The following is a 57,671-nucleotide window of genomic DNA, read 5'->3' as shown; positions in this document are numbered from 1 at the left end:
AAGTGGCGCGTACCACGAGTTCTAAAAAGAAAACTCCTGAAACAAAGGAGACGGTTTCAAAAATAGAATCTGAAAAAGAATCTACAGAAACGGTGGTTGTTGCTCAAAATACTAAGGATGATAAAACGGCCGAACAAGAGGTTGAAGCCAAACGTCTAGCGGAAGAACAAGCACAAGCCGCTGCCGAAGCTGAGGCCAAACGTTTAGCGGAAGAACAAGCACAAGCCGCTGCCGAAGCTGAAGCGAAACGACTAGCAAAAGAACAAGCACAAGCTGCTGCCGAAGCTGAAGCCCAACGATTAGCGGAAGAACAAGCTCAAGCTGCTGCCGAAGCAGAAGCGCAACGTTTAGCAGAAGAACAAGCTCAAGCTGCAGCAGAGGCAGAAGCCAAACGTCTAGCAGAAGAACAGGCACAAGCTGCCGCAGAAACAGAAGCTAAACGTCTAGCGGAAGAACAGGCACAAGCTGCTGCAGAAGCTGAAGCCCAACGTTTAGCGGAAGAACAAGCACAAGCTGCCGCAGAAGCTGAAGCCCAACGTTTAGCGGAAGAACAGGCACAAGCTGCTGCCGAAGCTGAGGCCCAACGTTTAGCAGAAGAACAAGCACAAGTCGCTGCAGAAGCTGAGGCGCAAACTGTAGTAAATGAAGGCGTTGAAAATCCAGTGGTAGACACTGTGCAAGCGACAGATCAGTTAGGTATGGAAATGCAAGAGCTTACTGAAATAACGACTGACGCTGAGGCAGTTCAAAATGATTTATTAGCGCAATTAAGTGCCATCATTGACATCAAAGATCAGGACTTAAAAGACCTTAAGGAAGAAAATGATTTAAGTGATCAAGGGATAACCGTAGCACCTAAAGCTTTTAAAAGTGTAACCGCTGAAAACAATAAATTAAGAGCGATTAAATTCGATTTAGATAAGGTTATTGCTGAAAGACAAGAGAATATCGATGCCTTAACAAAACTGTACGATACACGTAGTGAGAATAGTGAATTTGCTATGGATGAAGTTAACCTCTTTTACAAGAAAGAAATTAAGCGATTAAAGGCTGAACAATTAAAAGCCAATAATCTTCTCGCACAATTAGATGTTAAGCTTGAAGCGATAAAAGTGGCTACTGAATTTGAAAAACGTAGACGCATTAAACGTGCAGCTTATAGCAGTGAAAAAGACCGCTACAGTCAAGATCGTGCCATGTTAAAAAGCATTAGAGAAACCACAAGCTTAAGCGAAACACCATTAAAAGAAGAGGATTTTGATTTTGGAGAGCTTCAAGGCAATAGCATTAAAATATTAAAAAACATCGAGAACATTGAGAGTGGTTACTACCTCATTATTGCGGTGCATAGCGATACATATCGTAGAAATAAATTTTTAAAGAATGTAGTGGCCTCAGGAAGAACCGATGTCGATTTCTTCCACGATGTTAACACGAGTAAATATTATATTTTCTATGAAAAATTTGACGATATCGGAAGCGCCACCAACGCTTTATCAGCAAAAGGAAATAGACCATATAATGGAAAAATGTCTATCGTAAAAATTGAAAACTAATTAGAATTAAGCCAACCCTTACCAGAAGCTTTGCCCCAAGTGAACGGTAAAAACCTAAAATAAAATGATCATGAAAAAACCTACTTTTTCTAGAATAGCTATTGTGCTTCTCTTATGTCTTATCGGACAACTATCATTTGCCCAAAACTACGAGCCCTTTCAACCGCGGTTCAATGAAGATTTAAAAGGAGATATTGTGCTTATTGGTAACAATATATTAGGTCCAGATAATAATGCCTTCAATAATAATTCCATGTACAACCACTTGGTAGACATGACTTATATCGATATTGATGGCGATAGTTCTACCTTTAGTTCATCAAGTGCAGACTTAGATATCGAAAACCCTAACTGTTACCGTATCATTTATGCCGGCTTGTATTGGGGCGCTGTAAATCCAGGGGATGCACCGATAACAGATGTCAAATTTAAAGGTCCTGTAGGAGACTATAATGATATTGAAGGAACGGTTATTTATGATGCCGGAACCAACTCTACCGATGGTGGTGATAGTTTTTCATACGCCTGTTTTGCCGATGTAACCTCAATTGTAACCAGTTATGGATCGGGTGTAGATTTAGGAACTTATACTGTTGCTAATGTATCTTCTGCTGAAGGTAGAACGGCGTCTTATAGTCCTTACAATGGTACGGGACAATCAGCAGGTTGGTCACTTTTTATTGTTTATGAAGACCCTACGCTACCTGGGAAATCGATTACAAGTTTTGATGGATTTAGTGCCATTAGTATTGCTGGTGGAAATCCAAATGTCGATATTCCTGTAGATGGTTTTAGAACCATCCCTGCTCCTGCTCCAGTTAGAGCGAATTTTGCTTTTGCAACCTTAGAAGGTGATAGTCCTATTTTAGGAGACCGTTTAAAATTGAATGGCGTTAGTTTATCTACAGCAGATCGTCCGGCGTCTAACTTTTTTAATAGTTCAGTAACCCAATTAGATGCAACACCAGTGAACGATCGTGTTCCTAATAGTACCAATACCTTAGGGTTTGATACAGGAACTATTGCTATCCCGAATCCCGGAAATTCGGTTATAGCCAATGATGCGACTTCTGGAACAATTCGCTTAGAAACCAGTGGAGATACGTATTTTCCTTATTTCTTCGCTTTTGCTGTTGAAATTATAGAACCTCATATTGTACTGACTAAAATTGTAGAAGATGATGCGGGAAATAATATTGGTGATGATTATGTTGGTTTAGGATCGTCCTTAAATTATGTCATCGGTTTTCAGAATACAGGAAATGATCATGCTACAAGTTTTCAAATCAGGGATATTTTACCGGTTAATATTATTTTTAATTATCCCGAAGATTTAGTACTTCCGCCAGGAGTCACGGTGTCGAGTTATGATCCTACCACCAGAGAAATTATTTTTGCTATTGATGATAGTTTAGTCGAAGAAAATGATCCTGTTTATGAGATTCGTATTGAGGTTGAAGTCGTAGAATCCTGTAATCTTCTGGTCGATGCGTGTACAAATATTATCAGTAACCAAGCCTTTGCAAGTTATAACGGATTTTATAATCCGACTTTCCATATTACAGACGATCCAAGTTTAAGTAGTAACACAGGTTGTTTAATTTCACCACAAGCGACCAACTTTTTAGCCGATTTAAACTGTACCTTTTCAGAAGAAATTGTACTCTGTGGCGATAGCGTAGAACTTACTGCGGCCAATGGTTACGATTCTTATGCATGGTCTACAAGTGAAACCGGGTCTCCAGTAATAGGAACAACACAAACCATAACGGTTACAGAAACCGGAACTTATTATTCTTTTAATACAGCTGTGGCACCTTGTCAATCAATTGTTCAAGAATTTGATGTGGAGTTATTTGGTGGGAACACCACTAACCCTGTTATTCCATACGCTGATGAAGTAGTTATCTGTCCGAATGATGGTAAGCCTTTACCGAATATCTTTTTATGTGGCGCTAACGATTCTAGATTAATAGAAACAAGTATTTCTAATTCTACATCCGTAATTTGGGAACAGCTTGATGAAGCGAGTTGTGCTGCGGTTATTGATGCCGATTGTGCCAACGAAGATCCAGGTTGTATTTGGAATGAAGTGGCTAATGCATCTAACTATTTAGCCGATACAGCCGGACAATACCGACTGACCATTAATTATCCAGGAGGATGTTTTGTCCAGTATTATTTTAATGTGTATGAAAATGTTTTAGATGCAACCGTGAATGCTGAAGATATTATTTGTTTAACACCGGGTAGTATTACGGTTAACGGTGTTCCTTCAGGATATGAATTTAGTTTAGATGGAACCAACTACCAAGATAGTAATGTCTTTGAAGTAACGACACCGGGATTTTATACCGCTTATATCAGACAATCAGGGATTGCAACGAATCCTTGTGTTTTTACAGTTCCTGATGTTCAAATTAGAGATCGTGATTTTTCTGGTTCAGCCATTATCACACAACCTTACTGTCAAGGCGACAAAGGAAGTATTCATTTAGCGGCTAACGATTCAGATCCACAATACGCTTTCGAGCTTTCTCAAGGTGGTACTGTGGTAAATAGTGTCGGACCTATTGTAGATAATAGTTACACCTTTCAAAATTTAAACCCAGGAACCTATACGGCATTGATTACATCGGAAAACGGATGTACTTATTCTGAAGAAATTACCATTGTAGAACCACCAATTTTAACAGCAACAGTAGCTTTAACAAGTCCTTTAAATTGTACAGAGGGCGAAATAACAGTATATCCTGAAGGCGGAACACCACCTTACTTCTACTTTGTAAATAGCGCGACGGACTTTCAAACGGTTCCAGAAATTGTTGTAAGTGCTGCAGGAACTTTTGATATTACGGTTACAGATGCTAACAACTGTAGTACGGAGGTAACGATTACAGTAGAAGCTATTGCTCCACCAGAATTCACAGTAGATATAACAGATATTACTTGTGCGGATGCGAGTAACTCAGGAGCTTTAACCATTGATGTGTCTAACCCTAATGGGAATAGTATTGCTTACAGTATTGATGGCGGAACCACTTTTGTAAATTCGAATACATTCAATGGATTACCGGCTGGAGACTACAATGTGGTACTTCAATATACTTCAGGTCCTGATGTGTGTGAAACTCCGCTTCAAACTGTGACTATAGATTCTGGGTCTACTATTGTAGGCACCGTAGAATTATCAACGCCATTAACTTGTACTTCAGAAGGTGAAATTACAGTAACCAACGTTACAGGTGGCGATGCACCATATACCTACAGTCTTGATGGGATAAATTTCCAATCAAGTCCGGTGTTTAGCAATCTAACACAAGGGGATTATACGGTTATTGTAAAAGATGCGAGTGGCTGTAGTGCTGCTACGGAAAGTATTACAATTGAAGCTTTAGATCCGCCAACAGATTTAGAATTTGATAATACTCCTATTACCTGTCCAACAAACGAAACCACAGTGACCATTGTGAATACTATTGGTGGAATTGGGATATTAGAATATCAAATAACTGCGCCGGCAGCGGCGGCAACGCCTTATCAAACGGGAACCTCATTTTCCGGACTTGCTCCAGGGACTTACACGTTCCAGGTAAAAGACGAAAACGACTGTACCTATAGTGAAACTTATACGATTGACCCTATCCCTACCCCTACACTAGCTGTAGTATTAACGGAAGGTTTAGATTGTACGGCTACTCCAGATGCTCTTTTTTCAGGTACCTTAAGCGGAACAGCGCCTTACACGTATGCTGTGTCTATAGACGGTGGTAGTTTTACAGGCTTAGGAAGTACAGGAACAAGCTTTACTTACACGACGCCTAATGCAGGAACCTATCAATTTGAAATTACAGATGCTAATGGTTGTACAGCGCAATCGTCAGTGCTTACTGTAAATCCGTTATCCTTACCAAGCTTTAGTGTTGTGGCACAAGTAGAACCTATTTTATGTCATGGTAACAGTAACGGATCAATAAATGTAGAAATTGATACCGCAACAGGAACGCCACCATATGAAATTAACGTTTATAATGATACCACAGGAACAGATTACGGGAGTCAAACCACCAGCTTAACAGCGGGGTCTTATACTATAACTGTTACAGATTCTAAGTCTTGTACCGCTACGGAAACGGTTGTTATTGATGAGCCAGATCAGATCATCGTAGATTATAGTACTGTAGATATTACCTGTACTTCAGGGGGCGTATCTCAGGGGTCTGTAATTATAAATAGCGTTACTGGTGGGACAGGACCGTACAACTATTTTGTAACGGGTACCAATGGGTATTCTAATTCTGAACTTAATAACTTAGGAACAACATCTGTGAATTTTGATGTTGTGGATTTTGGACTGTATGAAATTAATGTGGTCGACGCTAATGGATGTTCGGTTTTAATTCAAGATGTTTTAGTAGCATCGCCTCCAACAGATTTAGACATTGCTATTACAACAACTGTAGATTGTTCTACGGGAGGTATTGCAGAAGTTAGTATAGGATCTACCTTAACAAGTGCTGGTCCGTTTTTCTTCAGCATTTATGAAGGGCCAGGATTTGAATATCCTACAGGAACATGGTTAGCTGAAGACTCTCCAGGGAGTGAGTCAGCAACATTTACAGGACTTTTACCAGGGGTTGTTTACACATTTATTGTTTATGATCAGTCGACAAACTGTAGTTATTATGAGCCTTCAACTGTAGCGATTCCAACAAATTCAACATTAACAGCTTCAGCAGTTACCGCTAATAATATTACCTGTACAGGAAGTGCAGATGGGAATGTTTCATTTACCGTTAATAGTGTTTACGGAACCGATGTAGATGTCACTTACGAGATTTTCGATTCTTTAAGTTTGAATAGCACTGGGATTTCAGGTTCAGGGACTGTTCCTGCAAATGGAACTTTAGATGTCAGTAACCTTGGTCCTCTTCCTTATGGAAACTATTTTGTGTCTATTATAGAAACTTCAGGACCTAATGCAGGTTGTGGTGTGGTGACGGTTCCATTTAATATTACAGAGTCGGCATTTCTTTTAGAGCTAGCTGTTTCTATTGATCAAAATGCCAATTGTGAAGCTAATTCGGGAATTATTAGTGCTGTGGCCTCTTATGGTACGGCACCTTACCAATACCAAATGACCACTTCAGCTACTGCTCCTGCTGCTAACGATTCGGCTTGGGGAGCTTCAAGTACGTTTTATGCGGATGCGGGAAGTTATTACGTTCATGTAACGGATGCTTATGGTTGTGTAGTAACGAGTCCTGTTCAAGTTTTAGATATGGATCCGACGCCTGCAATTTCTGCAACCTTAACCAATCAATGTACGGTTGCTGAAGGTGCGTATGAAATTGAAGTGACTTTAGATACTGTCGGAGTTCCTCCATATTCAGTAAGTATTAATGGCGGTGCTTTTCAAACGCAATCATTTCCTTTTACCTTATCTAATTTATATTCAGGAACGCATAATATTACCGTGAATGATGTCAATGGTTGTGGAAACACCGTAAGTTTTGATATTGTACCACCAGTAAGTTTAACGCCAGAAGTTACCGTATTTCCAACCTGTAATGATAATGATGGTGAAATTACGATATCTGGTACGGGTGGTTCAGGAAGCTATAATTATAGTATCACGCCTAGCTCTAGTACGATAAGCTTAGTGGGGAATGTTTTTACAGGTGTTCCTTCAGGAGATTATGAAATTACGATTACGGATGCGGTAACAGGATGTACGGATAACGTTTCTGTTTCAGTAACAACTCCTGTGCTTCCAACATTTACTTTAACACCTACAAGCATAACTTGTTTTGGTGATAATTCGGGAAGTTTTGAGTTGAATGTCGCTAATTATTCTGGGACTTATACTTACGAAGTATTTGATGCTTCAGGGGCTTCTGTTAATGGTGTGGTCAATGCCAATACCGCTACAAACCCTGAATTGGTTTCTGGAATGGAAGCAGGAACTTATACGGTCGTAATTACTGAAACCGACGTACCATTCTGTGAGGCCACTAATGGCGTAACCATTACTTCTCCTTTAGAGGCACTAGATCTTAGTGTGTCTGAAACGGCTAATGTAACGTGTACAGATAGTGAAGGAACTATAAGTGCTGTTGCTACTGGCGGTTGGGGTGATTATGAATATGAATTAAGTGGCGCTGCTAACGTACCTTATTCTTCTAATGGAACGTTTACAGGACTTTCAGCAGGAAGTTATACGGTATCGGTAAAAGATGCTGGTGGTTGTATTCTTACTGAAACCATTGTTTTAGAAACTCCAGATCCTATTACGGCAACCTTTACGCCTAGTACTACGACCTTAGCGTGTTTCGGAGATCAGAATGCGAGTATCACGGTTTCAAATGTTAGCGGTGGTCAAGAATCAAATTTCACTTATACCTTAAATACAATCTTACCGACACCAAGTATGTCAGGTCCTCAAACTTCAAATGTATTTGAAAACTTAGGTCCTGGAACGTATACGGTAACCATTACGGATGGTTTTAATTGTGAAATGACCTCAGCAACTATTGAAATTACCGAACCAGACCCAGTGGTGTCTACCTTAGTAAGAACAACGACCCAAACCTGTTTAACGGAGTCAACGTTAACCTTAAGTGCAACAGGCGGTACTGGCGCGTATACTTATAGTGCTAACCAGTCGTTTACACCAATATTAGGAACCTTTACAAGTTCTACGACCTTCTCAGTGCCTGATGGAACATATGCCTATTATGTAAGAGATGCTAATGGTTGTGTTACTAATGTGTCTAATGAAATTACAGTAGATCCTTTACCAGATCTAGAAGTTACTTTAGAAGCTTCAAATTTATTTATCAATTGTTCTGGAGATAACAACGGGTCTATCCTTGCTACGGCCACAGGAGGTTTAGGAAATTATATCTATACCTTACAAGACGACTCAGGGAATACGGTAACTGCTACGCAGCCAAGTCCTGGATATTTCACTGAGCTTTATGCTGGAGATTACGTGGTTCTTGTAGAAAGCGGAGATTGTGCGCAAACTTCTACATCTATAAGTATAACAGAACCAGATAATCCAATTGATGCGACATTAAATATTAGTAATGTCAGTTGTGCTGGAAGCAATAATGGTGCTGTTGAAGTGCTTGCAACGGGCGGAACTGGAGTTATTAAATATGCAATTTCACCACAATTAAATCAGTTTTTTGATCAGAACACATTTGAAAACCTAGCACCTGGTGATTACACTATTATTGTGCAAGATGAATTGGGTTGTTATTTAACCTTCGATATTACTATTACAGAGCCTGCTCCAGTAATTTTAAGTATTGTACCTAATTCACTGTATCCAGAAGTATGTACAGGAGAACTTGATGGTGAATTTAGCGTGGATATTTCGGGTGGAACGCTTCCATACGAAGTGAGTCTAGATAACTATGATGGGCCATTCACTGTTGGGTCGGCCTCTCAAACGGAATTTGATTTTACCAATTTAGAAGGTGGAGACCATATCGTATTTGTACGTGATGCTCAAGGTTGTAGATCGGAATGGAATATTACCTTCCCAGAGTCAGTAACGATTTTACCTGAAGTGTTTATAGAAAGTATTTGTGATAATAATGTTCCTGGAAACCGAGTTACGGTTACTGTAGATGCGTCAATTGAAGATCTTTCTCAACTTGATTACGCTTTAGATGGCGGTCCTTATCAACCGGAAAATGTGTTTACTAATGTGCCTGAAGGGACGGATCATTATATTGATGTTAGACACTCTAATGGTTGTATACAAACGACAGAATTCTTTGATATAGAAATCGCAGCTCCTGTAACCTTAAGTTTAGAGGAAGGGGAATTGAATGAGTTTATTGCCTATGCTGCAGGCGGAACTGGAGATTACCAATACACCATGAATGGCGAAGATTATGGCTCTGAAAACTCTTATATCATTACAGAGTCTGGGGTCTACACGGTAACGGTTACAGATGCAAGTGGTTGTTATGCTACAGCGCAAATTGAGTTAGAGTTCCAAGACATTTGTATTACCAATTGGTTTACCCCTAATAATGATGGTGAATACGATACTTGGGCACCTGGTTGTACCGATAACTACCCGAACTTGACCTTCGATATTTTTGACCGTTATGGCCGTAAAGTGGCGACCTACCATGTCGGCGAAGCTTGGGACGGACGTTACCAAGGTAGAGAATTACCTACCGGTGATTATTGGTTTGTAGTTCAAACGAACGACCCTATTAACGATAAAGAGTTTGTAGGACATTTTACACTATACAGATAACAGTTTACAACAATAGAAAAATTGCATTATGAAAAAAATAGCCCTATATATTCTTTTTTTAGTCGTTGCTAACGGTTCTGCACAAGAGTTAAATCTTCCTGTGTTTACACAATATTTAGCAGATAATAATTTTGTGATCTCCCCTACTTATGCGGGTATTGGTGACAACTTAAAAATTAGAGCTAATGGTTTAACGCAGTGGGTAGGGATAAAAGATGCTCCAGATAACCAATCTATTTATGCCGATTTTAGAATTTCGGATCGTTCTGGGATAGGAATCTCGGCCTACAATGATAAAAATGGAAATACGCGTCAAAAAGGGGTGAAATTCTCTTTTGCGCATCATATAACTTTAGATTATAAATCCAAGCAGTTTCTTTCATTTGGACTGTCTTATAATATCAATAATTTCAGAATCGCTATTGAAGATTTTAACACCTCTTATGATACCCCTATAATCGATCCTTATATCACAGGAGATAAAGGGCAGTCTAATAATAACTTTGATGCCGGATTGTTATACCGTTGGAAAGCGTTCTATTTAAGCTTTAATGCGAATAACATTTTAAAGAAAGATATTGACGATTATATCAATGTAGAACCAAGTCTTCTATTAAACTATCAAATTTATAGTGGGGTTGTTATTAAAAGTAAGCAGAATAGAGATGTAGAATTAGAGCCTTCTGTGTTTTATCAGATGTTCAGTAGTGATAAGCGTTCTAGTACAGATATTAGTTTCAAATACCGAAAGTTCAATAGAAAAGGAGATTACTATTTTATTGGAGGATCTTACCGTTTCCTTAATGACCAGTTTTTAAAACCACTAAATGTTGGTCCAATAGCTGGGATTACTTTTAATCAGTTCTTTTTTGCCTATTCTTACCAGGTTACTATGAATGATTTGGCGGCCTATAATTCCGGGACGCATATGGTCACTATAGGTTTAGATTTCTTACAAGGCGCAAGTAATTGTGCTTGTACAAAAGGAACAAGTCAGAGTTATTATCGCTAGTATTAGAGGGCTTGTGACAACTTGTTTGTATTCATAAGTGACTTATTACGTTTAAGTTATGTTTAACGGTTAATTTTTGTTTATGTCGAAGTAATTGTGCGGTTGTGATTTTTATTGGTTAGGTTTATAAGGCTATTAATTATATACCTTCAATATGAAAAATTCTTTTCGCAAGCGTGAATTGGGGAAGTTATGGGCTGTTCTAAAGTCTAGAAAATCACCAATTAAACTCGGTTTTATAATCTTAATTTCGTTTTTATGTCTAGCGGCTTTTCCTTATTTTAATGCTCAAGGGTCCGGCTTAGCAGTGCAAAATCACGGCGCTATTAGTCCTTACTTAAATGGTGTCTTTCCAAACCAAGCGAGTATAGATTTAAAAATAGGTCATCGTATTGCTTATCCTAATTTAAGCTTTAACTCCCCTATTGTGTTTAAACCGGTTCCAAATGAGAATCGTATCATTTTAGCTCAAATCAATGGCGAGATTTACTGGTTTGAAAATGATGAAACCACCACAACTAAAAACCTTTTAATCGATTTAAAAGATGATGTAGGTGTGGTTCATGATGGTGGATTTTTGGGTTTAGCACTACACCCCGACTTTAATGCGGCAACAAATCCACAAAATTATGCCTTTATTTATTATACCTCAGAAAATTGGAATAGTGAAGATGAACCTCGTCCGGGGACTCATACAGGCCAAGGTTGTTATTTTAGTGAATCAAATAATGAATACCAAGGGAATTCCATAATTCTAGAACGTCTTGAAATAGATCCGGTGACGATGTCGGTTTTAGCAGGATCGCGGACCAACCTTATTGATATACGCATGTATGGAACCACGCATTATGGAGGTGGTATAGAATTCGGTAACGATGGTTTTCTTTATCTCACTATTGGTGATCAGGCCTCTTGGAGAAGAGCGCAAAATACGACAGATAATTTATCAGGAGGAGCGCTTCGAATTGATGTGGATAAAGATCCTACCAAAAGTCATGCGCCGATTAGAAAGAAACAAGACGTTGGTTATGCCGGTGAATCTTCAGGGATTGAATATTGGATCCCTAACGACAATCCGTTTCTGAGTCCTGATGGTTCTACTTACGAAGAATATTATAGTATTGGTCTAAGAAATCCTTTTCGAATGACTAAAGATCGTGTAACGGGCGATTTTTATATCGGTGATGTAGGCTTAAACAATCATGAAGAAGTTAATGTTTTAACTTCAGGTGCCAATTATGGTTGGCCGCTTTATGAAGGTTTTGATTTAAGACCTAACGGTGGAACTTGTGTTAATCTCCTTAATAATATGGCGCATGAATTACCACTCACCGAATTTGCACGTAACGACGCGAACGCCTTAGCGGGTGGCTTTGTCTATAGAGGAGTTGAAATCCCTGATCTTTATGGGGTCTATGTTTGTGCCGATTATGGTGGTGGAGACGAAATTTTTTCGGTGGATATTACTACCGGAGCTTACGAGCAAATTTCAACATTAGGTAATGTAATTTCATTTGGAGAAGATTATAATGGCGAATTGTACATGTTGCGTTATGGGAATAATCAAAAAATATATAAACTTATTGAAGGTGTCGATGATGGTTATGCGCCTATGCCCCAATTACTTTCCGATGTCGGGGTGTTTTCTAATCTGTCAACCTTAGAGGTTATTGACGGTGTTATTCCTTATGAGCTTTACGAGTCATTTTGGTCGGATGGCGCCTTAAAAAAACGCTGGATAGCCGTTCCTAATAATGACGGTGGATTACATACAGGGAGTGGTGAGCAAGTTGATTATGATGAATACAGCGATTGGGAATTTCCACCAGGGACCGTTATTATCAAACATTTTGAATTAAAAGTTGACGATACAGATCCTACAGTAACCCGAAAAATAGAAACACGCTTCTCAATTGTAGATCAGCTGGGCGATTGGTATTTTCTCACCTACAATTGGAATGACGATCAGCTCGATGCTGTACTCCAAACCACAAGCTTAAATGAACCTGTAAGTATTGCAACTGATAACCTCGGAGGAACACGAACGCAAACCTGGCATTTTCCTTCAAATTCAGAATGTGGCACTTGCCATAATGACGCCAATAAAGGAAGTTTAGGACTAAAATCCAGATACCTTAACACGGATTACGATTATTCTACTCATGATCCTGTAAATGGACAAATAGGGAATCAATTGGTTACATGGAGTCATTTAGGGCTCTTAAATCAATCTATTACCGATGCGGATACCGAATATATTACCACTAACACCGCTATTGATGATCCCTTGGCATCTATAGACGAAAAAGCTAGGTCTTACTTAGATTTAAATTGTGCCTATTGCCATCGCTTAGATCATAATAATCGTACGGATTTCGATTTAAGAGTTTTTAATAGTTTAGAGGCCACACAGATTTTAAATACTGGAATACTAACACCGTTAAACGTAGCGCCAGATGAAAAAGTGATTTTTCCGGGCGATGCTTCTAAGTCTATTTTATACCATAAAATGAATAGTGTTTCGCCTTCTATTATGATGCCTCCGCTCTCCAAATTAGCCATAGATCAACCAGCTGTGGATTTAATTGAGGCTTGGATCAACCAATTAGATAGTGATCCTGCTACGGAAGACAACAATCCCAACCCTATGAGTAATTTAGCTCTTTTACCTTCAGCAACTGTTGTCGGTTCAGTAGGTTCAGGAGACCCAGGACGAGGAACGCCAGAAGAAATCCTTTACGATCCCATGACTAATGGCTATAAAATGTATTCGCAATATGCAGAATACGGTTGGCCATATAATTATAATGCAGGCCTTGTAGACGAAGCCAATGGTTTTTTTCTTCATGTAGAATGGCCAAATCCTAAATTTATAAATTACATGACTATAGGAGGCGCTTACTCAAGCCAACCTCAACCCAATACCATGTGGCGTGTAAGTTATTTAAGAGCGGGCACTTGGCATACGATAGATCAAGGTCAAGGCGGATGGATAGATGGTGGCATTTATGAATGGGGCGGCGCGACCCAAACCCCTATTTTAGCTGAAGCTGTAAAGGTGGTGCTTTATAGTGATGGAAGTAATGATTTGTTCAGTATTCATTTAAGGGGCCGCGGAGGGAATTCCGGTGTGGGCGATGCTAATCCTAACAATCCCTATTATAATGATGTGGATACCGAGCCGAAAGCAACGTTGTTTCAGTTTGTTCCTTATGATGTTCCAACAACTATTGATAATATAGTGGTAGGTACTCAACAATCACCTTGTAATACTAATGATAATACTTATACGCAAGAGCTTGTGGTGACTTATTCTAATCCGCCTACAACAGGATTTTTAGTCGTCAATGGGCAAAATTTTCCTATAACATCAAGTCCGCAAACAGTTACGCTAACAGGCCTCATGGCTAATGGAGAAGATGTTGAGGTTGAAGCGGAATTTTCAGATGGTTATAAAACGAATTATTACAGTTTTCAAACCGTTTTTACAGCTCCAGAAAATTGTGTAGACCTTATTGTTGGTGTCGATGAAACCATGTTAATCGATTCTGATTATACCGTGCCTAGTGCTGGTACTGTTGAAATTCTCGAAGGGGGTGCGCTAACGATTACAGGAAACTTGACCATTAATGGCGAGGTGATTTTAAATTCTATTTCTGATAAATATTCAAGTCTTATTGTTGAAGGTACAAGTACAGGGGCCATAAATTATAAGCGCCATGTAAATGCTTATAATGGTATTACGGGTAACGATCTTATCGCGCCGCCAGTAAACAATCAAACTTTTGGAGATTTTTCAATAAACAACAATGAGAATTTATATGAAAACCCAAATAATACGGCTCAGAAGTTATTTGGACCTTTTGATGAGGTTGCAGGAGCATATCTCCTTTATGATACAAGTAATTATGCCGCAACACCCTTAGAAGTAGGATTGGGTTATAGAGCGGCAAGAGATAGTGGCGACGATGCCCTTATGGGAACAACGTTAAGTTTTAATGGTACGGTGGAAACCGGTACAGTAACGCAAAACATAACTTCTACAAGTACGGGTTATAATGGGTGGAATTTAGTAGGAAACCCCTACCCTTCTTATTTGGATTTTGATCTATTTTTCAGTATAAATAACACACAATTAGATTCAGGTTCTTATCAAGCGGTTTATGGCTATGATGGTGATGAAACTAACGGATGGACGGTATGGAATCTTGCCACTACAGGGCAAAGTATGGCACCAGGCCAAGGCTTTTTTATTAAAAGTAAATCTGGCGGCGGACAAATAACGTTTACGCCGGCTATGCGAACGGGTGGTAATTCTGACGACTTTGTACTAGGTAGAGATGCGAATCCGCATATCGGATTTTTAAAATTGAAAGCCAGTACTGCGGAAGCGCAATTTCATACGGATTTCTATTTTAACACAAATGCGTCTAGTCAGCTAGATCCGGGTTACGATGCGGCCTTGTATAATGGTTATACGCCCGATTTTTCATTGTATTCACGCTTAGTAGACAACAGTACGGCCCTTCCTTATATGATTCAGGCTTTAGGAGAAATGGATTTAGCAAATGTTACCATTCCTTTAGGGCTGCATGTTTCGGAAGGAGAAAATATTACCATAAGTATTCTTGATCAGGATTTACCTGAAAGTGTCAGTGTTTATCTTGAAGATACCGTTAATAACACCTATACCCTATTAAATGAACAAGATTACACCTTTACTTCAGAAGCAAACCTTTCAGGTATTGGTCGTTTTTATCTAAGATTTGAAGACGGTGTATTGCATCTTCCTGAACATGATTTAGACCGCATTGCTATTTTCGCAAATGAAGCCGAACGTTCTATCAGTATTGTAGGCGCTTTAGAAACACCAACCCAATTTATACTGTATGATATTCAAGGACGCGTGGTGAGTCATCAGACTTTAAAAACGAATCAACTTGAACAAAGTATTCCGGTGCATTATCTTAATTCTGGGGTTTATATTGTAGAACTAAAGTCCGAAAAGGGCTTCAAACGCATTAAAAAAGTAGTCTTAAAATAAAAAGCTTAAACCAAATTAAAACGCAAAAAATAACATTTTGCGTTTTTTTATGCGCTGTATCTCGGTTTTCTTAATCGTTTCTATGCTGCGGTATATATTAGATATAAGGGATTACGTTAATCAATTTTTCGTTTCAGTCAAATGAAACAAAGGCATCTGTATACCTTAGCTGAAACGAAAAAATAAAGATTTTATGGAAATTATATTTGAATATCATGATGTAGCTTCAAGCGATCGTTTAGAGGCTCACACTAAAGAGAAGTTAGAAAAAATATTTACACGATACGATTTTGTTATTAGAGCCGATGTCTTTTTTAAGGCTGAAAATACAACGAGTGACCTTACGGGGAAATCTTGCGGAATACGTTTGAGTGCACCAGGCCCAAGACTGTTTTCTGAAGCGTCTCACGATAATTTTTACGATGCCGTATCAGAAACTGTAAATGAGTTAGTGCGCCAATTAGAAAAGCGTAAAGACAAAATGAAAACGTATTAAAAAAAAACAAACTATGGGAGTAATAAGTAGAGATAAAGATCAAATTAATTGTATATACGCAAGTGATTCTGATTTTGGAAAACAATTAGAGGGGTATTTAAAGGCCTCCGGAAAAGGCATATTGATGATTAACCTGTCCAATTCAATGCCGACACCAACACAGTGGCAAGAATTGGCTAGAGAACTTGGTGTAGGAATAAATGAATTTTTAGATTTTTCTGAAATCCAAGGGGTTGAAGAAGGTTCGGAATTTGACGCCAACGATTATGTTACCATTTTAGAGCAAAACCCCAAAGCTTTTAAAGGAGCCATAATTATTAATGGCGATAAAACTGAGCATATTAAAACGGTGACTGATGTGTTGCGGTATTTTGATATTGACAGTGCGGGCCTAGAAAAAACAATGCATTCCAAAGAACCTGATATCGATAAATCTACAGAGGACGAGAATTTTGTTTAAAATAAGAGTACTTTTAGTGTGTTATGAAAAAACACACCGAATTACAATTTAAAGGCTGCATAAATACGCCTGCTTTATTTGCTACTCAGTTTTTAGATCCCATAAATGCAATTACACTTCCTTCCAAGTTAAAGCCTATTCCCGATGCTGTTGATTTTAAGCAACATCGCTTAGGAAAACTTGTGGAGGAATTTGTGTTTTATCAATTGCAGCAAGAAGATTCTATAGACTGGATCATAGAAAATGTGCAAATTCAGAACGGTAAACAAACCATCGGAGAACTTGATGCGCTGTATTATGAAAATAACCAGCTCATTCATCTCGAGGTGGTTTATAAATTTTATTTGTACGACCGTTTAAATGCTTACGATACTCCTCTAGAGTATTGGATTGGTCCTAATAGAAACGATCGGCTTTCCTATAAATTAGATAAGCTGAAAACCAAACAGTTTCCATTACTTTATAAGGAAGAAACTCAGGTACAATTAAACAGCTTGGGTATTGAGGTTAGTGCTATAAAGCAACGACTTTGTTTTCAGGCGCAGTTATTTCTTCCATACGGAATGAAACCTATTGAAACAGGCGTTTTAAATTCCGAATGTATTTCAGGATTTTATATTCCTTTTGCTGACTTCAATTTGTTTCGTGGTTTTAAGCTTTATATTCCTAGAAAGTTAGATTGGTTAGTCAATCCCCATGATAATGTAGATTGGTTAGACTACGACACAGCTAAAGCGGCTATTGAACTTCAAATAAAAGATAAGCGCTCACCGTTAATATGGCTTAAAAGGAATAGTCCTACCTTTGAAAAATGTTTTATTACATTTTGGTAAACGATGCAACAACACTCCTATTTTAAAATTTACAAACCATACGGTTATTTAAGTCAGTTTATTAATCACCAGAATAAACGACGCTCTAAAAAACTTTTAAGTGCGCTTGGAGAATTTCCTGAGCATATCATGGCGGTAGGACGGTTGGATGAAAAATCTGAAGGCCTTCTGCTTTTAACGACCGATGGAAAATTTAGTCACCATATTACCAGTCAGCATATCGAAAAGGAATACCACGTTATGGTCGATGGGGAGATAAAGCCTGAAGGTATTTTGGCCTTAGAGCAAGGTGTCGATATTTCGGTTGAAGGAAAACAGTACAGAACAAAACCGTGTAAGGCGGCCATATTGGAAGACACCTCTCATATTGTTGAGCGGTTTGTTCGCGATGAACGTCATGGTAAAACCTCTTGGTTAACCATCACTATTACAGAAGGAAAATTTAGACAAGTACGAAAAATGACGGCCAAAATTGGTTTACCTACGTTAAGATTGGTGCGGGTGCGTATTGGGAATTATACTTTAGAAACGATGCAGCCTGCGGACATTAAGCCCATTAGTTCTGAGATGTAGAACTTGCACTTGCTGTTTTTTCAGTAATAGGGACTTTTTCATTATTAAAAATAATAGTCGCCTTAACCCCGGTTAAGAGATTCCACTCTTTAGAAGAAATAACATTTCCTTTGTCATCATAAACTACAAATTCTGCAGTATTTGGTCCGGAATCTCCTTGATTTAATGCGACAATATCTACAGTATTACGACCATTGGCTAAATTGACTTCTACGCGTCGGTAACTTCCAGTTAGTAAAAGGTTGTGTTTTACAATATCGCCATTAATTAAAATCTGAACACGGTCACCATCTGGATATTGGTGATCTCTACAAACAATATTTACAAATTTGGTATCCACACGGTGTTCGCCTAAAAATTGGTCGGACATGGTTCGTATAATTCCACCTTTTACAGCTTCTTTAGTCCAGCGTTTTTCAAAAATCTCACCAGGGCTTTTTAAGCCATCGTCTTCGGTCATAGAAAATGGGCGCTCGGTTTCCCGAATAACAAATTTCTTTTCAGCAACGTCACTCCCACTAGATTTTTCCTTGTCATTTTTTAAAATGGGTTCAACCTTAACTTTGACTAAAGCGGAGTCTTTTTCCTTTTTAGAGACTTCAGCAGGAATATGGATCGACTTGGTTTGTTTGTCTTTAATTTGAGCAAAAACCGATGTGCTGCACCACGTGCAGAGCAAGACTAATATAATTTGGAGTGTTTTCAATATTATAAAATTAGGTTCTAGATCTTCTTAAGCTATGTACACAAATAGTATACCTATTCCTTCTTTATATCAAAATAAACGCTAAAAATTAGAAATCCTTACAAAAAAAAGTTAAAACTTACCATTAAAACTAATTCTCAGCTTCCTATTGTATTCATCAAACAACCAGTCTTTATAGTTCTGTGTACTGTTCATTATGCAATAGCAGTATTGTTTAATACGAAAGGCAATTTCATCTTGAAGCTCCTTAATTAATTCTCTAGCATCATAGACATCTTCACTATTCTCTATACACATTTGAGAATGTTGTGCGATGGAACGTTCAATAACAGTAAAGGATTTTTTGCCTTCGTTCATCACCTTTTTATATTCGGCTTTAACATCGAAATTTAGATCATAAGACTTCTTAAACTTTACTTTTAAACGCTCGGGCATTTTATAGACAAAATCGCGCTCTAATAAATCATCATCAATAATATTCTCTAAGTAATAATCCGGATGTTTAAAGATATGCTGCCAATCTACAGGTTGATCCCAAGGGCCAAAACGGGCTTCATTATTTCCTAAATCGATCACCTGAAACGTTTTACGATCTTCAAAAATACGACTACCACGACCAATCATTTGAAAATATAAGGTTAGCGATCGCGTTGCTCTATTCAGTATAATGGTCTCCACGGATGGTTCATCAAAGCCTGTCGTAAGAATACTGACGGAAGATAAAACGGCATCTGGGGTGTGTTTAAACCACTTTAAAATTTCTTTACGCTCTTGTTTAGCGGCTGTATTATCTAAATGACGGACGTTATAACCTGCTTTTTTAAACGTATGATACACTTCTTTTGAAGTGGAAATTCCGTTATTAAAGATTAAGGTCTTTTTCCCCTTGGCCATTTCCTCATAAGCCACTAATAATTTGGACTGCATTAAGCTATTAGTGTACAGGGCTTCTGAAGACTTTACGGTGTAATCTCCATTTATTCCAATTTTTAAAGAGGTTAAGCCTACGTCGTAATTGGTGACTTCAGCTTGAGCCAGAAATCCATTCTTAATTAAGGTGGCAATATCATCCCCTACAATAAGTTTCTTGTAATTGTCTTTCATAGGGAGTTTTATATTGCTACTTAAAGGGGTGGCTGTAACACCAAGAATAAAGCAATTTTCAAAAAACTTAAACAGTTTTCTAAAACTATTGTAGTGGGCTTCGTCAATAATAACAAGACCAACGTTTTTTAGTTCAAACTCATTATCCGACAAACGGTTGTTAAGCGTTTCTACCATAGCTACAAAACACTCGTATTCATCTTGATCTGGTAGTGTTTTCACCTTACTATTAATGACTTTGTTCTTTACATTAAACCCAGAAAGGACATTAGAGGTTTGCTTACAAAGTTCTATGCGGTGGGTTAGAATGACAACCTTCTTCTGATGTTGAGCCGCATAACGTCTTACAATTTCAGAAAAAATAACGGTCTTTCCTCCTCCGGTAGGTAATTGGTAAAGGAGGTTAAAATCATTAGACTCCTCTTGCATAACCTCAAAAATGCGATTTAAGTCCCTTGTCTGATAATCATAAAGACTTTTTTCTTGAACATTTTGTGATATGGTTTCGTTTTCTAATGACATAAATTATAATCGTTAACTAAGGGTTAATTTCGCAAAAATACCACTTTGTTAAGGTTTATGGAATGAATTTTTAAGAAGATTTTCAAGAGATTGGTACTGTTTTTGAATTAACAATGTCTTAACATTTAAACTGATACATTATGAAATCATTTCGAAGACTTCCTGCAACGGTCAATGCAGGTTCTATGGCAGACATTGCTTTCCTGTTGCTCATTTTCTTTTTAGTGACCACCACAATATCCGCAGATAAAGGGATTAACAGTCAATTGCCACCAGTTTGTGAGGGCGTAGACTGTACCACCGTAATAGCGGATCGGAATTTGCTTCCTATTCATTTAAATAGGAATCATGAGATTATGATTGCCGGTGAAATATATGAGTTGGATGAAGTAAAAACTAAACTTGTGGCTTTTATTGATAATAATGGTGTGGACCGTTGCTCGTATTGCGAAGGTATTGGCGCTAAGACCTCATCGGATCATCCTACTAAAGCGGTGATTTCATTAGGTTACGATGCCTTAAGTACCTACGATTATGTTGTGGCTTTGCAAGATGAGATTACAAAAGCTTATATGGATTTAAGAACGCGTTATGCCGAAAACGTGTATGGTAAGCAGCCTTATGAATTAAGTAAAGCAGAATTAAAATTGGTACAAGAAGCCTATCCGTTTAAGGTTTCGGAAATTCCCGTGAAGCGTTCTGAGTAATCACACTATCGGTTAAGGGGAGGCAATATTCAATTGTGAGTTGTTGTCGTCCCCAAGCTTTCGCTTTTTTAATATCCTTACCCATATAGATGTCAATGCGTTTTTGCCATCGCTTATTCATTTTATCTTTAACGGTGTATAGGCTATCAAATCCTTGGAGTTTAACTTTTGTGTTGTGAACCAAGCCTGAATCTATTAAATCTCGAGACACTGCAATATAGCGTAGTCCTGGGTATAAGCTATCGCCAAAAGCCGTTATACTCGGGTTAGCACTTGTTTGGTACGCTAAGGAATTGTAGGCGGAGGCTGTGACCTCAAACTTCTTTAAAACACAGGGTGTCGGTTTGTCTTTTCCGCAGGATAAGAGGAGTATAACACTAATACATACAAAACGATGATGAATCTTCATAAGTATAAATATAACCATTCTCTAAGAACTAGGGTTTAGTGAAGAGGAATGGATAACTCTAGTCAAGACTATTGACACTTGAAGAATTCTATAACGAGCGTTTTGTATAATAAAACAGTCCGTTTCTAAAGCTAGAAACGGACTGTTTGAATTAATAATAAAAATAAATAATTTCTATTTCTTCACAATTTTTTGAGTTGTGGTTCCTGTACTTGTTGAAAGTTGTATAAAGTACATACCGCTCTGATATGGAGCAAAGTTTATGGTATGTGTTCCGTTAGAAGTGAAACTTCCTGATTTTATACGTTGTCCTAAAGTATTAAATAGTTGGTAATCGACGTCCTCACTTAATTGCGTAAGATCAATGTTCAACTTATCGTTAGTTGGATTAGGGTACACGCTTACAAATTGATCTAAATTAAAGTCGTTAACACTTAAAGGGTCTTCAACATTAAATGTCGTTTCTTCAGAAGCAGAAAAAGATGCTCCAGATACAATAACATTTCCATTTTCATCTGATAAACTGTAAGAGCCTGATCCGTAATCGCAGCAGATTCCATCAGAATAATCATCATAAATTATAAAGGTATAACAATCATTAAACTCGGTGATTGTTAAGGTTTCTTGGTACGTTGTATTATCTGAGTACTCAGAGGCTGGGCCACTGCTCACTACGGTACCGGCACTATTTACAAGTTCCCATGATGTTTCGTAACCATAATTATCTGTTGTAAGATCTAAAATTACGGTTGTGGTGGCGTAAGTTGCTGCCTTAGTAAAGTTAAATGCAAAAGCATCGTTAGACGTGTTTTCATCGGTGCTGCCATTAGGGTTTGAAACCGTAAGGCTAATTGAATGTGCTCCTGCGCTTAAATTTGAATAGGTTGGTGTAGCGACAATGGTGCTTTCTCCCGCGCCTAAACTTCCTGTCCAGTTTACGGTTGTACTTGATCCTGAATCTAAAGTATAGATTACTGTTGCAGATGTAAGTGTTGAAGTTCCTTCGTTTGTAAGGGTAACTTCTGGTGTATAATCACCATCACAAAGAATAGAATTGGTGTTATCTCCGAGGTTTACACGAGCATCAAGTGCATAAGATGTTAACGATGGGTATTGGTCTAAAATTACGATACCTGAATTAGACGGATCTAACCAATCTTTAAGTCGCGTTGTAGACGTGCTTCCATAATCCCAAGCCACACCAAAACGACCATAGATATCGAAACCGCCGTTATCTGTTGTTCCTGAGCAAGCTGCAGAACCTCCAGAGAGCATGCCTATTAAGTGACCTGTTTCATTAAATAATCCTGATCCTGAAGAACCACCTTCGGTAACCCCTAAATCCCAATCGCTAATAAGCCAAACCTGAGTATTTGGATTGTTATTAAATAATGTTGAGTTTCTTGTAGCGCCGTCATCATCTCTGCTGACTTTCTGAATATCACCACTTGGATGATGGACACCAAAGTTTAATTGTGGTGTTTGTGTTGTAGAATTATTCCATCCTGCCCAAACAAGATCGGTGTTGTTCTCAAAAAAGCTGGCATCTGTAATCTCAACCAATTCCATATCAGATTGAGAGCTATTTGCTCTTAATACCGCACCACTTACAGTTTGGTTGTATGTTCCGTTAACACTACTAGTGAACGTTCCACAAGAGGTACCTGGACTTCTCCAGTTAAATCTAAAGGCCCAGCTCCCTTCGCCACCACTACAGTGATTTGCTGTTAAGAAATATGGCGTACCATCATTATTTGTATTGTTAACTAAGGTCCCAGAACAAAACCCGGTACTACCAGTCACTAACATTCCTGCAGCTGTCTTTACATTTTCTTTTACGGTATTAATACCAAAAGGATCATTTGCTGGTGTAATGTCACAATCTACATCGTAATTACAAGCTCCTGATTGGCCAAAAGCCTTTTCATACATCTGTGCGGTACGGTACCCATGTACTACAGATCCGATAGTCAGTTTTGCTTCTCCTGTAACATTTGCAGGTTGGTAGTATTCAATCCAAGCTGTATCACCTTGCACTAACCAAGTTCCTAAAACTTCTTCGTCATTATTGTTATGAGCTGTAAAAGGTCTTAATAGGTCTGTTTTTGCATCGTTATAAACGTACAGCTTTGCGCCTTCAGGAATCTTAAAGACATCAAACATAAAGTTTAAAGAATACGCCCCTTCTGAGCTGTAGGCCATTCTCCAAATGCGATCTCCATTTTTTAAAGTTGTCCACTCTCCTACGTCATTAAAATCATGGTCTACATAAATATCGCTACCAAAACGCCAAGGAATAGATTTGTCTTTGTCGTTAATCTCATCTTCCAATTGAAGCTTTTTTAAATCAATAGCCGGTAAAGCATAAGCTTCAAGGTCAGTTGTTGTATTTGTGGTCCAACTCGGTGGCTTGATAGCCTCTGGAATAACCTGTGCTATACCTAGATAAGAGGAGATTAAACATGCTAATAGTAATTTTAATTTCATAAGGGGTAGTAAAGTTTTAAAAGTTAATAAATGAAATTTCATTCTCAATTTCGCTATCAAATAGTGCCTGAATAGCCACTAATGTTACCGCATTGAGAACAAAGAGTTAATTTTTATCGCACTAAAATAAAAGAATTCTTAATAATTTCTTAATATTTTATACTTAATAAGTGTATTTGTCTACTAAAATAAGTTTAGCGTCTATGAATCCTTAGTAGGCTAATAGCGAAATAAGGGCTTTTTCAAATTTTCGTTTCCCTAAATACTGGTCTTCCAGCTGGCTTGCGAAGGGAATTGGTGTTTCTAAACTTCCAATGCGTTTTACAGGAGCGTCCAAATATTCAAAACAGGTTTCCATGAGTAAGGCTGAAAGATCACTAGCTATACCGCCAAATAAGGAATCTTCTTGTAATATTATGGCGCGTCCGGTCTTTTTTACCGAGGCTATAATGGCATTAGAATCTAAAGGTTGTAAGGTTCTTAAGTCAATAAGATCTGCAGAAATATTGGGATGTTTTTCTAGAGTTTCTAAGGCCCAATGAACCCCTGCTCCGTAAGTTATAATAGAAACGGATTCGCCTTCTTTTAAAATCGAAGCTTTACCAAAAGGTAAGGTGTAGTAATCCGTAGGTACGTCTTGGCGAATACTTCGGTATAAGGCCTTGTGTTCAAAGAACAGTACCGGATTGGGGTCGTTTATAGCGCTAGTCAATAAGCCTTTGGCGTCAAAAGGAAAGGCGGGATAAACCACTTTAAGTCCTGGTGTTTTAGTAAACCATGCTTCATTGGTTTGTGAATGAAAGGGGCCTGCGGCAACACCACCGCCACAAGGCATTCTTATCACAATATCGGCAGCTTGTGCCCAGCGGTAATGTGATTTTGCTAAGTAATTTACAATGGGATTAAAACCCGAAGTTACAAAATCGGAAAACTGCATTTCAACTACAGATTTAAGGCCTGAAATGGACAAACCCATAGCGGTCTCTACGATGGCCGATTCGCAAATGGGCGTGTTGCGCACACGGTCCGTTCCGAAGGCTTCAACAAAACCATCCGTAATTTTAAAAACACCGCCATACTCGGCAATATCTTGCCCCATAATAACAAGGTCATTGTGTTGCTCCATGGATTGTTTTAGGCCTTCAGAAATGGCATCTACAAAACGTAGTTCTTCTACTTTTAGGTTAGGTTTAATGTCTTGATAATTAAATTCTTTATAGACATCATTTAATTCATTACTTTCATTAGGTGTGATGTTGGATTCAGCATAGGCTGAAGTTAATGCTGTTGTGATTTCAGTCTTTATTTGGGCTTCGTATTGCGCTTCAATCTCAGGAGTAAGAATCCCTTCCGTGTATAGAAAATTTTTAAAATTATCGATAGGGTCTTTAGCTTCCCAAGCCTTCATTTTGGCTTCAGGAACATACTTGGTGCCACTAGCCTCTTCATGTCCTCTTCGTCTAAACGTTTTAAATTCAATTAAAACAGGTCGTGGGCGTTTCCTGAGGCTTTCGGCTAATTCCTTAACTTTTGTATAAACCTCTAAAATGTTATTTCCATCTAAAATATAAGCGTCTATGCCGTAACCTTTACCGCGGTCGGCAAGATTCTCACAACGGTACTGCTGCTCGGTTGGTGTAGATAATCCGTAGCCATTGTTTTCAATACAAAATATTACGGGGAGTTGCCATACAGAGGCGACATTTAAGGCTTCGTGAAAATCCCCTTCGCTGGTCCCTCCTTCTCCGGTAAATACGGCGGTAACCTGGCCGTTTTTCTTCAGTAGATTTCCTAAGGCAATCCCGTCTGCAACTCCCATTTGGGGACCTAAATGAGAGATCATTCCCACGATTTTATAGTCTTGTGTGCCAAAATGAAAAGAGCGATCTCTACCTTTAGTAAAACCACTTAACTTACCTTGCCATTGACAAAATAGACGATGCAAAGGAATTTTTCGGGTTGTAAAAACACCTAGATTTCTATGCATTGGCAAAATGTACTCTGTTGATTTTAGTGCCATAGTAACACCAACAGAAATGGCTTCTTGCCCTATCCCAGAAAACCATTTAGAAATTTTACCTTGCCGTAATAGGATAAGCATTTTTTCTTCTATAAGGCGCGGTTTAAGCATATTATAGTAGAGTTTTAATAAGGTCTTATCGTCTAAATCTTTTTTATTATACGCAATGTTACTTTCTGAAATGGAAGCCATAAAATAGGATTGAGTTGTCTTTCAAATGTAATTAAAATTGCTGCAATAATTAAAATTAGGCTTTAAATAGTCTCTAAACGCATATAGCATTTTGTACCACTATTATTATTACATTTGTATATTGATAAAAAATAAATAATTATCCCATGGATAGAATACCTAGTGTAGATTTAAAGGATTTCATCTCTGAAGATCCTAAGCGAAAACAAAAATTTATTAATGATATAGGAAAAGCATACGAAGACATCGGTTTTGTAGCTTTAAAAGGACATTTTTTAGATGATTCTTTGGTAGATAATTTATATTCAGAAGTAAAGAATTTTTTCGATTTACCTTTAGATGTAAAGGAAGGCTATGAAATTCCAGGTATTGGAGGGCAACGTGGTTATGTTTCTTTTGGAAAAGAAAGTGCTAAAGGAAAGAAAGAAGGCGATTTAAAAGAGTTTTGGCATTTTGGTCAATATGTAGAAGATGATGAAGAGCGTCGCAAACAATATCCCGAAAATGTAGAGGTTAAAGAACTTCCAGAATTTAATAAAGTTGGTAAACAAACGTACCAAATGCTAGAAAAGACGGCAAAGTATGTTTTACGTGCCTTAGCGTTATATCTTAATTTAGAGGAGACTTATTTTGATAATTATATTCATAATGGGAATTCTATTTTAAGACCTATTCACTATCCACCAATTCACGAAGAGCCTAAAAATGCGGTACGAGCAGCAGCGCATGGCGATATTAACCTGATTACTTTGTTAATGGGGGCTCAAGGTCGTGGTTTGCAAGTGCAACGACATGATGGTGAGTGGATTGATGCTATTGCAGAGCCCGATGAATTAATGATTAATGTTGGCGATATGTTATCGCGCCACTCTAATAACAAGTTGAAATCTACTATACACCGTGTTATTAATCCGCCAAGAGAACTTTGGGGGACGTCGCGTTATTCAATTCCATTTTTTATGCATCCTATTAGCGAAATGAAACTTGATGTTTTAGAAAGCTGTATTGATGATGAGCATCCTAAGCAATTTGAAGATATTACCGCTGGTGAGTTTTTAAATGAGCGTTTGATAGAATTAGGATTGATTAAAAAATAATTTTAGTACATTGTAAAGCCTCTGTCGTTATCTCACTTCACAGAGGCTTATATTTTGAATTAAAGTTTAAACGTAATTTATGGATTTACAAGATCAACTTAAAAACCTTTTTCCAGACCACACGCCAGACCCCACTGAGGAGGCGGCAGAAACGGAATCTAATTTGTGGTTGCAAGACGACCCCATAATCTGCAAATACGAAAAGCGAAAAGGTAAGCCTATTACCATTCTGGAAGGCTATACAGGAGCTACTGAAGATTTTAAGAAATTAGCAAAAGAACTGAAAACGACACTAAGTGTTGGTGGAAGTTTTAAGGATGATAAAATCATTATTCAAGGAGATTATCGCGACAGAATAATGACACTACTTAAAGAAAAAGGCTTTAACGTAAAGCGCGTAGGAGGCTGATTATGGAAAAACAATGTTTGCATATTACCAATGGGAATCATCTTACCGATTATTTAAAAGAACTCGATTTTAAAGATGATATGCTCACTTGGCAAGAGATGTTAGGTGAAGGACCAACGATTCCAAAAATAGATTCTGATGAATTTTTAGAGCTTAGGGTGGCATTTTTAAAGAAATACTACCATGTGGAAGTGGATAAGTTAGAATTACGAAAAGAGCTTTCTAAATTAGATGATGTCTCCCAGTATTCAGAAATTAACCTTTGGTTTGATTACGATTTATATTGTCATATCAACCTATTAGGAGTCATAAACCTTATTCATCAAAAAGAAATAGATAAGCCACTCTATCTTATTTGTAGTGGGCGTGTAAAAGGCGAAAAAAGTTTAAAGGGCTTAACAGAGTTGAGTCCAGAGCAACTTAAAACACACTACAAAAATAAAGTGCGTTTAACGCAAAAAGATATAGATATGGCTATTGCCTTATGGCGTACCTACTGTGGTAAAGATCATAATATTTTTAAGCCTTATATTGTAGAGGAATCGAACTTTAAATACATGAGCAATTGCTTAAAAGCTCATTTAGAGCGCTTTCCGCATCAAAAAAGTGGTTTAGGTAATATAGAATACAATATTCTTAATCTTATTAAAGATCATACCATAAAGTCTAAAAATCACCTTTTAGGCTACTGTTTAAATTACCAGGGCTATTATGGTTACAGCGATATGCAGTTAAATTTAAAAATTGAGGCATTAGCGCTATTTTACACCCTTACAGAAGACCAAATTGTACTCAATAGAAAAGGACATATGGCTTTGCTTCAACAACATAACTTTGCTAAAGAAATTAATAATGATATGATTTACGGCGGTGTAAATCGTCTAGAATATCAGTTTAGCGAAGATAAAAACCGACTTATTAAAACGATATTTAATGCCAATTAAAAACTCAGAACTTATTTTAAATCCTGATGGTAGCGTTTACCATCTTAATTTAAAACCAGAACATATTTCAGATACCATCATATTTGTAGGGGATCAAGATCGTGTAGAGAAAATTACCAAACATTTTGATAGTGTTGAATTTTCTACGCAAAAACGCGAATTTAAAACCCAAACAGGATACTATCAGGGAAAGCGCCTAACCGTGATTTCTACAGGGATTGGTCCAGATAATATAGATATTGTCCTTAATGAACTTGATGCTCTAGTTAATATTGATTTAGAAACAAGACAACCTAAAGAAGAGTTAACCAGTCTTAATATTATAAGAATAGGAACTTCAGGGTCCTTGCAAAGCGATATTCCTGTGGATGCGTTTTTAATAAGCACCCATGGTTTAGATATTAACGGAATGCTACACTTCTACCAAATAGACGGTATTTCTAATCCTGAGGTTGAAGAGGCGTTTATGGCTCATACAGAATGGGATCAAAATAAAGCGAGACCTATTGTTATTAATAACAGTAAAACCTTAGAGAAACATTTTGAAGGTCCTGATATGTTTAAAGGCATGACGGGAACAGCCGGTGGATTTTACGGACCTCAAGGTCGTGTATTACGTTTACCGCTTAAAGACCCCCTACTCAACTCTAAATTAGATAACTTTGCGTACAAAACGTATAGAATTACTAATTTTGAAATGGAGACCTCTGTCATCTACGGTTTATCTAAACTTTTAGGTCATGAAGCTCTATCTCTAAACGCCATTATAGCCAATAGAGCGAATGGTGATTTTAGTGTAGACCCTAAAAAAACGGTTGATCATTTAATTTCTTACGCTTTAGAGCGTATTGCTACTATTTAAAACACTGCAACAATAACCTTACCCTTCTTAAGAAACATCACTGAATTAAGTTCAGCAAAATATGAATAAAGTAAACATCGGTGGAGTACCGGAACACTTTAACTTAGCATGGTATTTAACCCTGAAAAATGGGGAATATAAAGATAAAGACATTAACCTAAGATGGAAGGATTATCCAGGAGGAACCGGCGCAATGACCAAGGCTTTGCGTTCTGGTGAAATTGATATGGCGGTGATTTTAACCGAAGGAATTGTAAAAGATATTATTGAAGGGAATCCGTCTAAAATTGTGCAGACCTTTGTAGAAACACCGTTGATTTGGGGAATTCATGTGGCTGCAGATTCAAAATTTAAATCCGTTGAAGACATAAAAGGAACACGTGCTGCCATTAGTCGTTATGGCTCGGGATCACACCTTATGGCTTATATTAATGCTAAGAATCATGCTTGGGATTTAGAAGAGGACTTAAATTTTGAAGTCATAAAAAATCTTGACGGGGCTATAAAAGGCTTAACCGATGAGGAGGCTGATTATTTTATGTGGGAGAAATTTACCACAAAACCTTTAGTGGATAATGGTGTTTTTAGAAGAATTGACAATTGCCCCTCCCCTTGGCCTTGTTTTGTGATTGCTGTAAGACAAGAATTTATTGATGAGCATCCGGAAGATTTGAAAACAATATTAGAGATTATTAATAATACGACTTCAGATTTTAAATCTATTCCTAGTATTGATAAAACGATTGCAAATCGTTACGAGCAAGAGTTAGACGATGTACAAGAATGGTTGTCACTTACAGAATGGTCGCAAGAGGTGATGAGTGAAGACACTTTAAGTCATGTACAAAATCAGCTTTTCGATTTAAATATTATTTCTGAAAAAGTACCATATTCTGAATTAATTCATAAAATTTAGATTTATTTTAAGAATTTGATAATGTAATTAGATGGGTTTGTTTTATACGTAAAATAAACCCTAAGTTGCTGATATATTTTCATTTAGAATTATGCTGATTATGGGATTTATTTGAAATTTTGAAAAAAATGGTTACATTTGTTAAAGTTATTAACAGAACCATCAATCAAACACGTTCAAATCAACATGATTCTCACCATTGCATTAATTTTATCTTCTTTAGTGGTACTTAACTTTATACTGTTAATTTTTAGCTGTAATAAAACCACTAAAACGGTCGCAGAGAAGCATAAAGCTTTAAAAAAGGTTGAGCAGGAACCTACTTTAGTTCCCAATCAATTGAAACGTCCCCAACTTGCTGCAACAGGGAGTTAGTCTTACTGAAGTGTTTATTTCCAAACCAATACCCTCTATTGGCACTTAAAGGCGAAGGGTGTCCGCTCTCTAAAACAAAATGCTTATTGGTATCAATAAGTTTCTTTTTCTTTTTAGCATAACCACCCCATAAAAGAAAAACCACCTTAGATTTTTCAGCACTTATCTTTTTTATTACCGCATCTGTAAATTGTTCCCAACCTTGTTTTTGGTGACTACCTGCTTGGTGTGCTTTTACCGTTAACGTCGCATTGAGCAATAATACACCTTGGTCAGCCCAAGGGGTTAAATTACCATGTTTTGGGTACGGAAGTTTTAGATCTTGTTCAATTTCTTTAAAAATATTAACTAAAGATGGTGGATGTTTTATACCATCATTTACCGAAAAGCTCAACCCATTGGCCTGCCCAACATCATGGTACGGGTCTTGGCCAATTATAACCACTTTGAGTTGGTCTAATTTACAGTGGTTAAAGGCGTTAAAAATTGAATGGACCTCAGGGAAACACAATTCTTTAGCATAGGCACTTTTTACAAAGTCCATTAACGATTTAAAGTAAGGTTTTTCAAACTCTTCCTGTAGAAGTTCTCTCCAACTTTCATCTAAATTTTCAATCATTTTTAAAAAGAAATTAAGGGCTATTAGTCTTATCTTTGGAGGCAAAATCTTATAAAATGAAAACGCTTAAATTTCCTTCAGCACAAACCATACTCTTTATTATCGCAGGTTTGGTAACCCTATTAACTTGGTTTATTCCCGCAGGAAAATATGACACGTTAAGCTATGATGCTTCCACGAACAAATTTACACGATTAAGTTTAGATGAAGAAACCACTTTAGAAGCCTCTCAAGGGACTTTAGAGACTTTAAATATTAAAATTCCTGTTGAAAAATTCACCAATGGCGATATTTATAAGCCTATTAATATCCCTGGGACATACCATAAGCTTGAAGCTCAGCCTCAAGGCTTTTTAGATTTTGTAAAATCACCGATTAAAGGTATTATTGAAGCGGCAGATATTATTTTCCTCGTGTTAATTATCGGGGGCTTAATTGGTATTCTCAATAAGTCTGGTGCTTTTGATGCGGCTATTGCGCAATTGGCTAAAGTTTTACGCGGTAGAGAGGCATTGCTTATTGTATTGGTGACCACGCTTGTGGCTTTAGGGGGAACAACCTTTGGGTTTGCGGAAGAAACCATTGCCTTCTTCCCTATTCTTATCCCTGTATTTTTAGCCGCTAAATATGATGCTATTGTGGGAGTCGCCTGTATCTTTTTAGGTTCCGCAATTGGGACGATGTGTTCTACAATTAATCCGTTTTCAACCATTATTGCTAGTGACGCTGCAGGTATAAATTGGACAACAGGATTATACGGTAGAGTGTTTATGCTCTTCTTGTGTTTAAGTATTACCATTGCTTATATTATTAGCTATGCGAATCGTGTAAAAAAAGACCCTACAAAATCTTTAATCTACGATCAAAAAGAGCAAATAGAAGCGCTATTCAGTTTAAAGGATAGTTCTCATATAAAATTTAATTGGAGGTTAAAATTAGCTCTTACCTTATTTACAGGCGCTTTTATTTTAATGATTATCGGGGTGTCTATGCTCGATTGGTGGTTTGTAGAAATGACTACGGTGTTTTTAATTGCGGCTATCATTATAGGGTTTGTTATTAAAATCAGCGAAACAGAATTTATAGAAACCTTCGTTAGTGGGGCGAGTGATCTTCTTGGAGTGGCACTTATTATTGGGATAGCTAGAGGGGTTACCGTTTTAATGACTGATGGCCTTATTAGTGATACCTTATTGTATTACGCGAGTGATCTTACCACAGGAATGAATAAAGGTGTTTTCTCTAGTACCTTAACCATAATCTATTCTGGACTTTCGTTTTTTATACCAAGTTCTTCTGGGATGGCCGTTTTAACCATGCCAATTATGGCTCCATTGGCGGATACCGTTGGGATAGGGCGAGAAATTGTAGTAAATACGTATCAATACGGATTAGGTTTATTTTATTTAGTAAACCCTACCGGATTAATATTAGCGTCTCTAGCCGTTGCCAAAATTAACTATAGTAAATGGCTCAAATTTATCATGCCATTATTTGGGATTCTTACGCTGGTGACCTTAATTGTACTTGCTGTGGCCTCTTATTTATAATGCCATATTAATAGTTTAACTTTGTAGTTCTAATATTAAAAATTATACATGATTAACATTCATGAAAAAACCTTAAAGGATCTTGAATTCTTTACCGTTTTAGATCAAATTAGTGAACATGCCCTTACGGCTTTAGGTAAAGAAGCGGTTTTAGACATTTTACCTTTTAAAGCGGAAGCGCCTCTAAAAGAGGCGTTGACCTATGTGAATGAATTTCTATCATCTTTTGAAAATGATAATAGAATCCCTAATCATGGTTTTGAAACGATTGCCAAAGAATTAAAGCTGCTTAAAATTGAAAATACCTTTCTCGAAGTATCTAGCCTTCAGAAGCTGGTGAGTATGTCGCTGACGGTGAATTCAATTTTAAAGTTTTTAGAAAAATTTAAAGAGTATTATCCGAAATTACAGGAATTTTCACAACACATTCCGGTACAAACGCAAATTATAGATCAGGTTAATGTTGTTGTAGATCGCTTTGGTGATATTAAAGATGATGCTTCGCCACTTTTGGCGGACTTAAGACGCTCTATTAACGCCCTTAAAGGCAAAATCAATAGTAGTTTTGCTTCGGCATTACACACCTATCAACAACTGGATTATTTAGATGATATCCGAGAATCCGTAGTAGACAATAAACGTGTTCTAGCGGTAAAAGCGATGTATCGTAGAAAAGTTCGGGGTTCTATTATGGGGGGAAGTAAAACGGGAAGTATCGTTTATATTGAACCTGAAACCACCCTTCAACATACAAGAGAACTTAATAATTTAGAATACGAAGAGAAGGAAGAAGTTATAAAAATCTTGAAGGAATTAACGAATTATATTCGGGAGTTCTTACCGCTTTTAAAGGATTATCAAGAGTTTTTAACTCAGATGGATGTCATTGCTGCAAAAGCAAAATATGCAGAGCGTATGAATGCTATCCTGCCACAATTCTCCTCTGATCGTCGTATGCATTTGCGAGATGCCTATCACCCACTACTCTATTTAAATAATAAAGAAAAGGGTGAAAAAACCTTTCCACAAACAATTGGTTTAGAAAAAGACAGTCGTATTATAGTTATTTCTGGGCCTAATGCTGGTGGAAAAAGTATTACACTAAAAACAGTAGGTTTATTGCAAACCATGCTTCAGAGTGGAATGTTAATTCCGGTTCATGAGCGTAGTTACGTGTGTTTGTTCGATAGAATTTTAAGTGATATTGGGGATAACCAGTCAATTGAAAATCATCTGAGTACCTATAGTTACCGCTTAAAGCAGATGAACTATTTCTTAAAGAAGTGTAATAGTGAAACCTTGTTTTTAATTGATGAATTTGGAACAGGAAGTGATCCCGAATTAGGAGGCGCCTTAGCCGAGACCTTTTTAGAAGTTTTTTATGAGCGCGAAGCTTATGGTATTATTACCACCCACTACTCCAACTTAAAATTATTAGCTAATGAATTGCCACATATTCAGAATGCGAATATGTTGTTCAATGAAAAAACATTAGAACCTATGTATAAGCTTGTCGTTGGACAGGCAGGAAGTTCTTTTACTTTTGAAGTGGCTCAGAAAAACGGAATCCCATATAGTTTAATTAATAAATCTAAGAAGAAAATTGAGCGTGGTAAAGTCCGGTTTGATGCAACGATTGCCAAACTTCAGAAAGAACGAAGTAAGCTAGAGCGTACCGAGCGTTCCTTAAAGGAAAATGAAAAGAAAAAGATTTCTGAAGCCGATAAGCTCGAGGAGGTCAATGCGAAGGTTCAGAAGAAACTAGAGAGTTTTCAAGAGCTTTACGATTCTAATCAGCGCTTAATTTACTTAGGTCAAAAGATTGACGATATTTCTGATAAGTATTTTGAAAACAAGAATAAGAAAGCCTTAATGGCGGAGTTATTCCGATTGGTTCAAATTGAAAATTCAAAACGAAAGAAAGTATCAGCGAAACAAAAACGTGCTGAAAAGCATAAAGAGAAACAAGTTAAAGCCGAAGCGGAGAAAAAAGTAGAGATTATCCGTAAAAAGAAAAAAGAGGCCAAAAAGAAAGCTGTTAAAACCGAAAAACCAAAACCAATATTAAGAGTTCATGATCGTGTAAGGTTGCAAGATGGCCGTGCAGTTGGGACCATTGATAGTATTGAGAAAGGTAAGGCTAATGTGAATTACGGAATGTTTACCACTAATGTAAGTCTTGATCAGTTAGAATTGGTTGAGGCTATGAAAAAGTAAGTTGAACCGTTAATTTGAATTTTAAGTCTATGACAAATCTTCCTAAAAACAAACAACTCGTTCTTTTTGATGGGGTTTGCAACCTTTGCAATTCCAGTGTGTTATTTGTTATAAAGCACGATAAAAAGGACCTTTTTATGTTTGCTCCTTTAGATAGTGCAATAGGACAACAAATCATAGACAAGTTTCATATAGATACGGAAGAAACGGACTCCATACTGCTTTATAATCCACTTAAGGATAAGTTGTACTCTAAGTCGACAGCGGCCTTAAGAATCGCTAAGAAATTAGGGTTTCCTATTGCCCTTGGGGCTATATTTTTAGTGATTCCCGCATTTATAAGAAATCTAGTGTACGATTATATTGCTAAGAATCGTTATCGCTGGTATGGTAAGAAAGCCTCTTGTATGATTCCAACACCAGAGCTTCAGTCTAAATTTATAGATTAAAAGCCTTGTTAACAAATGAATAAAAAAAGCCCTTTCAGTGATGAAAAGGGCTTTTTTACTTCAAACTTAAACTCAAAATATAAATAATAGTGGTTAATAGCATACTATTCTTGAGGACAAATGTAGAGTCCTCTATCTTGAGCGTATAAAATAGTCGTTGAAACTGATGATAATTATGATATGCAGTTTTCAAGTTCAAAAATCATCGACCTAGAACCTTTTTTAATCTCCTAAAAAGGGAAAATCGCGCTGCGGAACTTGTTTAGAATACTAGAATTCAATGGTTTGCAGTAGTGGTTATTTTAACCCTTTTAAGGTAAAGTTGAGATTTTCATTTGTGTTGTCGCTCTTGGGTTATGGTTTTTTCGAATCCTCTTCAGAATAAGGTTTCAAAGCGCTTTTCTAAACTGATGCCCGCTGTGTATTGCGGGCAAATATAAGACACGTGAATCCCTGTCTTTAACGTGATACTACAAACATCTAAAAAGGCATGAAAAAGAACTTCACTTTAAATTTAGAGATAATATCAGCAAAAGAAAGCTTTTACATCATAGTGTTTTAAATAAACGTTCTAGGCAACGTAGCATGTTTTGTTCCGTGATATCAAAATCGCCATCAGCAAAAAACAGGGCTTTGATATCCTCTAAAAGAAGGTCGATATCTTCTTTGGTGTATAAGTGTTGCTCTAAACTGGCGGTTATTTTTTTTAGACCTTGGTAGTCATTATCCGCTTCAAATTCCTCATGAATTTCTTTAAATGAGGTTGGATCCACTTTAGAGATAATTAATTGACGTTCTTCTTCTGATTCTTTAAAATCAGCATTTGCAGCGAAAAGTAAAATGTAAGCGACGAGCTCGTCTCTAGTCCAATCTATTCTGTTCATTTTTAATTATGATGTTAAACTTCCATATTCGGTCCATGAGCCATCATAGACCACTAAATTTTTATAATTACAAATCGTGGCCGCTAAGGCGACAATACAGGCGGTAATGCCTGAGCCACAGCTAAACACTAACACGGATTCTGTGTCCACTAAAGTAGCAAAGATTTCTTGAAGTTCTGCTTTAGGTTTTAACTTATAACCATTTAATAATATAGTATAAGGTATATTTTTAGATGAAGGGATAGTCCCTCGGCGAAGTCCTTCGCGTGGTTCATCTACCCGACAATGAAATCGGTCTCCAGAGCGCGCATCGATAATTAGGGCTTCCGGTTGATTTTGAAACGCTTGGATACCTTTAAAATCGGTCATAAGCTCAGGCTTGAAATCAGCTTCAAAATTTCCTAAGGGATAGGTTTCTTCTTGATAATGCTCTAAAGGATAGTCCTGTGTTTTCCATTCGGGCAAACCGCCATCTAAAACAACGACATTCTGAAAGCCAAAGACTTTAAAGAGCCACCATACGCGTGCGCTCGAGTAAATCCCTTTATCATCATAAACTACAATGACAGCATCCTTATTAAGGCCTAATAATTGGGCTTCCTTTTCAAATTGGTCTTTAGACGGTAAGGTGCTTGGAAATGGCGCAGAAACGGTGCTGAATTTTTGTTTAATATCAAAAAATCGCGCTTTGGGTATACGTACAGAAGACGAGCTAATCACTTTATTAATGGTCGCGTCTAGAACCACAAGCTGCTCTAAGTTGTTGTTGGCATAAAGCCAATCAACACTGACATGAGTTTGTACTAATGGCAACATGGAGTTAGGCATTTTCTATCGTTTTATGTAAACGTGTGTATCTGTCGAAAGCCTGAAGCCTGTCAAATACTTTAGGCACTACTATGCCTATAACCTTCTCCTCTACTTTTGTCTTGTTTTTATACACTTTATTGCTGTAGGTAATTCCTGTTGGTGACATTAACATTAACTTCCACTAATCTTTCTGGTTCAAGCTAAAGCTCGATTTTATTATTTTTCTTAAAGTTAAAAAATAATTTGAAACCTTAAAGGTTGTCCTCTAAGAATCTAAATCAAAAGTTTCGGTAGGATTGTTTTGATCGTGATAATCTAACATGTCTTCCCCATCGGCAATTATAGAACATACAGTAGCATCACCAGTGACGTTAACCACCGTTCTAAACATATCTAAAATACGATCTACAGGAAAGATGATGGCAATCCAAGCCGGATTTAAACCTACAGAACTCAATACGATAATAAGCATAACGAGTCCGGCACTTGGTACGGCAGCAGATCCTACAGAAGCTAAAGTAGCGGTCAGTACCACGGTAACTTGTTGCCCAATGGTAAGATCAATCATGTGCATTTGAGCTAAAAATATCACGGCAACAGCTTGGTATAAACTCGTTCCATCCATATTGACTGTGGCTCCAATAGGAAGCACAAAACTGCTTATTTTTTTATTAACGCCTAAATTCTCTTCAACACACTCCATGGTTACAGGAAGTGTAGCCGCACTACTCGATGTTGAAAAAGCTAAAGTCTGCGCAGGACTCATAGCTTTAAAGAAGCCTTTATAAGGAACTTTTTTAACAAAGAGTTTTAGAATTAACGGGTAGATAACAAATATCATGAGTAATAAACCTAATAAAACGGTTAGTGAGTACCAACTTAACCCTTTAAAGATTTCTACGACTTTACCGATATCATCACCGGCCATTTTACTTACAACACCTGCTAACAAAGCAAAAACAAAAAACGGTGCACCTTGCATAACGATATCTACCATTTTAAGGAAAACTTCATTCACCCCGTTCACTAAGTTTAAAACAGGAAGCGATTGCTCTGTCGGGATAAATAAAAGACAAACGCCAAAGAAGATGGCAAAAAATATAATTTGCAACATCAATCCATTATTAGATAAGGAATGAAAAAAGTTGCTTGGTACAATATCAATTAAAGGCTGTAGTGGTGTGGTTTCTTTACGAGATTTTACGGTTTCCATCTTATCGGCTACGGAAGCCTCTTTAAGCTGGCTTTTAGATAATTCTGAAATTTCTTGGGCACGTTCAAAGAATTCAGGTTTTTGAAGGTAGTTGATACCGTCTTTAATTTCGTGACCTTCACTGTCGGCCCAAATCTCATAGCTAATACGGTTGTCTATTCGGCTTTGTTCATCAATAAGTTTTCCAGGCTTAAAAACATTAACCAAAATCAATCCTAAGGAAATAGCCATAATTGTGGTTAGTAAGTAAATCCCTAAGGTTTTACCTCCCATACGACCTAAGCTTTTAGGGTCTCCAATATTAGCGACACCACCTATAATTGAAAATAAAACGAGCGGAACAGCGATTAACTTTAAAAGATTAATAAAAATAGTACCGAAGGGGTCAATCCAATTAATGGTGAATGCACTCCATCCCATGGTGCTTGATAGTAATGCCCAAAGGATTCCAAGAACCATTCCGATAATAATCTTCCAGTGTAATGCCAATTTTTTCATACGCTATATTCCTTTTTAAACAGGAATTGTTTCATTTTTAAGGGTTGTTGTGGCAATCGCCATAAATGGTATTGCTCACAATTATAATTAGGTTTAGGGGTTAACTACCACTCACGAGACTCTTGTCTACGCAACAAGATTTGATCGGCAATAACCAAGGCTGTCATAGCCTCTACAATAGGCACGGCTCTAGGAACAACACAAGGATCGTGTCGACCTTTACCTTGCATTTCTACAAGTTCCCCTTGACTATTTAACGCTTCTTGTTTCTGTATAACAGTAGCTACAGGCTTAAATGCCACTCTAAAGTAAATGTCCATACCGTTACTAATACCCCCTTGTATACCACCTGATAAATTGGTTTTTGTAGTGCCGTCGTTATTAAAAAGATCATTATGATCACTTCCGGTCATTTTAGCTCCACAAAATCCGCTTCCATATTCAAATCCTTTTACTGCATTTATGGATAACATCGCTTTACCGAGTTCGGCATGTAATTTATCAAAAACAGGCTCTCCAAGACCTACGGGTACATTTTTAATCACACAGGTAATAGTACCACCAATGGTATCGCCTTGCTTTTTAATGGCTTCAATTTTAGAAATCATTTTAGCAGCTGTCGCTTCGTCTGGACAACGGATAACATTAGATTCTATAAGGTTAAAATCTAAATCTTGATAAGGTTTATCTATAAAAATATCTCCTACTGAAGACGTAAAAGCATTGATATCAATTGTGCTTATAAACTGTTTAGCAATAGCACCAGCGACAACTCTAGAAGCGGTTTCACGTGCAGAGCTACGCCCTCCTCCTCTATAATCTCTTACCCCATACTTCTTGTCATATGTATAATCGGCATGACTCGGACGGTAAACGTCTTTAATATGCGAGTAGTCTTTAGATTTCTGATTGGTGTTATGAATTACGAACCCAATTGGTGTTCCGGTAGTGACACCTTCAAAAATTCCCGAATAAAATTCTACCGTATCGGGTTCTTTACGTTGGGTAACTATTTTGGACTGTCCGGGTTTACGACGGTTTAACTCATTCTGAATTGCTTCAAAATCAAGTTCTATTCCTGCTGGACAACCGTCTATTACACCACCTATTGCTGCGCCATGAGACTCCCCAAATGTGGTGAGTTTGAATAGCTTTCCGAATGAATTTCCTGCCATTAAATTAAAATTTTACGCTAATGTAAATCTTCTAAGACAGAAACAAAAATAGAAGACGCCTTTTTACGGTGTTATTTCAATGTTAAGGTCTTTTTTTAAATAACCTGTTTTCGTAACAAAATGATAACAATTCTCTGATAGTTAATTAATTGCTTGCCTTTAGAAAAACGAACTTAATTATAGTTCTTTGTAATACACTCAAACCAAACATTGTGAATTTAAAACGAAAAGTTGAAATAGCGGTGATATCAGACGTGCATTTAGGAACCTTTGGGTGCCAAGCGAAACAGCTTCTCACATATTTAAACAGCATTGCGCCCAAGACGCTTATTTTAAATGGTGATATTATAGACATTTGGCAATTTAAAAAACGGTATTTCCCAAAGTCGCATCTAAAGGTCATAAAGAAAATTATGGATTTTGCAGCTAACGGTGTAAATGTGGTTTACATAACCGGAAACCATGATGAGATGTTGCGCAAATTTGCCGATACTGAAATTGGAAATATTTCTATCGTTAATAAATTGGTTTTAGACTTAAACGGAAAAAAAGCCTGGTTTTTTCATGGCGATGTTTTTGACATGTCTATTCAGAATGCCAAGTGGCTCGCCAAACTCGGTGGTTGGGGTTATGATTTGTTAATCGTAATGAATGGCTTGGTGAATTGGTGCTTAGAAAAACTAGGGAAAGAACGCTACTCCTTGTCTAAAAAGATAAAAAACGGCGTCAAAGGTGCGGTAAAGTATATTAATGATTTTGAGGAAGTCGCCAGTGATTTAGCTATACAAAATGGCTATGATTATGTGATTTGCGGCCATATTCACCAACCTAAAATGCTGATTAAGGAGAATAAATATGGGCAAACCACCTATTTAAACTCTGGGGATTGGGTTGAAAACTTTACGGCTTTAGAATATCAATTTAAACGCTGGAAAATTTACAGTTACAACAACGATAAGCTCTCCCCTTTTTTTGGTGATGATGACATTAAAGAAATGAACACCCAAGATCTTATTGCGGCCATAACCATTGTAGAGCAACCCAAATCCAAAAAATCAAAGTAAAGCTTCTCTTAAAATGGTGATGGGGTGTTTTGCTACACGTCCGGTACCATCCTTGATTTGGTGCCTGCAACTGGTTCCGTTTGCTGAAATCAACGTCGTTTCTGCTGCTTTACGAACCGCAGGAAATAAGGTTTGCTCCCCTATTTGCATACTGATATCATAATGCTCCTTTTCGTATCCGAAACTTCCTGCCATACCGCAACATCCGCTAGGAATAATGGTTACTTTATAGTGTTCTGGAAGGTTTAAAATATCAAAACTCGATTTTTGATTGGCAAGAGCCTTTTGATGACAGTGTCCATGGAACTTTATGGTTTTAGGGGCTTTGGTAAATTGTGCGGACGTTATATGGCCTAAAGCGATTTCCTGTTGTATAAATTCTTCAATAAGGAAGGTGTGCTCCGCAATGGATTTTGCAGCAGCTTTATCGTCGGCGAGTTTTAAATATTCGTCCTTAAACGTTAATAGCGCTGACGGTTCTATACCTAATAAAGGACGGTCTGCTGAGATGAGCGATTTAAAAATAGACACATTGGTGTTGGCTTTATTTTTTGCGTCTTTCACGAGGCCTTTAGAAAGCATAGCACGACCTGATTCTGAGTGAGGAATCATCGTGACTTTATAATTTAAAGCCTTTAAAAGTATTAAGGCATCGACGCCAATTTCAGTGTCTAAATGATTGGTAAATTCATCATTAAAAAGAAAAACTTCTTTGATATAATTTTTATTAACTAACTTTTTGTTAGGATCTTTGTAGTATTTACTTAAACTTTTAGTTGAAACTAAAGGCAGGCTTCGATTTGGCGCGATACCTCCAATTTTCTTAATGAATGTACTTGTTATTTTGTTTGAAAACATAAAGTTAGTCAGTCTAGGAACATGACTTGCTATGGCATTCATTTGATTATTATAGGCGAACAATTTAGTTCGTAACGGCACCCCATTTTCCTTTTGGTATTGGTATTGAAATTCTGCTTTTAAGGTGGCGATATCCACACTACTTGGGCATTCACTTTTGCACGCTTTACAACTTAAGCAGAGGTCAAAAACATCCTTTAATTCTTCGTGATTAAATCGGTTTGACTTTTCAGAATTCGTTAAAACTTCGCGCAAGGCATTGGCACGTCCTCTTGTGGTGTCTTTTTCATTCCTTGTGGCCCGATAACTCGGACACATCACGCCACCAAAGTCTGGTAATTTTCTACAATCCCCAGAACCGTTGCATTTTTCTGCTGCACGCAAAATACCTTGAGATTCCGTAAAATCCATGAGCGTTTCAATCTCTGGCGTTTCGCGATTTGGGGTGTAGCGTAAATTTTCATCCATAGGATAAGCATCTACAATTTTTCCGGGATTAAAGATGTTTTCAGGGTCGTAAGCACTTTTTATGCGTTTTAATAGGTTGTAGTTCTCATCACCGATCATTAAAGGGATAAATTCTGCCCGCACTATACCGTCACCATGTTCTCCAGACATAGAGCCTTGGTATTTTTTTACCAAATGCGCTACATCGGTAGTGATTTTTCGAAATAACTGAACATCAGAAGCTTGTTTTAAATCGAGAATAGGTCGTAAATGCAATTCTCCAGCACCAGCATGGGCATAATACACCGCATCTTGATTGTAAGACGCCATAAGGGCGGTGAACTCGTTGATGTAGATTTCTAAATCTTCTAAGGCTACCGCTGTATCTTCTATACAGGCCACTGCTTTTTTGTCGCCAATAATATTTCCTAAAAGCCCTAAACCAGCCTTACGGAGTTCCATGGCTTTATCTATGGCTTCACCTGTTAAAACAGGCATGGCATAAGCTAAATTCAAAGGTTTTATAGCACTTAGAAACAAGGTGATGTCTTGGGTTAAAAGCGCTTCTGTTTCGGCTTTTAATTCGCACATAAGAATGGCCTCAGGATCGCCTTCAACAAAAGTCCGGTTTTCTTGTTGGGTTTTATTGTGCTTGGTAAGATTAAGAATGGTGGCGTCCATCATCTCGCAGGTATGGAGATTATGGTGCATTACGGTTTCCACAGATTTTAAACAGTTGGCAATACTATCAAAATGTAACGCAATGATGGCGCTTTTTTCAGGAGGCAAGAGATCTAACTGTAAAGTAATCTCCGTGGTAAAAGCCAAGGTCCCTTCGCTTCCACAAAGCAGTTGACACATATTAAAAGGACGGTCAGAAGTTGAGAATATCTCGCTATCAATTAAAGCATCTATTGCATAGCCGGTGTTTCTTCTGTGGATTTCAGGTTTTGGAAATTCCTTTTTTATTTGCTGCTGAACAGGTTCAGGCGTTAAGGTGTCATACACAGTTTTGTAAATATGACCTTCTAAGTTGTTTAATTTTAGTTTCTCTTGAAAATCCGCTTTAGTTAAGCTGCCAAATTCGGCTTCACTCCCATCGCTTAAGATGGTTTTTAGACTTCGAACTTTATCGCGAGTAACTCCATATTGAATAGATGTGGTTCCGGATGAGTTATTCCCGACCATACCGCCAATCATACAGCGATTAGAGGTCGAGGTATTCGGGCCAAAAAACAAACCGAAAGGTTTTAGGTAAAGATTAAGCTCATCTCTAACTACTCCAGGCTGTACGGTTACGGTTTTGGCGTCCTTATCTATCGCAATAATATTTCTAAAATATTTAGAAACATCCACAACAATCCCCTCGCCTACACATTGCCCGGCTAAAGAGGTTCCCGCCGTTCGTGGAATTAATGAGGTGTTACGGGTATTTGCAAACTCAATTAATAATTTTAGATCCGTTTCATCTTTAGGTAAAGCCACAGCTAAAGGTAGCTTTCGGTATACTGAAGCATCTGTAGCGTAAAGGGCTTTTGTTAAAGTACTGAAAGAGAGCTCTCCTTTTAATTTAGCTTGTAAATTTTTGAGAGCTTGAAGGGTTTTACTTTTCATTAGCGTTAATATTCGATTGAAAGGAGTTATAATTTTATCTTAAAAAAATGGCTAAAGCGCCTTTTAAGAATTAATTTTGGCCTTATGAAGGTTAGCATATTTCAAGATGCTAAAATTATGAATATAAACTCAAAACTATTATGAAGAAATTATTTTTATTAGGATTATTTACAATTGGATTTATTGGAGCATCTAGCGCTCAAGAAATCGCTGATAACGCTATTGGTCTACGTTTAGGAGATAGTGATGGATTTGGAACTGAGATCTCTTACCAGCGTGCTTTAGGAGGAAACAACCGTTTAGAAGCTGATTTAGGATGGAGAAGCGGAAACAACTACGACGGTTTTAAATTAGCTGGTTTATACCAATGGGTTTGGAATCTTGACGGTGGATTTAACTGGTACGCAGGTGCCGGTGGTGGTTTAGGATCTTACAGCTACGACAATAACAACGGTGATGATTACGATGATACGTTTGTATTTGTTGCAGGTGATGTTGGATTAGAATACAGCTTTGATTTTCCTTTACTTTTATCTTTAGATTTTAGACCAGAGCTTGGATTTGGCGATTATAATGATGATCTAGATTTTGATATCGCTTTAGGAATTAGATACCAATTCTAAACTTAATAATTTATATATAGAAAACCACCTTTAACGAGGTGGTTTTTTTGTTAATTTTAAAGCGTATGAAACAACTTGCAATCATAGGAATGGGGCCTCGAGGGCTTTATGCTTTAGAGCGACTGCTTTTAGAGCTCAGTAAACAACAACTTGAAATCGGTTTGCATATTTTTGATGCCACCCATTGTCCGGGAACGGGTACGGTTTGGGATATGTCGCAACCCGATTCTAACTGGATTAACATTACTGAACGTGCCTTGGTGGGTATTGAACGACGCCAAGCGATCTCTTATGCCGGTTGTACAATTCCTGAATTCCCATCGTATCACGACTGGTGTAATTATGATCAAGGGTTTTATGCGCCTGACACCTTTCCGCCACGCCAAAAAATAGGACATTATTTAAATGCGCGCTACATGTCTATTGCAAAAGCATTAGAACATCTAAAAACTTTTCAGAGTTATAACGAAGAAATTATAGATCTTAAGCCGAAGGGCGAACGTTTAGACATTATTGGCAACGATAAACAGTGGGTTTGCGATGCACTTGTGCTTACTGTAGGGCATCAGTCTACAGTTTTATCCAATCAATTAGAATCCTGGACATCTCATGTTGCTAAGTATCATACACCACAACTTTTTGACGCCACCTACCCGATTACGCAATTGGAGAGGCTTAAAAATGAGATGGAAATTACCGTAGGGATTCGAGGTTTTGGTTTAGCGATGATTGATGTGATGCGTTATCTCACTATAAATAACTTCGGAAATTTTAAGGTGATAGACCCGAGTACTTTTGAAACGGTTTATTACAAAACCCAAGCCCAAGGGTTGAAAATTGTTCCGTTTTCATTAGATGGTTTGCCTTTAGTTCCAAAACCGTTAAATGAAGCGATCGATGTAAAATACCAACCTACAGACGAAGAATTAGAACATTTTAAAACTGAAATTGAAGCCGTTTCGCAATCCGATTCAGCGGTGTCTCATCTCGATTTTCTAATGCGGCCTATAGCGCAAATCAGCGCAAGAGTTTATCTTGAGTTAAAAGACGAGGCTCAATTGCATCATTTGAACCGTTCAGAATTAGAGTCCGTTGTAATTCATTGGTTAAAGCATGAGGACTATAAGCATCATCTCCTTTTAGACCACAAAACAGAGGTCTATCAGCAGATTAAAACTTATACCGGTATGGCTTTAGGAGATACTTTGGTGTCATTAGACTATTGTATTGGTCAAGTTTGGCGCCATTGCCAACCGACCTTGTACAAAGCATTTTCGCATGCCAAGGTAGATGAAAGTATTATAAAAGAAGTTATCGCTTTAGATGAACGTAGCAAGCGTTATTCTTATGGACCGCCAATAGAAAGTATGCAGCAGGTTTTAGCTTTAGTCGATGCCGATGTGTTAAATTTAGATTACGTTAATAATCCAAAAATCACGCTTACTCCAAAGGGGTGGAATTTGGAAAATAATGCTGAAACGACGATTAGCTGTTCCGCTATGGTTAATAGTGTTCTAGACGCTCCACAACTCTTAAAAGTCAATACGCCTTTAATTAAAAACCTTCTTGAGGATGATCTCATTCAACCTATTCATTCGGCATTAGGTATTGAAACGACTTCTGAGGGTTTTGTAAAAACGCCTCATAAAGATGACGATCTTGCTATTGCGGTTTTAGGTCGATTAGCCAAAGGGAGCGTTATTGGTGTGGATGCTATTTTAGAATGTTTCGGGCCACGGATAGAAACCTGGGCAAAAGCGCAAGTAAAGCGACTCAGCTCTAATTAGGTTGTTTTTCACTGAGATATTTCCAATACCGTTTGGGCACATGCCTGACGTGGAGCTTCATGTTTTTTCGTGAGGCAATATTGGTGGCTTTAAAATAATCTTGCCATAATTTCTGAAATTCAAACTCTTCAGCAGCAAAAAAACTATCATCTGTATTTGTGGCGATAAAGTTTTCAGGCAAGTCCATAGTAATCACCTCTACCCGATCTAAATTATAAAACAGACCATATTTTCTTTTCAGATCATAAATCACCCATTTTTGATCGGCATAGCGTCGTTTAAAATGCTTTTCAATCAGTGGTAGCACATTAAAATCGGGCTCAATAGCGGCAAAATACAATTGATCTTTTGTTAATCTAAAGCGCACAAAGGCTTCCATGCGGTGTTTTTCGCGCCCTACGGACTTTGCTATCTGTGCTATTTTTAAAATGGAAGGATGTGAGTAATCCTTATCTACACGCTTATTTTGAGCAAAGGCGTACTGGATGTAGTCTAATAACAAGGCCTCTACACCTTCTTGTTCACTTAGAAAAGCAGCATACAATTGGTAGCTGCCTTGCGGACTCAATTTTAGTTTTAAGCCTTTCCATACCCTATTGGCTTTGGTCTCATCAGTATAAATAGTTTCGTTATCTGAAAACAAGCCGGGTTGTTGAGCAAATTCATTTTGAAGCGTTGCAGAAGGTAAGCCTTGCTCAAAGACACAAAACACAGCAGTTAAAAACCCATCGAAAGTACCATCGTAAATTAAATTTTTCATCATCCTTTACCCAAATAAACTAAGTTGATTGCTTAAGGTGTTTTGATATTTACTTGTTGAATTCTGAAGAATTAAACCTTTTATTTTTTCTGGGGTTAAATCGCGCTTCTCAAACAGATTACTGTCACAAACCATAAAATAACGTGCCCTATTTAAGGCGACTCCTATTTTTTTTAGGTGTTCCCAATTTAAGCGTCTATAGCGACGAGCATTGATAATCTTATAGACGGATTTCATCCCTAAACCGGGAATTCTTGCTAACATACGTTGGTCTGCTGAGTTTACATCCACAGGGAATTCGTGAAGATTTCGTAAGGCCCAACTCAATTTAGGATCTACATCTAAATCTAAATTTTGATGCTGCTCATTTAGAATTTCACTCACATCAAAACCATAAAAGCGCATAAGCCAATCGGTTTGGTAGAGTCTGTTTTCGCGAAGCATAGGTACGGCACTTCCTATTTGTGGCAAGCGCTCATCGTAGCTAATAGGCACATAACCCGAATAGTATACCCGTTTTAATTGGTAGTTGTTATAGAAGTAATTTGATGTTTGCATAATCTGAAAATCATTTTCACCACTAGCACCAATAATCATTTGGGTGCTCTGCCCTGCAGGTGCAAACTTTGGGGTGCTTTTTATAATTTTCTTTTCCGCTTTATACTGAATAATTTCATTTTTCACCTTCACCATAGGCTTTATAAAATCGGCTCTATTCTTATCGGGTGCTAATTTTTTTAATCCCGCTTCGGTGGGAATTTCAATATTCACACTAAGCCGATCGGCATAGAGTCCGGCTTCACGCATTAATTCATCTGAAGCCCCAGGAATAGATTTTAAGTGAATATAGCCATTGAAATTTTCTTCTTTCCGAAGTTTTTTAGCCACAGCGACTAAGCGCTCCATGGTATAATCGGCACTTTTAAAAATTCCAGAACTTAGAAAAAGCCCTTCGATATAATTTCTTCTGTAAAAATTAATCGTTAAATCGACGACCTCTTGTACCTTAAAAGCGGCACGTTTTACATCGTTACTTTTCCGAGTGACGCAATACGCGCAATCAAAAATACAATGATTGGTTAATAGAATTTTGAGTAAGGATACGCAGCGGCCATCTTCGGTGTAAGAATGACAAATTCCCATACCTGTAGCATCTCCTAGTCCTTTATTAGTGTTTGCACGTTTACTTCCGCTTGAAGAACACGACACATCATACTTCGCAGCATCTGCGAGTATTTTTAGTTTTTCTTGAATCCGTTGAAAAGACAAAAATTTTCCTCCTATAGTTTTAATTAGAATACGATTACAAAAGTACTACATATAAAAGCTATTAATCGCTTGTGTTTGTAGCAATATTAAAATAGGCGATATAAACGCTTTTAAAGATGAAATGAGATAATATTCGTGGCAATTCTAATAACGAAGCTTGCCAATAAAGGTTAGATTGAAGTCTTATGAAATATATCATAACCCTTTTAATCTTAATTTCACCATTATCTATGAGTGCACAGCACATTATCCCCGATTCCATAAACGCTAACGTTAATAAAGCTTTAGAATATTATCCTGAACTTGTGGATACAGCTATTGAATTTCGATTTAAGAAAAACATAAAGAAATCGACCATGCAAGCGCGCCCTACTTTTGGGAGCTTTTTTAAAAGTCGAAAAAACCGACGTTACGTAATTTTGATCAGTGAGACCTTTAAAATTGCTGACAAAGAGTTTTTAACGCGACATATTCCCGATGATATTTTTATTGGTTGGATTGGTCACGAATTGGGTCACGTTATGGATTACCAAAATCGAGATAAGCTGAATTTAGTGTGGTTTGGTCTTAAATATGTGTTTTCGCAAAAACATATTGTTGAAGCTGAACGTGCCGCTGATGCCTTTGCTGTAAATCATGGTATGGAAGATTATATCCTAAAAACAAAAGATTTTATTCTGAATCACGCTGACATTACGCCTTCTTATAAGGAACGTATTAAGAAATTCTACCTATCGCCTGAAGAAATTATGCATTTGGTAGAGGTTCGGAATGCTGCTGAATAAATTTACCACTGGCGTTAGTAATTATAACTGAAAAAACTTCAAGTTAAAACGAAGCACTAAAGAATAGTTTCTTTAATGTGTTTTAATTTGAAGTTTATTGTTGTTATTCAAGGTAAGCTTTATGCTATTTAAACAGAGAAGCTTTTATTGCGCATTGATGAAAGTTTCCCACTCTGCAAATTTAGTGTCGTTCATTACGCGTTCCATTTTTACTTGCCCTCCTTTTTTCTTATTACGTTCGCTCCAATCGTGAAAACGTTCCGCAGGAATCACTTTAACCTTCACGCCTTTTAAAGCTTTGCTTCGAGCCACTTTATAGTTTTTATTCGCTTCTTTTAGGGCTTGGTCTAAGGCCTCTGCAATTTTATCTTCATGTGGATTTTGCAAATCGGAGCCTAAATACCAAAAATGGTAAAACTCACCATCGTCACCGCGTTTGGCACATATGGTATATTCTGGAAACGTGGTTTTAAACTGGGTTTCAAGTTCGCGCATTGCCGCATCCATTTTATTTACTGATAATTGTGAGCCTACAGTGTTGAGGAAAAATTTAGTTCGGCCTGTGATTTTTATTTCGGCACGTTCAACATCTGTAAATTCAATAGTATCACCAATTAAGTAACGCCAAGCTCCACTCACCGTACTAATAAGTAAGACATAATCTTGATCCGTTTCTACCTCCTCTAAGGTTAAGGCTGGTGCTTCCGGTTTAAGGGATCCGTCCTCATTAATGTATTCCGGTTTAAAGGGAACAAATTCAAAATAAATACCATTATCGGTATTGAGTTGCATGGCATCCGTTTCAGGTCTTACTTGTGTGGCTAAATAGCCTTCAGAAGCCAAGTAAGTATCAATCACCGTAACCGGTTTTCCGAGTAAGGCTTTAAAGCTTTTTTCATAGGGTGCAAAGGCCACGCCACCAGAGGTATATACTTGGAGATTAGGCCAAATTTCATGGATATGATTAAGTTTGTGGTATTCTATGACTTTTTGTAGCATAAGCTCTATCCACGACGGAATACCACTTAAAGCTCCGATATCCCAATCTTTGGCGCGCTCAGCAATGCGTTGCACACGTTGATCCCAATCTTCAATTTGTGAAATCTCTTCGCCAGGTTTGTAGTAGCCACGAAACCATGATGGAATCTGACTAGCACTGATACCACTAATTTCGCCTTCAAGGTGATCATTATTTTCATCTAGATCTGTAGAACTCCCTAGCATCATAATTTCTTTTTCAAAAAAATCTGCAGGAAGGTCAAAGTTTTTTAAGGCAAAGACCTGTTTAATTCCGGCTTTGCGTATGGCTTCAATCATAGCGTCTGTAACCGGAATACGTTTACTCGTTTTTCCGGTGGTTCCCGAGCTTAAAGCAAAATAAGACGGGTGTCCTGGCCAAGTGACGTCAGATTCATTTTCATGATATTTATACCACCATTCATCATTAATTTTATTATAATCGAAATAAGGCACGGTCTGCGCAAAGCTCGCCTGAACATTAGAGCGCTCTAAGAGGCTTTCAAAATCATAATGTTTTCCGAACTGCGTGTTTTTTGCGGTTTCGAGTAATGATTTCAGTACGTTTTCTTGCGCATCCTTATGCACAATCTCTGAGGAGAAGGTGTCTTTTAATTCAATTACTCCTTTAATAAGGTTTCCTAAAATGGCCATGGTATAGTTTTAAATGTTAGTGGTTGTGGTTATGCAGAAATTTTTTCACAAGCTTCCGCACAAGCTCTACACGCTTTAGCGCAGGCTTTACAATGCTCGTGTGTATGTTCTACGCAATGATCGGCACAGTATTCACAAATTTCAGCACATAATAAAGCATACTGTTTTATATAAGCACTGTCTGAGGTGATCATTTTTAGGAGTGCTTCACAAGCGTCTACACACTCTATACAGCACTTTGGACAGTCGTTTTTACTTTCCTTCCCGGCCATTTCTATACTACAGACTCTACAATCTACAATACAGGTTTGAAGGGTTTCTATAAGAGGTTGATACATGCTATTCATAATTTTAAAAGTTTTTAGAATTAATGAGCATAAAGGTCTATATATAGGATAAAAAATGCTGTTCCGATTGGTAAAAGGATTAACGCATTTGCATTGGTGTTGGTGCATTTTTAAGTTGTGGTAAAATTATTACGTAATCAAGCAATTAAAACGGTAAATGAGTTAAGCGTATCGGTAATGGGGTGAGATCTTTGGCTTAAAAAAAAGCAGACTATGATAGATCTTTGGAATACAAGTTTTGAGAATGATGTTTTTGTTATTGTGCTCAGCACGATTGGTATTTATGTAACCTTAATAATGTTAGCGCGTTTAGGTGGACAATCTAAACCAGAAACACGAATTAGTTTTAGCTTTATGGTGACCATGATTTTAAGTCTTATCATTGCTATTGCAGTGGTTCCTCAGGTACTATGGCTTCAGTATTCTCTTATCCTTATAGGGATTGTATACAGTTTACATAAACTTGTTGTAAGAGCTCGCGAATGGAAACCCCTAAGTGCTAGAGGGCGCCAGAAGACTATAGTTTTAATGCGTCATGGGAAATTTTTAAAACGCAATCTAAAGCGTTCTCATCTTACAGAATCACATGTAAGAACCCATTTAAGAGATGCTCATATTTTTGAACCTTCAAAAGTTAAAGTCCTGTTTAATGAGACCACTGAAGAACTTACTATTATACAGCCCTCTAAACCGCAGGTTAAAGACCAATGGATTGTAGAATGTTAAGATTTGAGTTTCGCTTTGCTTTTTTGTCTTTTATCCTGGTTTTTAGTTGAGTTTGAAGTTGCCCACGGTTAAAGGCTGTGCTTTGTTAAGGGCTTAGGAATTACTTGCTATGGGATTCATATTTCATTGCTATTAATTTAGGATTAAAATCGTAAAAATTATGTAGTTTTGTGCTTCTAAAATTAAAAACTAATCAAAACATGAAAGCGACAGCCTTATCCTCTACTCACGAAGCACTTGGTGCAAAAATGGTACCTTTTGCAGGTTATAATATGCCCGTACAATACGAAGGTGTAAATATTGAACACGAAACTGTAAGGAAGGCCGTTGGTGTATTTGATGTGTCTCATATGGGAGAGTTTTTAATTGAAGGTCCTAATGCCTTAGCCTTAATACAAAAAGTATCGAGTAATGATGCTTCTAAATTAGCCATAGGAAACGCACAATACAGCTGTTTACCTAATGATGATAATGGTGTTGTAGACGATTTAATTATCTATAAATTAAAAGAAGAAACGTATTTATTGGTTGTAAATGCCAGCAATATTGAAAAAGATTGGAATTGGATTTCCTCTAAAAACGATGTCGGTGCAGAAATGCGCGATTTAAGTGAAGACTACTCTTTATTAGCTATTCAAGGCCCTAAAGCGGTAGAAGCTATGCAATCGCTTTCTAGTCATGATTTATCAGCAATAAAATTTTACAATTTTGTAGTTGGTGATTTTGCAGGCATAGAGAATGCTATTATTTCGGCTACAGGTTACACCGGAAGTGGTGGTTTTGAAATTTACTGTAAAAATTCCGAAGTAAAACAAGTTTGGGATGCCGTTTTAGAAGCAGGAGCCGATTTCGGGATTAAGCCAATTGGTTTAGCTGCAAGAGATACCTTACGTTTAGAAATGGGGTATTGCTTATATGGTAATGATATTGACGACACCACCTCTCCTATTGAAGCTGGTTTAGGATGGGTTTGTAAGTTTACAAAAGATTTTAATAATAGTGAAGCACTTAAAGCTGAAAAAGAACGTGGTGTAGCCCGTAAATTGGTAGCCTTTAAATTGGAAGAACGTGGAATTCCACGTCATGATTATGCTATTGTAGATGCGGAAGGAGAAACTATTGGTAAGGTGACTTCAGGAACGATGAGTCCTAGTTTAGGCATTGGTATTGGAATGGGATATGTTACAAAAGCATTTGCGGCTGTAGGATCTAATATCTTTATTCAGGTGCGTAAAAAAGCGATTCCTGCTACGGTTGTAAAGCCGCCTTTTTATAAAGGTTAATGATTGCTTAGAACTAAAGTTGTTTAATGACGAAGAAAGATACGGAAGCACAAAAACATCGCATACTTATACTTGGGGCAAGTGGCTATATTGGCCACGCCCTTTATAAGGAGTTGAGCCCGTATTTTAAAACTTTTGGCACGTATAGAACGCCATTAAAAGCGTATACTACAAATCATCATTTTTTTCATTATAATATAGAGGAAGATGATGTATTTGAAATCTTAGAAGTCTGTAAACCCACACTTATTATTTCGGCACTTCGGGGTAATTTTAGCGCGCAGACCATTGCCCATCAACATATTGCAGAATACGCTCATGCTTTTGGGACTAAAGTGATTTTTCTGTCGTCAGCAAATGTTTTTGATGCCTATAGTAAATACCCGAGTTATGAATTGGATAAAACTTTGAGTCATAGTATCTACGGGCATTTCAAAATAAAAATTGAGAATTTATTTTTAAGACTGCCAGAGGAACAGGTGGCCATACTGCGATTACCGATGATTTTTGGAGCTTCTTCTCCAAGAATTGAAGCCATGAAACGTGCCATTGCAGAGAAAGAGGCTGTAGAGATTTTTCCGAATCTTATTATGAATGTCATGCACGATAAGACCTTGACGCAACAGGTTCATTATATCATTAACAGGAATAAATACGGGGTTTTTCATTTGGGAAGTACAGATTTGGTGCATCATGACGATTTTACCAAGGAACTGCTTCAACGGTTATTTAAGAAAAAAGTTGGACTTAAACAGGTATATACCACTAACGAAGATCGGTATTTAGCCGTGCTTCCTAAGTTTAACAAGCTTCCCAAACATCTTCAAGTTACGAGTCAAGATATTTTAGAAGACCTCTTTAAATAGTAGATTTTAGTATAGGTTTAGGCTGAGTTTTAAAGCGATTCCCTTCCGAAGTAAAACTAAAAGGAAACGGGCTGCTTTTGACACTGATTTATGACGAAAATTATGATGAAACACTACGGTTTTAGCGGCACCGAATAGAATTTTTATTACATTTAGAAAAAATAGATTTATTATGAAATTAGATGCTATAACGATAGAAAAGAACTTACTTCATCTTCCTGATTGGGATTTTTATGAAGATGCGCTTCATGCAGAATTTGAATTTGACAATTTTAAGGATTGTTTTAGTGCTATGAGTCGCATTGCTTTTGAGTGTGAAGCTCAAAATCACCACCCGAATTGGAGTAACACTTATAATATTTTAAAAATAAGCTTATCAACGCATGATGCCGGCGGTGTTACCCTTAAGGATTTTAAATTAGCGGAAGCCATTGAAGCGATTGTAGAGGTTGAAGACTAATTGCAAAGCGTGCTATAGATTTGTGTTTCCGCAGCAGTCTTTTCGGTAGAAATTTTAATAAGACAGTAGTAAAAGGCGGCGTTCTCAGTTTAAAAGATCATAAAAATTGGCATAGAATATAGAACGCTATGTGGTAAAGGGGATATTTTTTTGTTTTTAATGCCCTTGGTGTTGAAACAATTTCAATATTTTCTTAGATTTGTTATGCTGAAATTTGTGGTCTACAATAGCACTGCGGACTCAAGTTATGGCGCTAGAGTAAAAATAGGATATCTAACAAGGGCCTATTGGTATAGGAACTTAAAATAAATTATAAAATGGGAAGAGCTTTCGAGTTTAGAAAAGCAAGGAAAATGAAACGTTGGTCTGCTATGAGCAAAGCCTTTACACGTATTGGTAAAGACATTGTAATGGCGGTAAAAGAAGGTGGTCCGGATCCTGATAGTAATTCGCGTTTAAGAGCGGTGATACAAAATGCTAAGGCGGTAAATATGCCTAAAGACAATGTAGAACGTGCTATTAAGCGTGCCTCAGATAAAAGTCAGGGCGACTATAAAGAGGTGCTTTTTGAAGGTTATGCCCAGCACGGTATTGCTGTTTTAATTGAAACGGCTACGGATAATAACACAAGAACGGTAGCTAATGTACGTTCTTATTTTAACAAAACTGATGGAAGTTTAGGAACTTCAGGCTCGGTAGTGTTTATGTTTGATCACACTTGTAATTTTAAGATTAAAGGTGATGATTTAGATTTAGAAGAATTAGAACTAGAACTTATTGACTCTGGTGTTGACGAGATTTTTGAAGATACCGATGTTGATGAAAATGGAGAAGAGCATACTAGTGTTATGGTTTACGCCCCTTTTGAGAGTTTTGGGAAAATTCAGGCTTATTTAGAAGAGAATGATATTGAGATTATTTCTTCTGGTTTTGAGCGTATTCCGCAAGTGACTAAAAAGGTAACGTCAGAGCAAGCTGAAGATGTAGAGAAATTATTAGAAAAGCTTGAAGAGGATGACGACGTGCAAAACGTTTATCATACTATGGAAGAAAGCGCTGAGTAAAGCTACTATTTAAAAACATATCATTTATAGTTGTATTATAGCTAGTTTACTTAAGGTAACGTACATTGACCATAACAACCATCTTAATTTTAAGGTGGTTGTTTTTTTATGAATTTGTTTCGTTTTTGTTCAAATTTGCTTGCATATAGTAAAGAGAAGCTATTATGTGATAATGCTCTTAATTTTATTATGTCATTTTTTTGCACTAACTTAATTGCTTCATTTTCAGTGACTATGAGTTTAAAATGGTAGGTTTTAAATCTCATAATTATCTTTGTAAAGCAATTATTATGATTATTAGATTACAACCATTAGTGCATAACAACACCAAAAATATAGCAATAAGATTTGCTTATAATTATGAGATAAAATCAGTGATTGAGAGATATGATGGCGTTAAATGGTCTAAATCTCATAGTGTTTATTATGTGCTGGATAGTGCTAAAAATAGACAAGGGATTTTTAATTTATTGAGACAAAAAGGTCACTACGTTGATTATACGGCATTAAAACGTCCTATCGCTAAACCTACAAGAAAACCAAAAAAAATATTAAAAAGTACTCAAATAAAAATTTATAAAGGCTTATCCTCAAATAAAAGGTTGCTTTTAAAAAATTGTATTGGATACTTAAAAGGTAAGCGCTTAAGTGAGAGCACTATTTCTACTTATGGACATTTTATACTTCGGTTTATAGATTTTACTAAGGATATGCCTAAAAAAGAATGGAATAGTAGAACATTAGAACTATTCTTAGAAAAAGTAATTGCTTATGAAAACTATAGTATAAGTAGTCATAGGCAATGCATAAGTGCTCTTAAATACTTTACAGCCTTTTGCAATATTGACGGCTTTGAATCTGAAAATATAAAAAGGCCAAAAAAAAGTAAATATCTTCCCGTAGTATTATCAAAGGAAGAAATTATAGATTTACTACAGGTGACTAAAAACCTAAAACACCGTGCGATTTTAGGGTTAATTTATTCAAGTGGTTTAAGAATAGGCGAATTATTAAATTTACGTTTGAGTGATATAGATTTAGACCGAAATCAAGTATTTATTAAACAAAGTAAAGGTAGAAAAGATCGTACCGTTGTGCTAAGTGAAGTATTAAAACCTCTACTCTGTAACTATATTAACACCTACAGGCCACAAATATATTTTGTTGAGGGCCAAAAAGGTAACACATACAGTGCCAGCTCAGTGCGTAGTTTTTTGAAAAAGTCTTGTGAATTGGCAAATATAAAAAAGCAAGTTACACCACATACTTTAAGACATAGTTTTGCTACTCATATGTTAGAAAATGGTGTGGATTTACGTTATATTCAAATTTTACTAGGTCATAGCAAACCCGAAACAACGATGATTTATACTCATGTGGCCCAAAATAGTTTAATGGAAATAAAAAGCCCACTCGATGTTACGGTTGGAAATTTAGTAAAAAAGGATAATGATAACAAAAAACCACTGTTATCCCAAAAATTTAACCATTAAATGATTATTATTGTAATGATATAACCAGTTAGCAGCAAGCAGTCACGTTTTGCTAATGTCTTTCTTAATCCAAGAGTTTTTTTTCCTCGTCACCATTAAACTCTCATTTGGATAACCTAACGTGATAAGCA

42 protein-coding genes (1 of these 42 running past the window's edge) are annotated in these 57,671 nt (G+C 37.2%); 27 read left to right on the top strand and 15 right to left on the bottom strand.

The window, feature by feature from the left end:
* From ACFQ13_RS02105 to ACFQ13_RS02070, 8 genes are all read left to right on the top strand, one after another.
* Positions 1 to 1,556, top strand: partial view of a PorP/SprF family type IX secretion system membrane protein gene (locus ACFQ13_RS02105; protein WP_386113510.1) — the 3' portion only. 997 nt of this gene lie to the left of the window's left edge; the window shows 1,556 of its 2,553 coding nt (coding positions 998-2,553); the start codon falls outside the window, past its left edge; the stop codon is at positions 1,554 to 1,556.
* A 70-nt stretch (positions 1,557 to 1,626) separates the two neighbouring features.
* Positions 1,627 to 9,840, top strand: a complete 8,214-nt coding sequence (locus ACFQ13_RS02100) for a T9SS type B sorting domain-containing protein (RefSeq protein WP_386113508.1) — start codon at positions 1,627 to 1,629, stop codon at positions 9,838 to 9,840.
* Positions 9,841 to 9,868: 28 nt separating this feature from the next.
* Positions 9,869 to 10,852, top strand: coding sequence for a PorP/SprF family type IX secretion system membrane protein (locus ACFQ13_RS02095; protein WP_386113506.1), 984 nt, complete (start codon positions 9,869 to 9,871; stop codon positions 10,850 to 10,852).
* A gap of 154 nt (positions 10,853 to 11,006) precedes the next feature.
* Positions 11,007 to 15,896 carry a PQQ-dependent sugar dehydrogenase gene (locus ACFQ13_RS02090; protein ID WP_386113504.1) on the top strand — a complete coding sequence of 1,630 codons (4,890 nt, stop codon included), beginning with the start codon at positions 11,007 to 11,009 and terminating at the stop codon, positions 15,894 to 15,896.
* Between the two features lie 193 nt (positions 15,897 to 16,089).
* Positions 16,090 to 16,392, top strand: coding sequence for a ribosome hibernation-promoting factor, HPF/YfiA family (hpf, locus tag ACFQ13_RS02085; protein ID WP_114310219.1), 303 nt, complete (start codon positions 16,090 to 16,092; stop codon positions 16,390 to 16,392).
* 13 nt (positions 16,393 to 16,405) lie between these two features.
* Positions 16,406 to 16,852 (top strand): hypothetical protein, encoded by a 447-nt coding sequence (locus tag ACFQ13_RS02080; RefSeq protein WP_386113502.1) that lies wholly within the window; start codon positions 16,406 to 16,408, stop codon positions 16,850 to 16,852.
* A 23-nt stretch (positions 16,853 to 16,875) separates the two neighbouring features.
* The gene (locus ACFQ13_RS02075; RefSeq protein ID WP_386113500.1) at positions 16,876 to 17,685 is read left to right on the top strand and encodes a DUF1853 family protein; all 810 of its coding nucleotides are present in this window, start codon (positions 16,876 to 16,878) and stop codon (positions 17,683 to 17,685) included.
* Between the two features lie 3 nt (positions 17,686 to 17,688).
* On the top strand, positions 17,689 to 18,258 hold the full coding sequence (locus ACFQ13_RS02070; RefSeq protein ID WP_386113498.1) for a pseudouridine synthase: 570 nt from the start codon (positions 17,689 to 17,691) through the stop codon (positions 18,256 to 18,258).
* Here ACFQ13_RS02070 and ACFQ13_RS02065 read toward each other — a convergent pair.
* Positions 18,242 to 18,964 carry a hypothetical protein gene (locus tag ACFQ13_RS02065; protein WP_386113496.1) on the bottom strand — a complete coding sequence of 241 codons (723 nt, stop codon included), beginning with the start codon at positions 18,962 to 18,964 and terminating at the stop codon, positions 18,242 to 18,244. The genes ACFQ13_RS02070 and ACFQ13_RS02065 overlap by 17 nt on opposite strands.
* Before the next feature lie 111 nt (positions 18,965 to 19,075).
* Positions 19,076 to 20,590, bottom strand: coding sequence for a DEAD/DEAH box helicase (locus ACFQ13_RS02060; protein ID WP_386113495.1), 1,515 nt, complete (start codon positions 20,588 to 20,590; stop codon positions 19,076 to 19,078).
* Positions 20,591 to 20,730: 140 nt separating this feature from the next.
* Here ACFQ13_RS02060 and ACFQ13_RS02055 point away from each other — a divergent pair, with 140 nt between their 5' ends.
* Positions 20,731 to 21,297, top strand: a complete 567-nt coding sequence (locus tag ACFQ13_RS02055; protein WP_386113494.1) for an ExbD/TolR family protein — start codon at positions 20,731 to 20,733, stop codon at positions 21,295 to 21,297.
* On the opposite strand, the gene ACFQ13_RS02050 is transcribed toward ACFQ13_RS02055, so the two are convergent.
* The 3 genes from ACFQ13_RS02050 to ACFQ13_RS02040 all read right to left on the bottom strand — a co-directional run bounded on the left by ACFQ13_RS02050 (position 21,260) and on the right by ACFQ13_RS02040 (position 26,405).
* Positions 21,260 to 21,706: a 3D domain-containing protein gene (locus tag ACFQ13_RS02050; protein ID WP_386113492.1), complete on the bottom strand. Its 447-nt coding sequence runs from the start codon at positions 21,704 to 21,706 to the stop codon at positions 21,260 to 21,262. The two genes, ACFQ13_RS02055 and ACFQ13_RS02050, sit on opposite strands and share 38 nt — an antisense overlap.
* Before the next feature lie 174 nt (positions 21,707 to 21,880).
* The gene (locus ACFQ13_RS02045) at positions 21,881 to 24,193 is read right to left on the bottom strand and encodes a T9SS type A sorting domain-containing protein (RefSeq protein ID WP_386113491.1); all 2,313 of its coding nucleotides are present in this window, start codon (positions 24,191 to 24,193) and stop codon (positions 21,881 to 21,883) included.
* A 211-nt stretch (positions 24,194 to 24,404) separates the two neighbouring features.
* Entirely contained in the window at positions 24,405 to 26,405 is a 2,001-nt protein-coding gene (locus tag ACFQ13_RS02040) for an alpha-ketoacid dehydrogenase subunit alpha/beta (RefSeq protein WP_386113490.1), read from the bottom strand.
* 146 nt (positions 26,406 to 26,551) lie between these two features.
* Here ACFQ13_RS02040 and ACFQ13_RS02035 point away from each other — a divergent pair, with 146 nt between their 5' ends.
* From ACFQ13_RS02035 to ACFQ13_RS02015, 5 genes are all read left to right on the top strand, one after another.
* Positions 26,552 to 27,502 carry an isopenicillin N synthase family dioxygenase gene (locus tag ACFQ13_RS02035; protein ID WP_114310210.1) on the top strand — a complete coding sequence of 317 codons (951 nt, stop codon included), beginning with the start codon at positions 26,552 to 26,554 and terminating at the stop codon, positions 27,500 to 27,502.
* 79 nt (positions 27,503 to 27,581) lie between these two features.
* Entirely contained in the window at positions 27,582 to 27,911 is a 330-nt protein-coding gene (locus ACFQ13_RS02030) for a translation initiation factor (RefSeq protein ID WP_386113488.1), read from the top strand.
* Between the two features lie 2 nt (positions 27,912 to 27,913).
* A complete protein-coding gene (locus tag ACFQ13_RS02025; protein WP_386113486.1) occupies positions 27,914 to 28,855 on the top strand; it encodes a DUF1835 domain-containing protein in 942 nt (313 codons plus the stop codon).
* Positions 28,845 to 29,717: a nucleoside phosphorylase gene (locus ACFQ13_RS02020; protein ID WP_386113484.1), complete on the top strand. Its 873-nt coding sequence runs from the start codon at positions 28,845 to 28,847 to the stop codon at positions 29,715 to 29,717. Before ACFQ13_RS02025 ends, ACFQ13_RS02020 begins: the two co-directional genes overlap by 11 nt.
* 61 nt (positions 29,718 to 29,778) lie before the next feature.
* Entirely contained in the window at positions 29,779 to 30,633 is an 855-nt protein-coding gene (locus ACFQ13_RS02015) for a substrate-binding domain-containing protein (protein ID WP_386113482.1), read from the top strand.
* A 319-nt stretch (positions 30,634 to 30,952) separates the two neighbouring features.
* On the opposite strand, the gene ACFQ13_RS02010 is transcribed toward ACFQ13_RS02015, so the two are convergent.
* Positions 30,953 to 31,627, bottom strand: a complete 675-nt coding sequence (locus ACFQ13_RS02010; protein WP_386113480.1) for a uracil-DNA glycosylase — start codon at positions 31,625 to 31,627, stop codon at positions 30,953 to 30,955.
* A gap of 56 nt (positions 31,628 to 31,683) precedes the next feature.
* Between ACFQ13_RS02010 and ACFQ13_RS02005 the strand changes: the two genes are divergently transcribed.
* Genes ACFQ13_RS02005 through ACFQ13_RS01995 form a run of 3 tightly spaced genes read left to right on the top strand, consistent with a single transcriptional unit; the run spans position 31,684 to position 35,843 of the window.
* On the top strand, positions 31,684 to 33,177 hold the full coding sequence (locus tag ACFQ13_RS02005) for a YfcC family protein (RefSeq protein ID WP_386113478.1): 1,494 nt from the start codon (positions 31,684 to 31,686) through the stop codon (positions 33,175 to 33,177).
* Positions 33,178 to 33,225: 48 nt separating this feature from the next.
* Positions 33,226 to 35,394, top strand: a complete 2,169-nt coding sequence (locus tag ACFQ13_RS02000) for an endonuclease MutS2 (protein ID WP_386113476.1) — start codon at positions 33,226 to 33,228, stop codon at positions 35,392 to 35,394.
* A gap of 29 nt (positions 35,395 to 35,423) precedes the next feature.
* Entirely contained in the window at positions 35,424 to 35,843 is a 420-nt protein-coding gene (locus ACFQ13_RS01995) for a thiol-disulfide oxidoreductase DCC family protein (protein ID WP_386113474.1), read from the top strand.
* A 548-nt stretch (positions 35,844 to 36,391) separates the two neighbouring features.
* Here the strand turns inward: ACFQ13_RS01995 and ACFQ13_RS01990 are convergent.
* The 4 genes from ACFQ13_RS01990 to aroC all read right to left on the bottom strand — a co-directional run bounded on the left by ACFQ13_RS01990 (position 36,392) and on the right by aroC (position 40,423).
* Positions 36,392 to 36,727 carry a TerB family tellurite resistance protein gene (locus ACFQ13_RS01990; RefSeq protein WP_386113472.1) on the bottom strand — a complete coding sequence of 112 codons (336 nt, stop codon included), beginning with the start codon at positions 36,725 to 36,727 and terminating at the stop codon, positions 36,392 to 36,394.
* A gap of 6 nt (positions 36,728 to 36,733) precedes the next feature.
* Complete coding sequence (locus ACFQ13_RS01985; protein WP_386113471.1) at positions 36,734 to 37,555, bottom strand: sulfurtransferase; 822 nt, start codon at positions 37,553 to 37,555, stop codon at positions 36,734 to 36,736.
* Between the two features lie 247 nt (positions 37,556 to 37,802).
* Complete coding sequence (locus tag ACFQ13_RS01980) at positions 37,803 to 39,248, bottom strand: dicarboxylate/amino acid:cation symporter (protein WP_386113469.1); 1,446 nt, start codon at positions 39,246 to 39,248, stop codon at positions 37,803 to 37,805.
* A gap of 104 nt (positions 39,249 to 39,352) precedes the next feature.
* A complete protein-coding gene (gene aroC / locus ACFQ13_RS01975; RefSeq protein ID WP_386113467.1) occupies positions 39,353 to 40,423 on the bottom strand; it encodes a chorismate synthase in 1,071 nt (356 codons plus the stop codon).
* A gap of 212 nt (positions 40,424 to 40,635) precedes the next feature.
* Between aroC and ACFQ13_RS01970 the strand changes: the two genes are divergently transcribed.
* Positions 40,636 to 41,487 (top strand): UDP-2,3-diacylglucosamine diphosphatase, encoded by an 852-nt coding sequence (locus ACFQ13_RS01970; protein WP_386113465.1) that lies wholly within the window; start codon positions 40,636 to 40,638, stop codon positions 41,485 to 41,487.
* On the opposite strand, the gene ACFQ13_RS01965 is transcribed toward ACFQ13_RS01970, so the two are convergent.
* Positions 41,479 to 44,406 carry an FAD-binding and (Fe-S)-binding domain-containing protein gene (locus ACFQ13_RS01965; protein WP_386113463.1) on the bottom strand — a complete coding sequence of 976 codons (2,928 nt, stop codon included), beginning with the start codon at positions 44,404 to 44,406 and terminating at the stop codon, positions 41,479 to 41,481. The genes ACFQ13_RS01970 and ACFQ13_RS01965 overlap by 9 nt on opposite strands.
* A gap of 140 nt (positions 44,407 to 44,546) precedes the next feature.
* Between ACFQ13_RS01965 and ACFQ13_RS01960 the strand changes: the two genes are divergently transcribed.
* Positions 44,547 to 45,029: a hypothetical protein gene (locus ACFQ13_RS01960; protein WP_386113461.1), complete on the top strand. Its 483-nt coding sequence runs from the start codon at positions 44,547 to 44,549 to the stop codon at positions 45,027 to 45,029.
* Between the two features lie 65 nt (positions 45,030 to 45,094).
* The gene (locus ACFQ13_RS01955; RefSeq protein ID WP_386113459.1) at positions 45,095 to 46,816 is read left to right on the top strand and encodes an FAD/NAD(P)-binding protein; all 1,722 of its coding nucleotides are present in this window, start codon (positions 45,095 to 45,097) and stop codon (positions 46,814 to 46,816) included.
* Here ACFQ13_RS01955 and ACFQ13_RS01950 read toward each other — a convergent pair.
* Positions 46,809 to 47,579: a TIGR03915 family putative DNA repair protein gene (locus ACFQ13_RS01950; RefSeq protein ID WP_386113457.1), complete on the bottom strand. Its 771-nt coding sequence runs from the start codon at positions 47,577 to 47,579 to the stop codon at positions 46,809 to 46,811. The genes ACFQ13_RS01955 and ACFQ13_RS01950 overlap by 8 nt on opposite strands.
* A gap of 3 nt (positions 47,580 to 47,582) precedes the next feature.
* Positions 47,583 to 48,845: a putative DNA modification/repair radical SAM protein gene (locus ACFQ13_RS01945; RefSeq protein WP_114310988.1), complete on the bottom strand. Its 1,263-nt coding sequence runs from the start codon at positions 48,843 to 48,845 to the stop codon at positions 47,583 to 47,585.
* A gap of 185 nt (positions 48,846 to 49,030) precedes the next feature.
* On the opposite strand from ACFQ13_RS01945, the gene ACFQ13_RS01940 reads away from it, so the two are divergent.
* Positions 49,031 to 49,630, top strand: a complete 600-nt coding sequence (locus ACFQ13_RS01940; RefSeq protein WP_386113456.1) for a hypothetical protein — start codon at positions 49,031 to 49,033, stop codon at positions 49,628 to 49,630.
* A gap of 144 nt (positions 49,631 to 49,774) precedes the next feature.
* On the opposite strand, the gene ACFQ13_RS01935 is transcribed toward ACFQ13_RS01940, so the two are convergent.
* Positions 49,775 to 51,301 carry a GH3 family domain-containing protein gene (locus tag ACFQ13_RS01935; protein ID WP_386113454.1) on the bottom strand — a complete coding sequence of 509 codons (1,527 nt, stop codon included), beginning with the start codon at positions 51,299 to 51,301 and terminating at the stop codon, positions 49,775 to 49,777.
* A gap of 29 nt (positions 51,302 to 51,330) precedes the next feature.
* Positions 51,331 to 51,639: a four-helix bundle copper-binding protein gene (locus tag ACFQ13_RS01930; RefSeq protein WP_386113452.1), complete on the bottom strand. Its 309-nt coding sequence runs from the start codon at positions 51,637 to 51,639 to the stop codon at positions 51,331 to 51,333.
* A 222-nt stretch (positions 51,640 to 51,861) separates the two neighbouring features.
* Here ACFQ13_RS01930 and ACFQ13_RS01925 point away from each other — a divergent pair, with 222 nt between their 5' ends.
* The 6 genes from ACFQ13_RS01925 (at position 51,862) to xerA (ending at position 57,540) form a co-directional block, all read left to right on the top strand.
* Entirely contained in the window at positions 51,862 to 52,374 is a 513-nt protein-coding gene (locus ACFQ13_RS01925) for a YetF domain-containing protein (RefSeq protein ID WP_386113450.1), read from the top strand.
* A gap of 200 nt (positions 52,375 to 52,574) precedes the next feature.
* Positions 52,575 to 53,657: a glycine cleavage system aminomethyltransferase GcvT gene (gene gcvT / locus ACFQ13_RS01920; RefSeq protein ID WP_386113448.1), complete on the top strand. Its 1,083-nt coding sequence runs from the start codon at positions 52,575 to 52,577 to the stop codon at positions 53,655 to 53,657.
* Between the two features lie 26 nt (positions 53,658 to 53,683).
* Positions 53,684 to 54,523, top strand: a complete 840-nt coding sequence (locus ACFQ13_RS01915; protein ID WP_386113446.1) for a sugar nucleotide-binding protein — start codon at positions 53,684 to 53,686, stop codon at positions 54,521 to 54,523.
* Positions 54,524 to 54,695: 172 nt separating this feature from the next.
* Positions 54,696 to 54,983 (top strand): 4a-hydroxytetrahydrobiopterin dehydratase, encoded by a 288-nt coding sequence (locus tag ACFQ13_RS01910; RefSeq protein WP_114310981.1) that lies wholly within the window; start codon positions 54,696 to 54,698, stop codon positions 54,981 to 54,983.
* Between the two features lie 317 nt (positions 54,984 to 55,300).
* On the top strand, positions 55,301 to 56,047 hold the full coding sequence (locus tag ACFQ13_RS01905; RefSeq protein ID WP_386113444.1) for a YebC/PmpR family DNA-binding transcriptional regulator: 747 nt from the start codon (positions 55,301 to 55,303) through the stop codon (positions 56,045 to 56,047).
* 290 nt (positions 56,048 to 56,337) lie between these two features.
* A complete protein-coding gene (xerA, locus tag ACFQ13_RS01900; protein WP_386113442.1) occupies positions 56,338 to 57,540 on the top strand; it encodes a site-specific tyrosine recombinase/integron integrase in 1,203 nt (400 codons plus the stop codon).
* Positions 57,541 to 57,671 lie beyond the last annotated feature (131 nt).

It is taken from the genome of Winogradskyella rapida (assembly GCF_042675845.1).
Classification (GTDB): domain Bacteria; phylum Bacteroidota; class Bacteroidia; order Flavobacteriales; family Flavobacteriaceae; genus Winogradskyella; species Winogradskyella rapida.
This window is presented reverse-complemented; position numbering and strand designations above follow the sequence as displayed.

Coding starts and splice junctions, on each gene's coding strand:
- ACFQ13_RS02100 (WP_386113508.1), top strand. CDS start 1,627: ATGAAAAAACCTACTTTTTCTAGAATAGCTATTGTGCTTCTCTTATGT.
- ACFQ13_RS02095 (WP_386113506.1), top strand. CDS start 9,869: ATGAAAAAAATAGCCCTATATATTCTTTTTTTAGTCGTTGCTAACGGT.
- ACFQ13_RS02090 (WP_386113504.1), top strand. CDS start 11,007: ATGAAAAATTCTTTTCGCAAGCGTGAATTGGGGAAGTTATGGGCTGTT.
- hpf (WP_114310219.1), top strand. CDS start 16,090: ATGGAAATTATATTTGAATATCATGATGTAGCTTCAAGCGATCGTTTA.
- ACFQ13_RS02080 (WP_386113502.1), top strand. CDS start 16,406: ATGGGAGTAATAAGTAGAGATAAAGATCAAATTAATTGTATATACGCA.
- ACFQ13_RS02075 (WP_386113500.1), top strand. CDS start 16,876: ATGAAAAAACACACCGAATTACAATTTAAAGGCTGCATAAATACGCCT.
- ACFQ13_RS02070 (WP_386113498.1), top strand. CDS start 17,689: ATGCAACAACACTCCTATTTTAAAATTTACAAACCATACGGTTATTTA.
- ACFQ13_RS02060 (WP_386113495.1), bottom strand. CDS start 20,590: ATGTCATTAGAAAACGAAACCATATCACAAAATGTTCAAGAAAAAAGT.
- ACFQ13_RS02055 (WP_386113494.1), top strand. CDS start 20,731: ATGAAATCATTTCGAAGACTTCCTGCAACGGTCAATGCAGGTTCTATG.
- ACFQ13_RS02050 (WP_386113492.1), bottom strand. CDS start 21,706: ATGAAGATTCATCATCGTTTTGTATGTATTAGTGTTATACTCCTCTTA.
- ACFQ13_RS02045 (WP_386113491.1), bottom strand. CDS start 24,193: ATGAAATTAAAATTACTATTAGCATGTTTAATCTCCTCTTATCTAGGT.
- ACFQ13_RS02040 (WP_386113490.1), bottom strand. CDS start 26,405: ATGGCTTCCATTTCAGAAAGTAACATTGCGTATAATAAAAAAGATTTA.
- ACFQ13_RS02035 (WP_114310210.1), top strand. CDS start 26,552: ATGGATAGAATACCTAGTGTAGATTTAAAGGATTTCATCTCTGAAGAT.
- ACFQ13_RS02030 (WP_386113488.1), top strand. CDS start 27,582: ATGGATTTACAAGATCAACTTAAAAACCTTTTTCCAGACCACACGCCA.
- ACFQ13_RS02025 (WP_386113486.1), top strand. CDS start 27,914: ATGGAAAAACAATGTTTGCATATTACCAATGGGAATCATCTTACCGAT.
- ACFQ13_RS02020 (WP_386113484.1), top strand. CDS start 28,845: ATGCCAATTAAAAACTCAGAACTTATTTTAAATCCTGATGGTAGCGTT.
- ACFQ13_RS02015 (WP_386113482.1), top strand. CDS start 29,779: ATGAATAAAGTAAACATCGGTGGAGTACCGGAACACTTTAACTTAGCA.
- ACFQ13_RS02010 (WP_386113480.1), bottom strand. CDS start 31,627: ATGATTGAAAATTTAGATGAAAGTTGGAGAGAACTTCTACAGGAAGAG.
- ACFQ13_RS02005 (WP_386113478.1), top strand. CDS start 31,684: ATGAAAACGCTTAAATTTCCTTCAGCACAAACCATACTCTTTATTATC.
- ACFQ13_RS02000 (WP_386113476.1), top strand. CDS start 33,226: ATGATTAACATTCATGAAAAAACCTTAAAGGATCTTGAATTCTTTACC.
- ACFQ13_RS01995 (WP_386113474.1), top strand. CDS start 35,424: ATGACAAATCTTCCTAAAAACAAACAACTCGTTCTTTTTGATGGGGTT.
- ACFQ13_RS01990 (WP_386113472.1), bottom strand. CDS start 36,727: ATGAACAGAATAGATTGGACTAGAGACGAGCTCGTCGCTTACATTTTA.
- ACFQ13_RS01985 (WP_386113471.1), bottom strand. CDS start 37,555: ATGCCTAACTCCATGTTGCCATTAGTACAAACTCATGTCAGTGTTGAT.
- ACFQ13_RS01980 (WP_386113469.1), bottom strand. CDS start 39,248: ATGAAAAAATTGGCATTACACTGGAAGATTATTATCGGAATGGTTCTT.
- aroC (WP_386113467.1), bottom strand. CDS start 40,423: ATGGCAGGAAATTCATTCGGAAAGCTATTCAAACTCACCACATTTGGG.
- ACFQ13_RS01965 (WP_386113463.1), bottom strand. CDS start 44,406: ATGAAAAGTAAAACCCTTCAAGCTCTCAAAAATTTACAAGCTAAATTA.
- ACFQ13_RS01960 (WP_386113461.1), top strand. CDS start 44,547: ATGAAGAAATTATTTTTATTAGGATTATTTACAATTGGATTTATTGGA.
- ACFQ13_RS01955 (WP_386113459.1), top strand. CDS start 45,095: ATGAAACAACTTGCAATCATAGGAATGGGGCCTCGAGGGCTTTATGCT.
- ACFQ13_RS01950 (WP_386113457.1), bottom strand. CDS start 47,579: ATGATGAAAAATTTAATTTACGATGGTACTTTCGATGGGTTTTTAACT.
- ACFQ13_RS01940 (WP_386113456.1), top strand. CDS start 49,031: ATGAAATATATCATAACCCTTTTAATCTTAATTTCACCATTATCTATG.
- ACFQ13_RS01935 (WP_386113454.1), bottom strand. CDS start 51,301: ATGGCCATTTTAGGAAACCTTATTAAAGGAGTAATTGAATTAAAAGAC.
- ACFQ13_RS01930 (WP_386113452.1), bottom strand. CDS start 51,639: ATGTATCAACCTCTTATAGAAACCCTTCAAACCTGTATTGTAGATTGT.
- ACFQ13_RS01925 (WP_386113450.1), top strand. CDS start 51,862: ATGATAGATCTTTGGAATACAAGTTTTGAGAATGATGTTTTTGTTATT.
- gcvT (WP_386113448.1), top strand. CDS start 52,575: ATGAAAGCGACAGCCTTATCCTCTACTCACGAAGCACTTGGTGCAAAA.
- ACFQ13_RS01915 (WP_386113446.1), top strand. CDS start 53,684: ATGACGAAGAAAGATACGGAAGCACAAAAACATCGCATACTTATACTT.
- ACFQ13_RS01910 (WP_114310981.1), top strand. CDS start 54,696: ATGAAATTAGATGCTATAACGATAGAAAAGAACTTACTTCATCTTCCT.
- ACFQ13_RS01905 (WP_386113444.1), top strand. CDS start 55,301: ATGGGAAGAGCTTTCGAGTTTAGAAAAGCAAGGAAAATGAAACGTTGG.
- xerA (WP_386113442.1), top strand. CDS start 56,338: ATGATTATTAGATTACAACCATTAGTGCATAACAACACCAAAAATATA.